This is a genomic window from Herbiconiux solani NBRC 106740 (assembly GCF_001571005.1).
Classification (GTDB): domain Bacteria; phylum Actinomycetota; class Actinomycetes; order Actinomycetales; family Microbacteriaceae; genus Herbiconiux; species Herbiconiux solani.
The window spans coordinates 113,194-170,864 of sequence record NZ_BCST01000006.1; the positions used below are offsets into that span (position 1 = coordinate 113,194).

At 71.1% G+C, this 57,671-nt stretch carries 44 protein-coding genes (2 of these 44 only partly in view); 29 read left to right on the plus strand and 15 right to left on the minus strand.

Translation table 11 applies throughout. From position 1 onward, the window contains the following. The 4 genes from HSO01S_RS12175 to HSO01S_RS12190 form a co-directional block, all read left to right on the plus strand. Window positions 1–1,253 carry the 3' portion of a sugar ABC transporter ATP-binding protein gene (locus HSO01S_RS12175; RefSeq protein ID WP_066041751.1) on the plus strand. 280 nt of this gene lie to the left of the window's left edge, so 1,253 of the gene's 1,533 nt are visible here — the last part of the coding sequence; its start codon lies beyond the left edge, outside the window; its stop codon occupies window positions 1,251–1,253. Between the two features lie 27 nt (window positions 1,254–1,280). Continuing rightward, window positions 1,281–2,288, plus strand: coding sequence for a Gfo/Idh/MocA family protein (locus HSO01S_RS12180; protein ID WP_084361667.1), 1,008 nt, complete (start codon window positions 1,281–1,283; stop codon window positions 2,286–2,288). A 73-nt stretch (window positions 2,289–2,361) separates the two neighbouring features. Then, the gene (locus HSO01S_RS12185) at window positions 2,362–3,156 is read left to right on the plus strand and encodes an SDR family NAD(P)-dependent oxidoreductase (RefSeq protein ID WP_066041755.1); all 795 of its coding nucleotides are present in this window, start codon (window positions 2,362–2,364) and stop codon (window positions 3,154–3,156) included. Further along, a complete protein-coding gene (locus HSO01S_RS12190) occupies window positions 3,153–3,908 on the plus strand; it encodes an SDR family NAD(P)-dependent oxidoreductase (RefSeq protein WP_066041756.1) in 756 nt (251 codons plus the stop codon). The genes HSO01S_RS12185 and HSO01S_RS12190 overlap by 4 nt, the downstream gene beginning before the upstream one ends. A 302-nt stretch (window positions 3,909–4,210) precedes the next feature. On the opposite strand, the gene HSO01S_RS12195 is transcribed toward HSO01S_RS12190, so the two are convergent. Both HSO01S_RS12195 and HSO01S_RS12200 read right to left on the minus strand, forming a co-directional pair. Continuing rightward, window positions 4,211–5,284, minus strand: a complete 1,074-nt coding sequence (locus HSO01S_RS12195; RefSeq protein ID WP_066041757.1) for a LacI family DNA-binding transcriptional regulator — start codon at window positions 5,282–5,284, stop codon at window positions 4,211–4,213. Then, window positions 5,284–6,552, minus strand: coding sequence for a M24 family metallopeptidase (locus tag HSO01S_RS12200; RefSeq protein ID WP_066041761.1), 1,269 nt, complete (start codon window positions 6,550–6,552; stop codon window positions 5,284–5,286). The genes HSO01S_RS12195 and HSO01S_RS12200 overlap by 1 nt, the downstream gene beginning before the upstream one ends. A 170-nt stretch (window positions 6,553–6,722) precedes the next feature. Between HSO01S_RS12200 and HSO01S_RS12205 the strand changes: the two genes are divergently transcribed. Further along, a complete protein-coding gene (locus tag HSO01S_RS12205; protein WP_084361621.1) occupies window positions 6,723–7,514 on the plus strand; it encodes an SDR family NAD(P)-dependent oxidoreductase in 792 nt (263 codons plus the stop codon). Window positions 7,515–7,566: 52 nt separating this feature from the next. Here HSO01S_RS12205 and HSO01S_RS12210 read toward each other — a convergent pair whose 3' ends face one another. Beyond that, window positions 7,567–9,279, minus strand: a complete 1,713-nt coding sequence (locus tag HSO01S_RS12210) for a RecQ family ATP-dependent DNA helicase (RefSeq protein ID WP_066041767.1) — start codon at window positions 9,277–9,279, stop codon at window positions 7,567–7,569. A 157-nt stretch (window positions 9,280–9,436) separates the two neighbouring features. On the opposite strand from HSO01S_RS12210, the gene HSO01S_RS12215 reads away from it, so the two are divergent. From HSO01S_RS12215 to HSO01S_RS12230, 4 genes are read left to right on the plus strand one after another with little or no spacing between them, the layout of a single operon-like run. Beyond that, complete coding sequence (locus HSO01S_RS12215; protein ID WP_066041770.1) at window positions 9,437–10,039, plus strand: winged helix-turn-helix domain-containing protein; 603 nt, start codon at window positions 9,437–9,439, stop codon at window positions 10,037–10,039. Continuing rightward, window positions 10,036–11,448 (plus strand): MFS transporter, encoded by a 1,413-nt coding sequence (locus HSO01S_RS12220; protein WP_066041772.1) that lies wholly within the window; start codon window positions 10,036–10,038, stop codon window positions 11,446–11,448. Before HSO01S_RS12215 ends, HSO01S_RS12220 begins: the two co-directional genes overlap by 4 nt. Window positions 11,449–11,499: 51 nt before the next feature. Further along, window positions 11,500–12,336 (plus strand): ABC transporter permease, encoded by an 837-nt coding sequence (locus HSO01S_RS12225; protein ID WP_066041773.1) that lies wholly within the window; start codon window positions 11,500–11,502, stop codon window positions 12,334–12,336. Next, window positions 12,333–13,112, plus strand: coding sequence for an ABC transporter ATP-binding protein (locus HSO01S_RS12230; protein WP_218003806.1), 780 nt, complete (start codon window positions 12,333–12,335; stop codon window positions 13,110–13,112). Before HSO01S_RS12225 ends, HSO01S_RS12230 begins: the two co-directional genes overlap by 4 nt. Window positions 13,113–13,127: 15 nt before the next feature. Here the strand turns inward: HSO01S_RS12230 and HSO01S_RS12235 are convergent, their stop codons facing one another. Next, on the minus strand, window positions 13,128–15,713 hold the full coding sequence (locus tag HSO01S_RS12235) for a glycosyltransferase (protein WP_066041775.1): 2,586 nt from the start codon (window positions 15,711–15,713) through the stop codon (window positions 13,128–13,130). Between the two features lie 76 nt (window positions 15,714–15,789). On the opposite strand from HSO01S_RS12235, the gene HSO01S_RS12240 reads away from it, so the two are divergent. Continuing rightward, the gene (locus HSO01S_RS12240) at window positions 15,790–16,875 is read left to right on the plus strand and encodes a glycosyltransferase family 2 protein (protein ID WP_169799982.1); all 1,086 of its coding nucleotides are present in this window, start codon (window positions 15,790–15,792) and stop codon (window positions 16,873–16,875) included. Window positions 16,876–16,922: 47 nt separating this feature from the next. Here HSO01S_RS12240 and HSO01S_RS19215 read toward each other — a convergent pair whose 3' ends face one another. Both HSO01S_RS19215 and HSO01S_RS12250 read right to left on the minus strand, forming a co-directional pair. Beyond that, on the minus strand, window positions 16,923–17,396 hold the full coding sequence (locus tag HSO01S_RS19215) for a hypothetical protein (protein WP_066041780.1): 474 nt from the start codon (window positions 17,394–17,396) through the stop codon (window positions 16,923–16,925). Between the two features lie 148 nt (window positions 17,397–17,544). Next, complete coding sequence (locus tag HSO01S_RS12250) at window positions 17,545–21,078, minus strand: glycosyltransferase (RefSeq protein WP_066041782.1); 3,534 nt, start codon at window positions 21,076–21,078, stop codon at window positions 17,545–17,547. A gap of 123 nt (window positions 21,079–21,201) precedes the next feature. On the opposite strand from HSO01S_RS12250, the gene HSO01S_RS12255 reads away from it, so the two are divergent. Together HSO01S_RS12255 and HSO01S_RS12260 are read left to right on the plus strand one after the other, a co-directional pair. Then, on the plus strand, window positions 21,202–23,553 hold the full coding sequence (locus HSO01S_RS12255; protein ID WP_066041784.1) for a hypothetical protein: 2,352 nt from the start codon (window positions 21,202–21,204) through the stop codon (window positions 23,551–23,553). Window positions 23,554–23,627: 74 nt separating this feature from the next. Next, on the plus strand, window positions 23,628–24,698 hold the full coding sequence (locus HSO01S_RS12260) for an NAD-dependent epimerase/dehydratase family protein (RefSeq protein ID WP_066041785.1): 1,071 nt from the start codon (window positions 23,628–23,630) through the stop codon (window positions 24,696–24,698). Window positions 24,699–24,794: 96 nt separating this feature from the next. On the opposite strand, the gene HSO01S_RS12265 is transcribed toward HSO01S_RS12260, so the two are convergent. From HSO01S_RS12265 to HSO01S_RS12280, 4 genes are read right to left on the minus strand one after another with little or no spacing between them, the layout of a single operon-like run. Further along, window positions 24,795–25,112: a hypothetical protein gene (locus HSO01S_RS12265; protein WP_245635995.1), complete on the minus strand. Its 318-nt coding sequence runs from the start codon at window positions 25,110–25,112 to the stop codon at window positions 24,795–24,797. Window positions 25,113–25,114: 2 nt separating this feature from the next. Continuing rightward, entirely contained in the window at window positions 25,115–26,710 is a 1,596-nt protein-coding gene (locus HSO01S_RS12270) for a DUF2142 domain-containing protein (RefSeq protein ID WP_066041789.1), read from the minus strand. Next, window positions 26,707–27,090 (minus strand): DUF2304 domain-containing protein, encoded by a 384-nt coding sequence (locus HSO01S_RS12275; RefSeq protein ID WP_066041791.1) that lies wholly within the window; start codon window positions 27,088–27,090, stop codon window positions 26,707–26,709. Before HSO01S_RS12275 ends, HSO01S_RS12270 begins: the two co-directional genes overlap by 4 nt. Next, window positions 27,087–27,824 (minus strand): glycosyltransferase family 2 protein, encoded by a 738-nt coding sequence (locus tag HSO01S_RS12280; protein WP_066041793.1) that lies wholly within the window; start codon window positions 27,822–27,824, stop codon window positions 27,087–27,089. Before HSO01S_RS12280 ends, HSO01S_RS12275 begins: the two co-directional genes overlap by 4 nt. A gap of 106 nt (window positions 27,825–27,930) precedes the next feature. Here HSO01S_RS12280 and HSO01S_RS12285 point away from each other — a divergent pair, with 106 nt between their 5' ends. Then, the gene (locus HSO01S_RS12285) at window positions 27,931–29,256 is read left to right on the plus strand and encodes a hypothetical protein (RefSeq protein ID WP_157079045.1); all 1,326 of its coding nucleotides are present in this window, start codon (window positions 27,931–27,933) and stop codon (window positions 29,254–29,256) included. Window positions 29,257–29,271: 15 nt separating this feature from the next. Here the strand turns inward: HSO01S_RS12285 and HSO01S_RS12290 are convergent, their stop codons facing one another. Further along, window positions 29,272–30,243 carry a glycosyltransferase gene (locus tag HSO01S_RS12290; RefSeq protein ID WP_066041796.1) on the minus strand — a complete coding sequence of 324 codons (972 nt, stop codon included), beginning with the start codon at window positions 30,241–30,243 and terminating at the stop codon, window positions 29,272–29,274. A 56-nt stretch (window positions 30,244–30,299) separates the two neighbouring features. On the opposite strand from HSO01S_RS12290, the gene HSO01S_RS12295 reads away from it, so the two are divergent. Together HSO01S_RS12295 and HSO01S_RS12300 are read left to right on the plus strand one after the other, a co-directional pair. Then, entirely contained in the window at window positions 30,300–31,589 is a 1,290-nt protein-coding gene (locus HSO01S_RS12295; RefSeq protein ID WP_066041798.1) for a polysaccharide biosynthesis protein, read from the plus strand. Next, window positions 31,586–32,353, plus strand: coding sequence for a glycosyltransferase (locus HSO01S_RS12300; protein WP_066041800.1), 768 nt, complete (start codon window positions 31,586–31,588; stop codon window positions 32,351–32,353). Before HSO01S_RS12295 ends, HSO01S_RS12300 begins: the two co-directional genes overlap by 4 nt. A gap of 43 nt (window positions 32,354–32,396) precedes the next feature. Here the strand turns inward: HSO01S_RS12300 and HSO01S_RS12305 are convergent, their stop codons facing one another. From HSO01S_RS12305 to HSO01S_RS12315, 3 genes are all read right to left on the minus strand, one after another. Next, window positions 32,397–33,278 carry a glycosyltransferase family 2 protein gene (locus HSO01S_RS12305; protein ID WP_066041803.1) on the minus strand — a complete coding sequence of 294 codons (882 nt, stop codon included), beginning with the start codon at window positions 33,276–33,278 and terminating at the stop codon, window positions 32,397–32,399. Next, window positions 33,275–34,411: a hypothetical protein gene (locus HSO01S_RS12310; RefSeq protein WP_066041805.1), complete on the minus strand. Its 1,137-nt coding sequence runs from the start codon at window positions 34,409–34,411 to the stop codon at window positions 33,275–33,277. The genes HSO01S_RS12305 and HSO01S_RS12310 overlap by 4 nt, the downstream gene beginning before the upstream one ends. A gap of 73 nt (window positions 34,412–34,484) precedes the next feature. After that, a complete protein-coding gene (locus HSO01S_RS12315; protein WP_066041807.1) occupies window positions 34,485–35,663 on the minus strand; it encodes an acyl-CoA dehydrogenase family protein in 1,179 nt (392 codons plus the stop codon). Between the two features lie 188 nt (window positions 35,664–35,851). On the opposite strand from HSO01S_RS12315, the gene manA reads away from it, so the two are divergent. Further along, on the plus strand, window positions 35,852–37,129 hold the full coding sequence (gene manA, locus HSO01S_RS12320; RefSeq protein ID WP_066041810.1) for a mannose-6-phosphate isomerase, class I: 1,278 nt from the start codon (window positions 35,852–35,854) through the stop codon (window positions 37,127–37,129). A gap of 73 nt (window positions 37,130–37,202) precedes the next feature. Here manA and HSO01S_RS12325 read toward each other — a convergent pair whose 3' ends face one another. Then, window positions 37,203–38,159: a helix-turn-helix domain-containing protein gene (locus HSO01S_RS12325; protein ID WP_066041813.1), complete on the minus strand. Its 957-nt coding sequence runs from the start codon at window positions 38,157–38,159 to the stop codon at window positions 37,203–37,205. 186 nt (window positions 38,160–38,345) lie between these two features. Between HSO01S_RS12325 and HSO01S_RS12330 the strand changes: the two genes are divergently transcribed. The 13 genes from HSO01S_RS12330 to HSO01S_RS12390 all read left to right on the plus strand — a co-directional run. Beyond that, window positions 38,346–38,663, plus strand: coding sequence for a WhiB family transcriptional regulator (locus HSO01S_RS12330; protein ID WP_084361625.1), 318 nt, complete (start codon window positions 38,346–38,348; stop codon window positions 38,661–38,663). Window positions 38,664–38,803: 140 nt separating this feature from the next. After that, window positions 38,804–42,439 (plus strand): glycosyltransferase family 2 protein, encoded by a 3,636-nt coding sequence (locus HSO01S_RS12335; RefSeq protein ID WP_066041814.1) that lies wholly within the window; start codon window positions 38,804–38,806, stop codon window positions 42,437–42,439. Beyond that, complete coding sequence (locus HSO01S_RS12340; protein WP_157079046.1) at window positions 42,429–44,201, plus strand: DUF5719 family protein; 1,773 nt, start codon at window positions 42,429–42,431, stop codon at window positions 44,199–44,201. The genes HSO01S_RS12335 and HSO01S_RS12340 overlap by 11 nt, the downstream gene beginning before the upstream one ends. A 323-nt stretch (window positions 44,202–44,524) precedes the next feature. After that, window positions 44,525–45,547 (plus strand): LacI family DNA-binding transcriptional regulator, encoded by a 1,023-nt coding sequence (locus HSO01S_RS12345; RefSeq protein WP_066041817.1) that lies wholly within the window; start codon window positions 44,525–44,527, stop codon window positions 45,545–45,547. A 3-nt stretch (window positions 45,548–45,550) separates the two neighbouring features. Beyond that, window positions 45,551–46,501, plus strand: a complete 951-nt coding sequence (locus HSO01S_RS12350; RefSeq protein ID WP_066041818.1) for a carbohydrate ABC transporter permease — start codon at window positions 45,551–45,553, stop codon at window positions 46,499–46,501. Then, window positions 46,498–47,415 (plus strand): carbohydrate ABC transporter permease, encoded by a 918-nt coding sequence (locus tag HSO01S_RS12355; protein ID WP_084361626.1) that lies wholly within the window; start codon window positions 46,498–46,500, stop codon window positions 47,413–47,415. The genes HSO01S_RS12350 and HSO01S_RS12355 overlap by 4 nt, the downstream gene beginning before the upstream one ends. Before the next feature lie 99 nt (window positions 47,416–47,514). Beyond that, window positions 47,515–48,810: an ABC transporter substrate-binding protein gene (locus HSO01S_RS12360; RefSeq protein ID WP_066041820.1), complete on the plus strand. Its 1,296-nt coding sequence runs from the start codon at window positions 47,515–47,517 to the stop codon at window positions 48,808–48,810. Further along, window positions 48,792–49,988, plus strand: a complete 1,197-nt coding sequence (locus HSO01S_RS12365) for an ADP-ribosylglycohydrolase family protein (protein WP_245635996.1) — start codon at window positions 48,792–48,794, stop codon at window positions 49,986–49,988. The genes HSO01S_RS12360 and HSO01S_RS12365 overlap by 19 nt, the downstream gene beginning before the upstream one ends. A 1-nt stretch (window position 49,989) precedes the next feature. Next, window positions 49,990–51,483: an ADP-ribosylglycohydrolase family protein gene (locus HSO01S_RS12370; protein WP_084361627.1), complete on the plus strand. Its 1,494-nt coding sequence runs from the start codon at window positions 49,990–49,992 to the stop codon at window positions 51,481–51,483. Continuing rightward, complete coding sequence (locus HSO01S_RS12375; RefSeq protein ID WP_245635997.1) at window positions 51,480–53,780, plus strand: SUMF1/EgtB/PvdO family nonheme iron enzyme; 2,301 nt, start codon at window positions 51,480–51,482, stop codon at window positions 53,778–53,780. Before HSO01S_RS12370 ends, HSO01S_RS12375 begins: the two co-directional genes overlap by 4 nt. Continuing rightward, entirely contained in the window at window positions 53,780–54,991 is a 1,212-nt protein-coding gene (locus HSO01S_RS12380) for a CaiB/BaiF CoA transferase family protein (RefSeq protein ID WP_066041822.1), read from the plus strand. The genes HSO01S_RS12375 and HSO01S_RS12380 overlap by 1 nt, the downstream gene beginning before the upstream one ends. Next, window positions 54,988–55,857 (plus strand): HpcH/HpaI aldolase/citrate lyase family protein, encoded by an 870-nt coding sequence (locus HSO01S_RS12385; protein ID WP_066041825.1) that lies wholly within the window; start codon window positions 54,988–54,990, stop codon window positions 55,855–55,857. Before HSO01S_RS12380 ends, HSO01S_RS12385 begins: the two co-directional genes overlap by 4 nt. A gap of 208 nt (window positions 55,858–56,065) precedes the next feature. Continuing rightward, window positions 56,066–57,671, plus strand: the 5' portion of a protein-coding gene (locus tag HSO01S_RS12390) for an alpha/beta hydrolase-fold protein (RefSeq protein WP_169799983.1). Its footprint extends 998 nt past the window's final position; the window shows 1,606 of its 2,604 coding nt (coding positions 1–1,606); its start codon is at window positions 56,066–56,068; its stop codon lies beyond the right edge, outside the window.

Consider the following 57,671-nt stretch of genomic DNA (forward strand, 5'->3'; position numbering starts at 1 on the left):
AGCACCAGGCGCTCGTGCCGAACCTCTCGGTCGCGGCCAACGTCTTCCTGGCCCAGGAGTCGAAGTTCACGCGCTTCGGCGTGCTCGACTCGAAGCGGATGCGCCGACTGACGCAGGACATCTTCGACGAGCTCGGGATCGAGCTCCGCACCGACACCGAGCTCAGCACGCTGAAGTTCGCCGAGCGCCAGGTGGTCGAGATCGTGCGGTCGCTCGCGCAGGCCCGGCTCCTCGGCATCGAGCACCCCGTCATCCTGTACGACGAGCCGACCAGCGCGCTCTCCCGCGAGCAGATCGAGTTCTTCTTCGGCTTCGTGCGGAAGATCCAGCCCAACGCGGCCCAGGTCTTCGTCTCGCACCGCCTCGAGGAGATCATCGAGCTCTGCGACCGCATGATCGTGCTGAAGGACGGCGAGGTCGTGAGCGTGCAGGACGACCCGCACGCCCTCTCCGAGACGCGCATCCACGAGCTGATGGTCGGCCGCAAGGCCGAGGCCTACAACCGCAGCCACCACGTCGACTACACCCAGACCCCGCGCCTCGAGGTCGAGGGACTGACCGGCGAGGGCTTCGCCGACGTGTCGCTCCGGGTGATGCCCGGAGAGGTGCTCGGCATCGCCGGGGTCGTCGGCTCGGGCAAGTCCGAGTTCGGTCGCGCCGTGTTCGAGCTGGGCAAGGGCGTCGAGGGCCGGATCGAGATCGACGGGAAGGCGCCGGAGCGCGACGGTTCGCGCGCCGGCATCCGCGCCCGTCTCGGCTACGTGCCGACCGAACGTCATAAAGACGGACTCGTGCTCGGCATGTCGGTCGCGCACAACCTCTCGCTGCCCGAGATCGGCGCGGCGATCGGCTCGCCGGTGATCAACAACCGCAAGGAGACCGCCAACACGAAGAAGGCGATCACCGAGCTCGGCATCCGGACCCCGGGGCCGGACACGCTGGTCAGCAGCCTGAGCGGCGGCAACCAGCAGAAGGTGCTGCTCGCCCGGTGGACCACGCTCGGCTCGCGGCTGCTCGTGCTCGACAACCCGACCAACGGGGTCGACGTCGGTGCGAAGGCCGAGATCTACCGGCTGATCGAGAGCCTGACCGAGACCGGGGTCTCGGTGGTGCTGATCAGCGACGACCTGCCCGAGATCCTGGCGTTGGCCGATCGGATCGTGGTCATGAAGGACGGCCAGGTCAGGACGACGACCGACATCGATCCGGCGAACCCGCCGTCCGAGGTCGAACTCGTCGCCGCGATGGTCTGAGTCACCAGAACCTCGAGGGAGTCGATGATGACGAAGGAACCCCTGCGGATCGGCGTGCTCGGCGCCGCCCGGATCAACGACATGACGCTGTTCCCGCCGGCGGAGGACATCGGTGCCCGGATCGTGGCGGTCGCCGCCCGCGACCGGGATCGCGCCGAGGCCTACGCCCGGGAGCACGGTATCGAGCGGGTGGCCGACGACTACGCGGCGCTGATCGCGGATCCGGAGGTCGAGGCGATCTACAACCCGCTGCCGAACAGCCTGCACACCGTCTGGAACCTGGCGGCGATCGAGGCCGGCAAGCACGTGCTGGGCGAGAAGCCGTTCGCGAGCAACGCCGAGGAGGGCGAGCGGATGCACGCGGCTGCCGAGGCGCATCCGGAACTCGTCGTCTTCGACGGGCTGCACTACCGCTACCACCCCGTCTTCAAGCGGCTCCAGGAGATCGTGCGCTCGGGCGAGATCGGCGAGGTGCAGCACGTGCGCGCGGTCATGACCGTGCCGGTACCGGACCTCTCGGACATCCGCTGGTCGTGGCCGCTGGCCGGCGGGGCGATGATGGATCTCGGGATCTACTGCATCGACGTCATCCACACCCTCGCGGCCGATCTCGGCGGTCTGCCGACGCTCACCTCGGCGACGATGGGGCATCTGGACGGCACGCACCCCGAGATCGACTCCTGGTCCGAGCTCACCTACGAGCTGCCGAACGGGGCGCCGGCGGTGGCCGAGATGAACCTGATCGGCCCGCAGCACTTCGTGATCACGGTCACCGGATCGCGCGGCACCGTGCACCAGGCGAACCTGAGCTACGTGCACACCGACGACCGCATCCTCGTCTTCACCGGCGGCGACAGCCGCGTCGAGGAGCTCGGCCGCACGAGCAGCTTCATCTACCAGATGCGGGCCTTCGAGGACGCGGTGCGGAACGGCACCCCGTACCCCACCAACACCGCTTCGGCGCTCGTCGACCTCCGGGCCGTCGACGCCGCCTACGCGATGGCCGGCCTCCCGCCGCGCCCATCGGGCACCTGACCGCGCGAGCGGATGCACCTGACCGCGTGAGCGGAGAAACCCTGACCGCGCGAGCGGAGAAAAGAGAGAGAACATGGCAGAGACCACGACCGGCCGCACCGTCTTCATCACGGGCGCCGCCGGAGGAATCGGCCGCGTGGCCGTCGAGCGCTTCGTGTCGGAGGGCGACGCCGTCGTGCTCGCCGACCTGAGTCTCGAGGCCGTGCAGAAGGTCGCCGACGAGATCGCCGAGCGCTACCCCGACGCGAAGATGCTTTCGCTCGCCGTCGACCAGTCGTCGGAGGAGTCGCTCCGAGAGGCGCGCAAGGCGATCGAGGACTGGTCGGGATCGCTCGACGTGATCGCCCTGGTCGGCGGCACGGTGCAGGCCGTCGGCGCCTCGGTGCTCGAGCTCACCACGGAGGAGTGGGACCGCGTGCACAACACCAACCTCCGCGGCGTCTTCCTCGCCAGCCGCGAGCTCGTCCCGCTGCTGCCGAAGGATTCGGGCGCCTCGGTGATCGCGGTCGCCTCCTACTGGGGCCGGAGCGGGCACGCCTTCTACTCCTCTTACTGCACCTCCAAGGCGGGGGTCATCAGCTTCGTGCAGTGCCTCGCGGGGGAGCTCGCCGAATCCGGCATCCGGGTCAACGCGGTCGCCCCCGGCAACATCAACACCGGGATGCACCAGGCGGCTCTCGCGAGCGAGGCCGTCGAGCGCGGCATCAGCTTCGAGGAGATGCGCGACATCGAGTGGGCGAAAATCCCGCTCAAGGTCGCCGGCCCGCCCAAGTCGATCGCCGACGCGATCTACTTCCTCTCCTCGGACAACGCCTCGTACATGACCGGCGCCACGGTCGACGTCAACGGCGGGGTCATCTTCGTATGAGGCTCGAAGGCAAGACCGCGATCGTCACCGGTGCCGGCAGCGGCATGGGCGAGGCCATCGCGAAGATGTTCGCCCGCGAGGGCGCCGCCGTGGCCCTGGTCGACATGACCGAGGGCGGGGCGCGAGTGGCGGGCGAGATCCGCGAGGCCGGCGGCACCGCCGAGTCGTGGGTGCTCGACGTGACCGACGAGGAGAGCGTCCGCGACGTGTTCGCGCAGGTGTTCGAACGCTTCGGCGCCCTGAACATCCTGATCAACAACGCCGGGATCGCGGGGCCGGTCGAGCCCACCGACCAGGTCGACTTCGCCGACTGGGAGAAGGTCTACCGGGTGAACGCCGGCGGGCCGTTCCTCTGCACCAAGCACGCCATCCCGTACCTGCGGCAGACGCCCGGGCAGAAGAGCATCGTCAACATGTCGTCGATGTACGCGCTGATCGGCAACGCCGACGTGCCGGTCTACCACGCGACCAAGGCGGCCGTGCGGACGATGACCAAGGTGGATGCGATCACCTACGCCTCCGAGGGCATCCGGGTGAACGCCATCCTGCCCGGCACCATCATGACGCCGATGAACTACGAGAAGGCGCGGCAGACGCCGGGCTACATCGAGCAGATGCAGGAGGTGCACCCGCTCGGGATCCTCGGGGAGCCGGACGACGTGGCGTACGCGATGCTGTTCCTGGCGTCGGACGAGTCGCGGTTCACGACGGGGAGTGAGCTCGTGATCGATGGGGGGTACACCGCGCAGTGATTGTGCCGGCAGGTGAAGGCGGCTTAGACGGTCTCTTGCGTGCCGGTAGGTGGAGGCGGCGTAGACGGTCTTCTTCGTGCCGGCAGGTGAAGGCGGCTTAGACGGTCTTTCGCGTGCCGGCAGGTGTGGGCGGCAAGACGTCCTGCTGTGCTAGTTGCCGGGATGCGCGTGCTTCGCGCGCGTATCCCGGGCTGCGCCGGTCCCTGCCCGGCGCAGCGCGACATGTTCGGCCTCGGTCGCTGGCGCGGCCAAGGCCTCACCTTGGGTTGTCGAGTACGGCCTGTTGGCCTGCACTCCCGTGCTCAGGTCCTCTGTAAGGGACGGCTGGTGGAGGCTCGGACTACTAGGTGGGGGGCCAGGACTGTGCGGGTGCGGGGCGGGGCCTCGCCGGCGAGGGCCTGGAAGGTGAGGCGGGCGCTTCGGCGGCCTACGTCTAGGCCGGGGAGGCGGATGGTGGTGAGGGGCGGGTCGAGGTGGTCGATCAGGGGGACGTCGTTGAAGCCGACGATCGAGACGTCCTCGGGGCAGCGGAGGCCGGCCTCGTGCACCGCATCCAGCGCGCCGACCGCCATCTGATCGTTGTGCGCGAGCAGGGCCGTGGGACGGCGGCCGGCGGGGGCCGCGAGCAACACGGCGGCGAGACGACGACCCTCGGCCACGGTGCTGAGCGCTGCGTGATCGGCCCGGGTGAGATCGGTGGTGCCCGGATGCGCCGCGAGGGCCGCCCGGAACCCCGCCGACCGCTCGGCGAACGACGAGATCTCCGGAGTACCGGGCAGCTCGGCGAGACGGCGGTGACCGAGCCCCAGCAGGTGCTCGGTCGCCATCCGTGCCCCTCGCACGTCGTCCGGCAGCACCTCACGGTGTCGTGCAACACCCGGAGCCGCGGAAGCCCCGGCGGGCGCGGCCGCGAGACCCCGCACCGCGAGCACGACCGGGAGCCGGCTCTCCAGCTCGAGGATGAACTCCTCGTCGGCCAGCCGGGCGGCGCTCATGATGATCGCGTCGACCCGGTTGAGCAGCAGCCGGCTCACCACCGAGCGCAGCCGCTGCGGGTCGTCGTGGGTCTCGGCGACGACCGGCATGCAGCCGAGCGGCCGGCACTCCTCCTCGATCCCGCGGAGCACCGCGACCACGAACGGGTTCTCCAGGTCGGCCACGACGAAGCCGATCGTGCCCGTCGCCCCCGTGCGGAGGCTCCGCGCGAGCGCGTTGCCGCGGTAATCGAGCGAGTCGGCGGCTTCCCGCACGCGCTGCCTGGTCGCGTCGCCGACGAGATGGGCGCGGTCGTCGCTAAGGGCACGCGAGGCCGTCGCGATGTGCACGCCGGCCAGTTCGGCGACGTGCTTCAGGGTGGGCGGGCCGGGCTGCGCCATCAGAACGGGTTGGCGACGACGAGGTCCTCGGCCGGGTACTTGGTCAGGATGACCGGGCCCTCGTCGGTGACCACGACCTCCTCCTCGATCCGGGCCGCGGAGTACCCGTCGGTCGCCGGGCAGTAGGTCTCGACCGCGAACACCATGCCCGCCTTCAGCTCCACCGGCTCCCGGTAGCTGTTCAGGCGCGAGATGATCGGCCGCTCGTGGAGCCCGAGACCCAGTCCGTGGCAGAACTGCAGCCCGAACGCCGAGAGCTCGTCGTCGAAGCCGAGCGACTCGGCCGTGGGGAACAGGCTCGCGATCTCGTCCGACCCGACACCGGGTTTCACGGCGGCGATCGCCGTGTCCATCCACTCGCGGGCCCGGCTGTAGGCCGCCTTCTGCGGCCCGGTCGCACGCCCGACGCTGAAGGTGCGGTAGTAGCAGGTGCGGTAGCCGTTGAACGAGTGGATGATGTCGAAGAACGCCTGGTCGCCGGGCCGGATGATGCGGTCGGTGAAGTTGTGCGGATGCGGGTTGCAGCGCTCGCCGGAGATCGCGTTGACCGCCTCGACCTGGTCGGAGCCGTACTCGTACAGCTTCTTCGCCGCCAGCGCGACGATCTCGTTCTCGCGGACGCCCGGTTTCAGCGCCTCGACGATGTCGGTGTACACGCCGTCGACCATCGCCGCGGCCTGGTTGAGCAGCATGATCTCGTCGACGCTCTTGATCTCGCGGGCGTCGAGCATGTGCTGCTGGGCGTCGACCACCCGCAGGCCCTGCCGTTCCATCTCGAACAGGAAGGGCGGTTCGACGATGTCGATGCCCACCGGCTGCTTCTCGAGCCCGAGGTCGGTGAGCAGCCCGCGGATCTCGGTGACCGCATCCACCATCAGCCCGGCCGTCGGGCTCACGGCGCCGCGGAAGCCGAGGAACCCGGCGTGGTTGTGGTCGGTCTTGAGCCAGGGCGAGTAGAGCTTGTGGTGACGGACGGCCGAACCGAAGTCCCAGAGGTGCGGCTCGGCGCCGCGGGTCAGCAGCGCGTACCGGATCATCTTGTCGCCGAGCGCTCCGCCCACCCAGGACTGGGTGCTGTAGCGGATGTTGTAGAAGTCGAACAGCAGGAACGCTCCGCACTCGCTCGCTTCGAGGGCCGCGGTGGCACGGGCGAGGCGGTACTGCCGCAGGCGGTCGAAGTCCACGCGCTGCTCGTAGTCGACGGCCATCTGGCCCGGGGTGAGGAGCGGGGGCGGGGCGGTGGGTCGGGTGGGGTCTTCAGCACTCATGTCGTCAGGTCTCCATCGATCTGCGTTGAATTCAGCTGGACACGGTGACCGTAACAGGCGGTGCAATCCTTTGCAAGAGGCCCAAATGGTTGTCTGGGCTGAACAATTCTGTAAAGCTGAGGTGAACGCAGGCTCAGCGGAGAGCCTCGAACGAGCAACGAGGAGTGTCGATGGAGACGTCCACAACCGGCCGGACCGTAGTGATCACGGGTGCGAGCGGAGGCATGGGCCGCGAGGCCGCCCATCGGTACGCCGGCCTCGGCGACCGGGTCGCGCTGCTCGACGTCGACGGCGGTGTGCTCGCGTCGGTGGCCGAGGCGCTGCATGCCGAGTTCCCGGATGCCGATCTGCTCGAGGTGGTCTGCGACGTCGCCTCTCCCGAGTCGGTCGACGCGGCGCGTGAGGCGGTGGACGCCTGGTCGGACCGGGTCGACGTGCTCGTGCTGATCGCCGGCGTCGTGCAGAAGGCGGGCCCGATCACCGAACTGCCGATCGAGGAGTGGGACCGCACGCAGAACATCAACCTGCGCGGCGTCTTCCTGATGGCCCGCGCGTTCATCCCGGCCATGCCGAGTCACGCGGGCGCCTCGATCGTGACGATCGGATCCTGGTACGGCCGCTCGGGTCACGCGCTCTTCTCGGCCTACTGCGCCTCGAAGGCGGGGGTCATCAACCTCACCCAGACGATCGCCGGCGAGCTCGCCGAGAAGGGCATCCGCGCCAACGTGGTCTGCCCGGGCAACATCGACACCCAGATGCACCGCAAGGCGCTGGAGGACGAGGCGGCCTCACGCGGGATCACCTTCGACGAGATGAAGGCGATCGAGTGGGCCAAGATCCCGCTCGGCATCGCCGGGCCCGCGAGCACGATCATCGACGCCGTCGAGTTCCTCTCGTCGGCGAAGGCCTCCTACGTGACGGGGGCGTCGATCGACGTCAACGGGGGAGTGCTCTTCCACTGAGTCGCCGCCCGGCTGCGCGTTGATGTGCGCGATGCGCGGTGCGCCGCCCGGCTCACTGTGCCGTGAGCAGGTGCTTCTCGGCGATCAGCTCCTTCGACAGCACGGTGTAGCCCTCCTTCTCGAAGAAGACCGTGATCCGGTCGTCCTCGACACTGACGACGGTGCCGGGGCCGAACTGTTCGTGCTCGACCTTCTCGTCGACCGCGAACTCCTCGGCCCCGGTGGCGCCGGTGCCCGCAGCATCCGCATCCGCATCCGCGTCTCCCTCGGACGCGCCCGAGGTCCCGCCGGCCAGCGCGGCAGAGTACTCATCCGCGGCCCCGGACTCGCAGGTGTCGCAGAGCCCGCAGTTGTGGTCGCTCTGCGCGCCGAAGTACCCCAGGATGAACCGGCGCCGGCACTCGTTCGTCTCGGCGAACAGCCTCATCATGTCGATCCGGCTGTGCTCGATCCTGTCGCGCTGCTCCTGTGCCTCCTGGGCGAGCGAGACGAGCTCGAAGACCCGGCGGTCGCGGCCCTCGGGTGTGAGTGCGAACGAACCGTCGACCTCCTTCACCGCTCCGGCCTCGATCAAGAGGTTCAGCTGCTGGGTGGCCGATCGGGCCGAGACCCCGGTGCCCTCGGCGAGCTCGGCGATCTCGAGCGGCGCCTCCGCCTTCTTCAGCTGCTCGCCGATCGCCGCGAGCTTGGCCGGATGCGGCGACGAGGTCGCGAAGAAGCTGCGGAGGCCCAGGTCTTCCTGCCGGTAGAACAGCACGGCGCGGGCCGGTTCGCCGTCGCGGCCGGCGCGGCCGATCTCCTGGTAGTACGCATCCACCGACTCGGGGATCGACTCGTGCACGACGAAACGGATGTCGGCCTTGTCGATGCCCATGCCGAAGGCCGAGGTCGCGACCACCACGTCGACCTCGCCGGCGTGGAACTCGTCGTAGACCGCCTTCTTCTGCTTCGCCGGCATCGTGCCGTGGAACGCCCTAACGCGGTGGGCACCCGCTTCGGAGAGCTCTTCGGCCAGCTCTTCGGCGTCGCGGCGGGTAGCCACGTAGACCAGCCCGGGGGCCTCGAGCCCGGCCACGCGGTCGAGCACCGCCTGCCGCTTCTCGGACTCGTGCTGGTGTCGCACGACCTCGAGGTGCAGGTTCGGGCGCTCGAAGCCGCTGACCTGGATCTCGGCGTCGCGGAGCCGGAGCTTGGCCACGATGTCCTCCCGCACCGGTGCCGAGCCGGTCGCGGTCATCGCGACGGTGACCGGATGACCCAGGTCGTCGATGATCTCGCCCAGGCGCAGGTAGTCAGGCCGGAAGTCGTGGCCCCAGGCCGAGACGCAGTGCGCCTCGTCGACCACGAACTGCGTGACGCCGCGGGCGGTCAGCCGCTCGCGCACCTCGGGCTTCACCAGCTGCTCGGGGGCGAGGAAGACGACCGCGGTCGCCGCCTTCGCGAGCGACTCCCAGGACGCGGCGTTCTCGTGCTCGGTGCGCGAGGAGTTGATCGCGACCGCGGTGAGGTCGGCGCCCGAGTCGACGAGGTGCTGCACCTGATCCCACTGCAGGGCGATCAGCGGTGTCACGACGACCGTGAGGCCACCGAGCGCGAGGGCGGCCATCTGGTAGATCGCGGACTTGCCGTGCCCGGTGGGCATCACCGCCAGCAGATCGTGGCCTGCCAGTACGGCGGTCACCGCCTCCTCCTGGCCCGGTCGCAGGGACTCGTAGCCGAGCGCTCGGGCGGCCTCCCGTACTGCAGTTCGATCGAGAGTCGCCATCGTGCACCTTCCGTCGCGGTCTCCGCCGACAACGGTACCCAGATCCTCCGACAGTGCGACCCGGTGCCGGGAACATCCTCTTCTGGTAGTGGGATGCACTGTGGGAGACGCGTGCAGAAGAGTTGTGCATAGAAAGCGTGCATGGCATTATCGGAGCATGGGCGACGAGACGTACACCGGGATCCGACTCGACGAGCGCGCCGTGCGGGTGCTCGCGCATCCGCTGCGCTCGCGCATCCTCGGGCGCCTTCGGGTCGACGGGCCTGCGACCGCGACCGAGCTCGCCGCTGCGCTCGACTCCAACACCGGGGCGACGAGCTACCACCTCCGGGCGCTCGAGGGGGTCGGGCTCGTCACCGACACGGGGGAGGGCCTCGGGAAGCGCCGGCTCTGGCGGGCGTCGAGCGACTTCCACACCTGGACCGACTCGGACTTCGCCGGCGACGAGGATGCGCAGACCGCGCTCGGCTGGCTGCAGCGCGACTACATCCGTCAGTTCGCCGCTCGGGCCGAGCGCTGGCAGGACGCCTTGGCGAATTGGCCGGCGGAGTGGGTCGACCGGCTCGGGCTGTCGGACACCTTCGTGACCGTGACCCCTGGGCAGCTGCAGGGCTTCCGGGACGAACTCGAGGAGCTGTTCGACCGGTACCGCACGATCGGGGCGGGGGACCCGGCGGCCCGGCGCATCCACGTCACCACCCACGCCGCCCCCATCGACCCCACCCCGCCCGCGCCCGAGCCGGAAGAGTCGGCACAGTGACGCACGCGCTGAGCGCCGGGCATGCCGAGCGGCGGTTCATACTGCTGACCGCCACACGGTGGCTGCCGGTGGGCGTGGTCTTCGGGCTGACCGTGCTGCTGCCCCTCGAGCGCGGCCTCTCGCTCGCCCAGGTCGGCGCCCTCCTCGCCGTGCAGGGCTTCGTCGTGCTCGGGCTCGAGCTGCCGACCGGCGGGCTCGCGGATGCACTGGGCCGGCGCCCCCCGCTGGTCGCCTCGGGCGTGCTGGCCGTCGCGTCGGCACTGCTGATGGTGGTGGCGACGGGCTTCTGGATGTTCGCGGCCGCGATGCTCCTGCAGGGCGTGTTCCGCGCGCTCGACTCAGGGCCGCTCGAAGCCTGGTACGTCGACAGCGCGCAGGCCGCCGACGCCGGCGCCCCGATCGAGCGGGGTCTGGGCCGGGCCTCCGGGATGCTCGGACTCGCGATCGCCGCGGGCGCGCTGGCCGGCGGAGGACTCGTGGCGTGGCATCCGATCGCCGGCTGGTCGGCGCTCGCCCTCCCGTTCGTGGTGGCGACCGTGCTCTACGCCCTGCACGCCACCCTCGTGGCCCTCCTCGTGCGCGAGCCGGGCCGCCGCCCGCGCACCCCCACCTCGCCCACCCCCGCCCCCACCTCGCCGAGAAGTCACTTTCACGTCCAAAATCCGCGTTTTGGACGTAAAAGTGACTTCTCGGCGGACGGGGTGGGGGTGGATGCGCCCACGAGCACCCGCGCCACGCGCCACGGGCCCCGGGCGTTCGCGCCCGTGGCCGAGGGGGTGCGGCTGCTCGGGCGGTCGCGGGTGCTGCGGTGCCTCGTGCTCGTCGAGGTGTTCTGGAGCCTCGCGATGATCGCTTTCGAGACCCTCACCCCGGTGGGCCTCGCGGGCTTCCTCGGCGGCGAGGATGCGGCTGCGGCCCTGTTCGGCCCGGCCTCCGCCGCGGCCTGGGGGCTGTTCGCCCTCGGCTCCCTGCTCGGCGCGACCCTGGGCCGCCGCATCGGAGTCGCCCGGGCAGCGATCGTCGCGCGCATCCTGAACGGCGGTTTCGTCGTGCTGATGGGGTTCGCGCTCGGCCCCGTCGGGCTGCTGGCGGGCTACGGCCTGGCGTACCTCAGCCATGGCGCGGCGGGGCCGCTGCACAGCACGCTGCTGCACCGCGAGGCCAGCGCCGCGAACCGCTCGGTCGTGCTCTCGATCAACTCGATGATCGCGGGCGGCAGCTACAGCCTCGGGCTCCTCATCCTCACCCCGCTCGCCCAGACCGCCGGCACCGGCGTCGCCTTCGTCGCCGCGGGGGCCTTCAGCGTGATCGGCGCGCTGCTCTACCTGCCGGCGGCCGCCCGGGAACGCGAGACCCGCGCCGACCGCGCCGACCGCGCCCTCAGGCTTCGTGCGGAGACTTTAGGCTAGATTGGTCTGCGGCCACGCGCCCGTGCGTGCACCGTAGGCGACTGAGGACGAATGGGATATCTGAAAGAAGTCTTCGCTTCGAGGGAACTCCTGGCGAACCTGACCCTTCGCGAAGTCCGCGGCCAGTACAAGCGCACCATCTTCGGTCAGCTCTGGTCGCTCGCGAACCCGCTCGCGGCGATGGTCGTCTACACCTTCGTGTTCTCGTTCATCTTCCGCATCCAGCCCGACGCCGGTGACCCCAGCGGCCTGAACGTCTTCGCCCTGTGGCTGCTCTGCGGCCTGCTGCCGTGGACCTTCTTCTCCAACGTGATCAACTCCGGCATGGGCTCGCTGCTCATCAACGCCGGTCTGGTGCAGAAGGTCTACTTCTCGCGGATCGTGCTGCCGCTGTCCTACGTCGGGTCGATCGGCTTCAACTGGCTGTTCGAGATGGCGGTGCTGGTCATCGCGCTGAGCATCGCCGGCGCGTTCGTGCTGCCGTGGATTCCGCTGATGCTCTTGACCATGGTCATCCTCGCGATCTTCGCGACGGGTGTGGCTCTCATGCTCTCGGTGGCCAACGTGCACTTCCGTGACACGCAGTACTTCGTGAGCATCCTGCTGCAGATCTGGATGTACCTCACCCCGATCGTCTACCCGATCAAGCTCGTCGCGACCCAGTCGGACGAGATCGGCGGGCTGTTCGGCAGCAACATCACCCTTCTGGACGTGTACCAGATCAACCCCATGGAGCGTTTCGTCTCCGTGTTCCGCCAGATGCTGTACGACAACCGCTGGCCCGACCCGAACGACTACCTCACCATCGTGATCTGGGCGCTCGTCTCGCTGGTCGTCGGCGTGCTGGTCTTCCGGCGCAGTGAGAAAGGACTGGCTGAACTCCTGTGACCGATCAGAAACTCGCGGTGCGTGTCGACGACATCAGCAAGCGCTTCCGCCTCTACAAAGAGCGTAATCAGACCCTGAAGGCCACCGTCATGCGCGGTCGCCGCTCGGTGCACGAGGACTTCTGGGCCCTTCGCGACGTCTCCTTCGACGTTCCCGAGGGCTCGACCTTCGGCCTGATCGGCAGCAACGGATCGGGCAAGTCGACCCTGCTGAAGTGCCTCGCCAAGATCTACTACCCCGAGAAGGGCAGCATCACGCCCTACGGCAAGGTCGCGGCGCTGCTCGAGGTCGGCTCGGGCTTCCACCCGGAGCTCTCCGGCCGGGAGAACATCTTCCTGAACGGCTCGATCCTCGGGATGTCGCGCAAGGAGATCCTCTCCAAGTACGACGAGATCGTCGAGTTCTCCGGCGTCAGCGAGTTCATCGACCAGCCGGTGAAGAACTACTCCTCGGGCATGTACGTGCGCCTGGGCTTCTCGATCGCGATCCACGTCGACCCGCAGATCCTCGTCGTCGACGAGGTGCTGGCGGTCGGTGACGCCGAGTTCCAGGACAAGTGCCGCCGCAAGTTCTCGGAGTTCCGGGACAAGGGCCGCACGGTCATCCTGGTCAGCCACTCCATGGAGATGGTGCGCGAGATGTGCGACCACGCGGCGTGGCTGAACAAGGGTCAGCTGGTCGCATCCGGCGAGGCCGACCCGACCATCCAGGCCTACCTCGACTCCCTCGGCGAGGCCGGGGAGCGCGAGGGCGGCCACGGCGGCCAGGCCGCCTGACCGCCCCGCCTGCCTCTACTTCGACGCGCGGGTGGAGGCCAGGCGCGAGGTGATCTTGTCGCGGAGCATCGGCACGCCCCCGTCGAAGACGTAGAACCGGGCGAGCGCCAGGTCGCGGCGGAAGCCGTGCCGGCGCGACGCGATGCGGTGGAACTTCTCTTCCTTCGTCATCGGCCCCGAGAACGTCGGGTGTTCCGCCACTCGGCCGAGGCGCCCGCGCGAGCGGCCCGTCGCCGAACCGGCCGCCGTACCGCCGCCGACGAGCTCGAGCGCGCGGTCCGGCGCCGGCTCGGGGTGGCGGCAGAACTCCAGCAGCGGCTCGAGCACGCGCTCCCACGTGAAGTCCTCGCGCACGCGGGAGACGTTGGCGCGCGCCTCGGCGGCCGCCTCGGGGTCGTAGAGCACCTTCTCGAGGGCATCGGCCAGCGCCTGCACATCGCGCTCGGGCACGGCGACGCCGAGGCCCTCCGCGGCCACCAGGTCGCCGAACGAGTCGCCGTCCGTCGTCACGATCGGCAGCTTCGCCCAGAGGTAGTCGAGGATGCGCGTGCGGAACGAGAAGGTCGTCTCGATGTGGTCGTAGTGCGTCGAGACACCGGCGTCGGCCTCGAGCAGGTAGTTCTGCCGGTCGTCGAGGTCGACCCAGGTCTGGTTGAAGAAGACGTTCTTGTCGGTGAGTCCGAGCTCGGCCGCGAGCTGCCGGGTCTGCTGCACGACCGCCATCTCGGGCACATCCGGATTCGGATGCGTGACGCCGAGGAAGAACAGGCGGATGTCGTCGTGCGTCTCGGCCACCTTGCCGACGGCGCGCACCAGGGTGAGCGTGTCGAACCAGTTGTAGATGCCGCCGCCCCAGATCACGATCTTGTCGTTCTCGCCGATGCCCGGCACGACGCCGCGGAGAGCCTTCCGCGTCTTCACCGGCGGCTGCGAGTCCATGCCGAAGGGCGCGAGCGTGATCAGGCCGTCGAGCTTGTCGTCGGCGGCGTAGTTGTCGGGGTTCACCCGGCCGAGCGCGGCGAGCTGGCCGAGCCAGAACAGCCGCTGGCGATCGGAGGCGCAGAGGAAGAAGTCGCCCCGCGCGAGCTGCTGGTTGAGCACCTCGGTGGCCGAGGCGACCTGGTGGTTCCAGCGCGCCGCCCCGTGCTCGCGGCCCTGCTCGAGCTGCTCGAGGTGCATCGGGTCGTAGATGTCGACGACCATGACCTTCTTCGAGGCCTGCAGGGTCGTGAAGTGGTAGAGCGCATAGCCCTGGAAGAAGATGACGTCGGCCCACTCCTCGTGCACCCGCATCTGCCGCTCGTTCTGCAGGTCGACGTGGTGCACCTCGAAGGCGTCGGACTCGCGGGCCGCGCGGTTCCAGGTGACCAGGCGCACCTCGTGCTCGGCCGAGAGGGCCTCGCTGATCTTCCACGCCCGAAGCCCCGGGCCCGCCATCTTCGCGCCCAGGGCGTCGCCGGTGATGACGAGGATGCGGGTGCGCTGGGTGGCCTGCTGGATGCCGAGACCGGCGACGACGGCCTCGTAGCCGTCGAGGAAGCCCTGGTCGAAGTTCAGCGGCGAGAAGAAGCCGTCGAACAGCCGGAACATCTCGGTGTCGGTGCGCGTGCGCGTGGACTGGATCTCGGCCCGCGCGGTCTGCAGCGCCGGCAGCTCGGCGACGAACTGGTCGACGCCGAAGACGCTGGAGAGCACGCCCTTCGGGGTCTTCGCCTCCTCGGCGAGCTCGTCCGGCCCGCCGGCGTTGCGGATGTCGAAGGCCTCCGAGTCGACCTTGCCGTTGGCGATCGCGCGCCGCGAGGAGAGCGCCAGGGCGCCGGCCAGGAAGCGGCCGAGGTTCTCTTCACCGATGTTCTTGTAGAGCACCATGAGCGAGTTGCGCTCGAGCAGATACTCCTCGCGGTAGTCGCCGAACGACTTCATCGAGCCGTGGTGCTTGTGCCGCACCACCGAGTCCGGCGCGAAGCGCACCCGGTAGCCGCGGAGGTTCAGCCGCCAGCCGAGGTCGACGTCGTCGTAGAACATGAACAGGCGCTCGTCGAAGCCACCGAGCTCGGCGAACACGGTGCGGCGCACGAAGAGGGCCGAGCCGGTGCCGAAGAGGATGTCGCGGGGCACGTCGAACTCGGGGCGGTCGGCGCGGCCGAGGTTCGGCTTGAACCCCATCCCGAACCAGGTGAGGCCCGGGCCGACGAAGTCGACGGCGATGCCGTCCCAGTCGAGCACCTTGCTGCCGACCGCGGCGACCGCGGGGGAGACATCGAACTGCGCGAGGGCGGCCGTGATCCAGCCCTTGTCCGGCTTCGCGTCGTTGTTGAGGAAGGCCAGGAACTCGCCCTTGGCCGACTTGGCGCCGAGGTTGCAGCCGCCGGTGAACCCGAGGTTCTCGGCGCTCGTGACGATGCGCACCTGCTTCTCGTCGCCGAAGGCGGCGGTGAGGCGGGCGAGGCTGTCGTCGCCGGAGCCGTTCTCGATCACGATGATCTCGAGCTTGTCGGCCGGGAAGTCGACGGCGAGGGTCTGCCGGACGCACTCGATGGTGTCGTCGGCACCGCGGAAGTTGATGATCACGACCGAGACGGAACCGGTGGAAGAGAACATGCGTGAGGCTCCGAACGTGTGACGGGTGGGGCGGCTCGTGGCCTTCCTCACTATAGCCAAGTAGCATCGAGGGATCGTGGCAGCCGCATCAGACCGTTCCCGAGCGAGCGTGATCATCGTCAACTGGCGGCAGCCGGAGCTGACCGCCCGTGCCGTGGAGTCCGTGCTCGCTCAGCGCACGACCTTCCCGGTCGAGACCGTCATCGTCGAGAACGAGGGCACGGCCGAGTCGGCCGAGGCTCTCCGCGCCCGCTTCCCCGAGGCGGTCGTCGTGCTCAACACCGCCAACGAGGGCTTCGCGGGCGGGGTCACGAGCGGCATCGCGGCGGCCTCGGGTGAGGTGCTCGTGCTGCTCAACAACGACGCCGTCGCGCTGCCCGGGTTTCTCGAGGCGGGTGTGACGCGGCTCGTCGACGGCCCGGCCCGGGTCGCCGCGGTCGCGGCGCGCGTCGTGCTCGAGGGGCGGTTCGCTCCCGATCCCGCGGGGCCCCTCCGCGGCGTCGACGGGGCCCGCTGGGCGCCGGCGGATGACGGCGAGGAGCTGCTGAACAGCACGGGCGTCGTGCTCACGCGCTCGGGCAACTGCTACGACCGCGACTGGCTGCGGCCGGTGGCGGCTGCGGAGCCGGATGCGGGGGCTCAGCCGGGGACGGACGCTCGGCCGCACGCCGGGGCAGACACCGCCGCGTCGCCGTTCGCCTTCACGGGCGGCGCGGTCTTCCTGCGCGCCTCGGCGGTCGCCGCGCTGGGCGGCTTCGACACCCGCTACTTCATGTACTACGAGGACGTCGACCTCTCCTGGCGGCTGCGCCTCGCCGGCCACGAGATCGTCTACGAACCCGGAGCATCGGTGCGGCACCGACACGCGGGGTCGAGCGATCACGACTCCCCGCTCATCCGCTCGTACAGCATGCGCAACCGCACCCTCACGATGCTGAAGAACGCACCGCTCGGGGCCGCGCTGGCCGTCGTGCTGCGCTCGGCGGCCCGTGCCGCGCTCGACCTCGGCCCGCGCCGCGGCGACCCGTACCTCGACCGCGCGGGGTGGCGCCTGTACGCGGGGTCGTTGCGGCGGTTCGGCCCGGCGATCCTCCGCGGCCGACGGGCGACGAGCGCGCGCGAGCGCCGCCGGGTGTTCGGGCTCTACGCCGAGGCCGGCTGACCCGGAAGACTCGGTAAGCCCGCTCAGCCGCTCAGCCGCTCAGCCGCTCAGAGCGAGGACGCGACCTGCACGTTCGGTGCCGCCGGGTCGCCGTCGATGAAGCAGACCTGCTGTCCGGCTCCGGATGCGCGGGTCACCGGGATCACGACGAGCCAGTACCCGGGCCCGGACTGGTCGACCCGGCTCTGATCGACCGGGGAGTAAGCCGAGATCGGGTTGGCGGGGTCGGCATCCGGGGCATCGACGCAGGTCTGGTAGACGTTCTCGGTCGTCCACTCGTCGGAGGGGGCGGGATCCTGTCCCTCGGCCGGAGGCAGCGGCACCGGGGTCGGCTCCGCGGTCGGGGTCGCGCTGGGCGTGGGGGTGGCCGACGGGGTCGGGGTCGCCGTGCGCGTCGCGCTCGCCGTGGGGGAGCCCACGGGCGTCACCACGGGGTCGGTGTCGGGGCCGACGCAGCCGCTGAGCAGGACGACGGCGGCCACCGAGGCGGCCGCACTGAGGGAGAGCCAGAACGTGCGCACGGAAGGATGCTAAGCGAGCAGCCCCCGCGCACGGGTCAGACTCTCCGAGCCGCGACCCGATCGTGACCGAGCGGCTCCGCGCGACGCGCGACGCGACGAACGGTCCGCCACGCGCACGGCCGGCCAGCGACCCGATCGTGACCCGGGCTCAGTCCCGGCCCGGCCGCAGCCGCCCCGGCAAGCCCTTCACGACTCCCACGGCCGCCCCGAGCGTGCCCCTCGCCGCCCGCACCCGCGCGGCGACGTTGTCGATCACGACGAGCGCCTTGCGCTTGCTGGTGCGGTCGATGTGGTGCGCGGCCTCGGCCAGGTACTCCTCGGTGCGTGCGCGGTAGACCGACACCGCACGGAAGTGCGCCATCCTCGCCCGCAACCGGTCGAGGTCGACCGAGCGCTCGAGCTCGGCCAGCACGACGTCGAGCAGGTCGGCGTTGTACGCGTCGAGCGTGCGCACCGTGCCGGGTACCGGCGCCTGACCGTCCGCCGCCTTCGAGGCGGCGCCCGCCACGATGGAGGCCAGCTCGTCGAAGTGCGAGAAGAAGTCGGCCGACTCCTCGAGCCCCAGCCCGGTGACGACCTCGTGGGCGACCTCGGTGTCGAAGAGCACGACGCGCTTGCCGTGCCGGGCCGCCTCGGCCACCGGCAGCCCGAATCCCTCGTAGCACGAGGGGAAGACCACGAGTCCGGCGCCCTCGTAGAGCTCCGCGACCTGACGGTCGGAGAGGCTGCCGCCCGGCACCGGCACGACGTCCCCGCCGTCGTCGAGGTCGTCGCTGCCGAAGACCACGACCGTGCGGCCCTGGCCCCGGAGCGCGGCTGTGGCCGCCGGGAGCTGCTTGTGGGCGAACACGTTGCCGACCACCAGAACGTACCCCGGGGTCGAGACGGCCCGGGCGTAGCGCTCGGAGACGGCCGAGACGCCCTGGCCGGCGCGCAGCACGGGTGCCGACGGCGCCCCCTGGTGCACGACCGTCATCCGGGCGCGCGCATCCGCCGGCAGGTCGGGGAAGAGTGCGATCGTGTCATGGATCGTCGCCTCGCTGATCACGACCGTGCGGTCGGCGAAGCGGAACGCGTCGCGGAGCACCTCGCGGCGGGCGATGTCGTTCTCGAGGATGGTGAGGATGCGCGCCCCGATGACGTCGAGGTGCGTGTTCACCCAGCGGGCGCAGAGCCGGTTGAGCTTGATGATCTGGTTCTCGTCGGTGATCGGCACGAGGGCGAGGCCGAGGTCGAACAGCTCCTCGACCGACTCGTTCCACAGGGTGCGGAAGCCGTACTGGCCGAGGTCGAAGAACGCGACCGCCTCCTTCGACGAGGAGAGCACGAACTCGACGTCGAGGTCGCCGCTCCGGTTGCGCTCGGCCAGCAGGGCGAGGAACGACAGGGCGTTCCGCGAGGTGCCGTCGTAGCGCAGCGTCAGCTGGTGCAGGTCGATCAGCACCCGCTTGTGCGGGTCGGCGCCGTCGAGGAAGTCGGCGAACCAGTCGATCGCATCCATCTCGTACTTCAGGTAGTCCGCGATCGCCTTCTCGAAGTACGGGTAGCGCTCGCGCACGATCGCGGCGTTGCGGTCGATCAGGCGCTGGGTGTCGATCGAGCTCTCCTCGAAGCTCTTCGACCCCTCGTGGATGACGTAGGCGTGGTTCGCGAAGACCGCGGAGTAGCCGAACCGGTTGATCCGGAGGCAGTAGTCGTTCTCTTCGCTGTAGCCGGGGTTGAAGACCTCGTCGAACAGGCCGTAGTCGTCGACGACCGAGCGCTTGACCAGGAAGCAGAAGCCGATCGCGACGGGGGAGACCGTGTAGCGGGGCAGCTCGTCGACGAGGGCCGCGTACTTGCGGAGCGAGTGCTCAATGTCCTCGGGCCCCCGGTGCGGGCGGGAGACGAACGGGAACGAGGCGGTGGTGCCGTTGTTCGTGCGGGGGCAGACCACGCCGTGCTTCTCGGCGAGGTTGAGCACGGCCTGCATCTCGCCGACCGCGCCCGCGGTGAGGCGCGCGTCGCTGTTGAGCAGCAGCACGTCCCGGCCGGAGTCGTCGAGCTCGAAGACCGCCCGGTTGCAGGTGGCGCCGAACCCGAGGTTTCTCGGGTTGCGCTCGTAGCGGGCATGCGGGTTGCCGGCGATCAGGGCGAGCACCCGCTCCTCGAGCAGGTCGGCCTCGGGCCCCAGGTCGTTGACGACGAGCAGGTGGTTGCGGTCGAGCTCACCGTGGTCGAGCACGCTCCGCAGGCAGTTCTCGAGCGAGTCGAGGTCGCCGTAGACGGGGACCACGATCGTGAGCGGCGGGACGACAGGGGCGGGTGCGGCAGCCGCATCGACAGCCCCCGGAGCGACCGCAGGCGCGGCCGGAGCCCGCCGGCTCGCCGCGAACTGGGCGAGCGTCGACTCCAGGCTGGGGTTGCGCTCGGCCGTCCACTCCCGGCGCCAGAGCTCGGCGTCCTCCGGCAGGGTCAGCCAGTACTCGGCGAGGTGGGGCAGCTTCGGGGTGCGCGGCGCAGTTCGGGCGACCTCGCCGATCGCCTCAATGACCGGGGCGAGCGGATGGCGCGACGCGATCGCGGCCGCGTCCCCGGGCGCAGCCGCGGCGTGCGCGGCGAGCAGGTCGCGGTCGGCGGCGTAGCGGGCGATGGCCTCGACCAGGTCGTCGACCCGGCCGTCGAACCCGTCGGCATCCGCCGGCTCGTCGACGACGAAGCCCGAGTGCCCGTCGGCGATCAGCTCACGGGTGCCGCCGACGCCGATGCCCACGACGGGGGTGCCCTGCGCCAGGTACTCCAGCGTGACCCGGCCGAAGGCCTCGCTGCGGGAGAGCATGAGGGCGACGTCGGCCGCGGCGACGAACGGCGCCGGATCCTCGTGGTAGCCCTCGAAGACGATCCGGTCGGCCACCCCGAGTGTGCGGGCGGACGTCTCGAGCTCGCGGAGGTACTCCGGATGGTCGTGCGGGCCGACCACGGTGAGCCGCGCGTCGACACCGCGGTCGCGGAGACCGGCCAGAGCCCGGATCGCGAGGTGCTGGCGCTTCGCGGGGCCGACGACGCCGACCATGACGAGGGAGAGGGGGGAGGAGGGGTCGCTCGTCGGCGCTCCCGGCGGCCCGAGCGCGTCGAGGGCGACCTCGGGGTAGGCCACGAGGATCTCGCGCCCCGGCAGGAACCGCGCGACGTGATCGCGCACGGCCTCGGAGTTCGCGACCACGAGGTCGGAGAAGAAGCCGGCGTCCTCGAAGCTCTGCTCGGCGCCGATGCTGAACGAGAGTCCGTGGTCGAGGTCGCCGAACTCGCGGGCGAACCAGACGTGCGGGGTGCCGGTGAGAGCGGCCGCGACCGCGCCCCACGGGTTCACGATCGAGTTCGTCACGACCACGTCGGGCCGGGTCTCGCGGATGCGCGCGGCGATCTCGAGGACCGCCCGGGAGTCGCGGGTGTCGTTCCGCACGCGGTTTTCGCCGGCACGGTAGAGCGAGGGCAGAGCCCACGGCCAGAAGTCCACGGCGAACACCGACCAGCCGCGCTCGCGGATGCTGTCGGCGAGGAGTCCGGTGCCGGATGCGGTCACCACCTCGATCTCGAGACCGGGTTCCGCCGTCACCCAGGCGTCGCCGAGCGTGAGGAGGGATCGTTCCGCGCCCCCCAGCACGGTTTCGGACTTGCTGTGGTTGACGAGCAGGGCGCGCATCCGTACAGGGTATCGAAAACGTCTCGACACCCGCCTGTCGACAGGGCAGCATGGCGTCTGAACCCTATATTGAAGGCGACCGATCGGATTTGGGGAACACGGAGCGACATGGCTGCACATCGGATGTTCAGGACCATCGCGCTCGCGATCGCCATGGTGATCGCGGCGAGCGGCCTGGTCTACAGCGTCAGCGCGGCTCCCGCCCCGCCGGCCGTCGCCGCTCCCGGGGGCACGTTCGACCCGTCGAACATCATCAGCGACACCCAGTTCTTCGACAGCGGGTCGATGAACGAGCAGGGCATCCAGAACTTCATCCAGGGCCAGAACTGCACGCCCCGCGACGGGGTGCCCTGCCTCAAGGACTACCGCGAGACCACGCCCACCAAGGGCGCCCAGGGCACCGGGCACTGCGCGCAGTACACCGGCGCCGCCTCCGAGAGCGCCGCCCGCATCATCGCCAAGGTGGCCGTCGCCTGCGGCATCAGCCCGAAGGTGCTGCTCGTGCTGATGCAGAAGGAGCAGTCGCTCCTGACGAACCCGAGCGCCTACGGCTACGAGCGCACGATGGGCTGGGGCTGCCCGGACACGGCGGCCTGCAACTCGCTCTACTTCGGCTTCTTCAACCAGGTCTACCGCTCTGCCTGGCAGTTCCGTGAGTACACCAAGAACCCCGGCGAGTGGCGCTACCGTGTGGGCAGCACCTACGTGCAGTACCACCCGAACGCCGACTGCGGCGGCACGACGCTCAACATCAAGAACCAGGCCACGGCCAACCTCTACAACTACACGCCGTACCAGCCGAACGCGGCCGCGCTCGCGAACCTCTACGGCACGGGCGACGGCTGCTCGGCCTACGGCAACCGCAACTTCTGGCGGATGTTCTGGGACTGGTTCGGCTCTCCCGTCGAGCAGTCCCCGGTCGGCAACGTCGACGTGCTGCAGGCGGTGCCGGGCGGCGTCGGCATCTGGGGCTGGGCGCTCGACTCCGACACCTCCAACCCGATCCAGGTGCAGGTCAACCTCAACGGCAACTACCTCACCACCGCCACGGCCGACGCCGTGCGCACCGACGTGGGCCAGCGCTACGGGCTCGGCGACAAGCACGGTTTCGCACTCAACGTCGCGGTCCCCGCCGGCGTCCAGCGGATCTGCGTCTGGGGCATCAACGTGGGCTCGGGCCGCAACATCGAGTTCGGCTGCTGGACCGTGACGGTCGGCGGCGACCCCACCGGCTCGATCGACACCATCGTTCAGCAGCCCGGCGGCTTCGCCGTCTTCGGCTGGGGACTCGACCCCGACACCGCGTCGCCCATCACCATGCAGGTGAACGTCGACGGCCGCTACGGCGGCCAGGTGCAGGCGAACGGTTCCCGCTCCGACATCGCAGCCCGCTACCCCGGCTTCGGCGACAAGCACGGCTTCAACCTGATCGTCAAGACCTCTCCCGGCCCGCACCGCATCTGCCTCTGGGGCATCAACACGGGCGGCGGCCAGAACAAAGAGCTGCAGTGCATCGACGTAACCCAGGGCGGCGCGCCGATGGGCCAGGTCGAGGTGCTGAACCAGGAAGCGCCCGGTTCGATCACGGCCTACGGTTACGCACTCGACCCGGACACCGTCGATCCGATCAACATCCAGTTCAACCTCGACGGCAACTACCTGACGACGGTCAAGGCCGACGGCAAGCGCACCGGCCTCGGCATCCTCGACGCCTACGGCTCGAACCACGGCTTCTCGACCAAGCTCACCGTGCCGGCCGGCAAGCACACGATCTGCCTCTGGGGCATCAACGTCGCCTCGGGCCAGAACCGCGAGCTCAGCTGCAACGTCGTCGAGATCGGCGGCTCGCCGACCGGTGCCATCGAGAACATGGTGCAGAGCTTCGGCCAGATCTCGGTCTACGGCTGGAGCTACGACAAGGACACGGCCGACCCGATCGGTGTGCAGATCAACGTCGACGGCCGGTACGGCGCGAGCGGCACCGCGAACGCGGGCCGCTCCGACCTCAAGGACAAGAGCATCCCGGCCGCCTGGGGCGTCAACCACGGCTTCGGCGTGACGACCCAGATCTTCCCGGGCACCCACACGATCTGCGCCTGGGGTCTGAACACCGGGTACGGCGCGAACAACGCCTTCGCCTGCATGGACACCACGGTCAGCGGGAACCCGCAGGGCAAGGTCGAGTACATCGGGCCGTTCGGCGGCAACCTCGGGGTCTACGGCTATGCGGCCGATCCGGACACCGGGGCGTCGATCGACGTGCACGTCTACCTCGACGGCACCTTCGCCGCGGCGACCACCGCCAACGGAGGCCGCACCGACCTGGGCGGCGTCTACCCGGCCGCGTGGGGCACCAACCACGGCTACGGCGTGCAGTTCCCGGCGTCGCCCGGAACCCACCAGGTCTGCGCCTACGCGATCAACCAGTACATCGGAGACAACACCCTGCTGGGCTGCTACACCGTCACGAAGTAGCCGGGACCCCTGTACTACAGTGGTGGCTTGGCCGCGATCCGGCCCCGATCACGAACACGAAAGAAGCGCATCACATGCCTGATCTCTCCTCGCACCGCGTCGTCGTCACCGGAGGGGCCGGCTTCATCGGATGCGCCCTCTCCCAGCGTCTGGCCGGCCAGGTCGCGAAGTGGGTCGTGATCGACTCGCTGCACCCGCAGGTGCACCCCGTGCAGGAGCGCCCCGCCGACCTGCACGAGGCCGCCGAGCTGGTCGTCGGCGACGTGACCGACCCCGCCGTCTGGGATGCGGTGCTCGCCGACATCCAGCCCACCATCGTCATCCACCTCGCCGCCGAGACCGGCACCGCCCAGTCTCTGGACGAGGCGACCCGGCACTCGCACGTCAACGTGGTCGGCACGACCCAGATGACGGATGCGCTCGGCCGGCACGGCATCGTGCCCGAGCGCTTCCTCCTCTCCTCCAGCCGCGCCGTCTACGGCGAGGGCGCCTGGCAGAAGAGCGACGGCGAGGTCTACTACCCCGGCCAGCGCTCGCACGCGCAGTTCGAGGCCGGCCAGTGGGACTTCCCGGACGCGACCCCGCTGCCCTCGATCGCCTCCCGCACCGTCCCGGCGCCGACGAGCGTCTACGGCGCCACGAAGCTCGCCCAGGAGCACGTGCTCGCCGCGTGGGTCAACGCCCGCGACACGTCGCTCACGGCCCTCCGCCTGCAGAACGTCTACGGCCCCGGCCAGTCGCTGTCGAACCCGTACACCGGCATCGTCTCACTCTTCTCGCAGCTCGCGATGAAGGGGCAGAGCATCCCGATCTACGAGGACGGCAAGATCACCCGCGACTTCGTCTACATCGATGACGTCGCCGACGCCTTCGTCGCGGCGCTCGGCAAGCCCGCCGAGCCGGGCGTGCTCGTCCGCGACGTGGGTTCAGGGGTCGGCACGACCATCCTGCAGCTCGCCGAGTCGATCGCCCGCTTCCACGGCGCTCCGGAGCCGCACATCACCGGCAAGTACCGCGACGGCGACGTGCGCCACGCCGAGTGCTCGATCGAGGACACCCTGGCCACCTTCGACTGGACCCCTGAGTGGGACGTCGACCGCGGCGTCGCGGGTCTCCAGGAGTGGATCGCGGCCCAGCAGGCCTAGCCCGCACGGCTCGAACAGCGAAGGCCCAGGACGGTGACGTCCTGGGCCTTCGTCGTCTGCTGCGGAGCGGCTATTAGGGCTGCGGTGCGGGACTAACTAGGACTGACCGCCAACGGCCGGCTCGCCCACGAACTCGTGCGCCTCACGGGCGAGCTCGGGCCAGAGCTCGAGGTCGCGGATGGTCACCCAGTCGCGGAGCTCGTGGCCGCCGCCGGTGAAGCCGAAGGCCTGGCCGCGCTCACGCAGGTCGGTGGCGCGGGCCTCGGGCAGCTCGACGACGAGGGCGTCGCCGTCGAGGAAGGCGAAGAGCTTGCCGTGCACGAGCAGGCCGTCGGGTGTGACGGCGACGCCGTCCTCGTCGCTCAGCTGGAGGACGAGGGCGTCGTACGCCTCGGTGGTCTGTGCGTCAACCATGGTCATGACCTTTCATCGGTGAGAGCCGGTGCGCGATCGCGCCCGGCGAGGACGACGGAGACCGCGAAGGCGGCCGCCGTGAGTGCGAAGAGGACGACGAGGGGCACGACGCCGACCGGCGGGGTCCAGGCCCCCGGCTCGACCATCTCGGCCCAGTCGACGCTGTAGCCGACCGAGAACCGGCGGAGCGTCGTGGCGAACGACCAGACGATCCCGATCGTCCAGAGCGCGCCGACGGCCCAGGGCAGGATGCGCAGCAGCCGGGCGAGTCCTCGGTGCGAGCCGGCGGCCTCCTCCCGGCGCCGGAACCGGTCCGACGCGGCGATGCACGCCGCCATCGACACGAGCAGCGCCATCAGCAGCACCAGCGTGTACCGGCCCTGCCAGATGTAGCCGCCGCGGGTGACGTAGGCGGCCTGGATGAGCGGGGGAAGGAAGAAGAACAGCAGCGCCATGATCACCACGAAGACCAGGGCGCGACCGCGCACCCAGAGCGCGGTGCCGACGACCAGGAGGGCGAACAGCAGGTACGAGATGTAGTAGACCGGCGGGCTCAGCGGGGTGTCGAGCCAGCCGAGGATGCCGACCATCTGGCGCAGCTGGGGGTAGAACATCCCGATCAGGCCGAAGAAGCCCTGCACCGGGGTGAGCCCGACGCCCGGGGCCGTGGGCGTGACCTCGGGCCCGGTGGTCGGCGCGGTGCCGAGGGTGTTGGTCGAGAGGGTCCACCAGGCGCTGAACAGGGCCGACGCGGCGATCAGCGCGATCGACACGATGACGGCCGGGCGGCGGAGGAGCGCCAGGAGCGCCCGGCCCTTCAGCAGCACGAGCGGCACCACGAGCAGCAGGGCGACCCAGAGCGGCGAGATGCCGCGCGTGTTCGCGACCAGGGCCGAGGCCACCACCACGAGGGCGAGCCGGGAGCGCAGCAGCCGTTCGTCCGGGTGCAGCACGATCCCGAGCATCCCGGTGATGATCGCCAGGCCGCCGGTGAACTCGAGGGCGTTCGGGTTGACGGTGCCGAGCAGGTACACCGCGATCGGGGTGAGGCCGATCAGCACGCCGAGGGCGGGCAGCCGGCGGCGGGGCCAGGATCCGATCATCCAGAAGCAGGCCGCGACGAAGAAGGAGCAGAGCAGCGCGCTCACGATGCGCATCCCGTAGATGCCCGCCTCGTCCGGCGAGAGGAGCGAGGGCCAGCCCACGAGCAGGTAGTAGACCGGGTCGTAGAGGCTCGCCGAGGAGTAGGTCTCGACGATCGCCCCGGGGTCGCCGGCGAACTCGGGGGCGCAGGTCGCGGCCGTGTCGCCCAGGAAGGCGAAGCAGCTCTGCTGGTACTCGAAGGCGAGGGCGGCGGGCACGTGCAGCACCCCGCCCTGCGCGATCATCGACGAGGGCACGAACTCGCCGCGCACCACGGATCCGGCCTTCACGACGTGCGCCGGCTCGTCGGGCGACCCGCCGATCGGCGTGGCCAGCGCCCAGAGCGCGCCGAGCAGCGACAGCAGCAGCCAGGGGAGGACGAACAGGATCAGCACCGACCTCGGGCGGGCGGGGGCCGCCGTGCGGGCCGGGGATCCGGGTGGTGCGAGGGTCATGGGTTCCTTTTGGGGCCGAGCGCCTCGGCGAGTGAGCGTTCGAGCTCCTTGATCCGGAGCTCCTGCAGTGCGACGGCCTCGGCCAGCGTGCGCGTCTCGCTCTCGAGCTCGGTGAGCTCGCCCGAGTGCTGGATGGAGACGAGGAAGAGCACCGCGATGCTGAGGAAGAAGACGAGGTTGATCGGGACGGTCACGCCCAGCCAGCCCGCGACGATCCCGAGCAGGTTCGGGAAGATGCCGATCACCAGCGCGACGAGGCCGGCCGCGAGCCACCAGATCGCGTGGCGCTCGCGCAGGTGCCGGCGGCGCAGCGACTCGATCACCACGCCGAGCGTGAAGAGGGCGGCGACGATGCCGAGGATGTAGACGGCGAGGCTCATCCCGCGGCGACCGGCTTCGGAACGAGGACGGGCGGGCGGATGAGGGCGACGAACAGGGCCATGCCGGCACGCCCCAGGTAGACGGCCGCCTTGTACGGGTTGTGCGAGGGCACCCCGCCGGCCCGCGGCCGCATCGCGACCGGCACCTGGGCGACGGTCAGCTTCGAGCGCGAGGCGATCACGAGCGACTCGACCGTGTCGCCGAGATACTCCGAGGGGTAGTGCTGGGCGAACAGCGCGACCGCCCGCGGGCCGCTCGCGCGGAACCCCGAGGTCGTGTCGGTCAGCTTCGTGCCGGTGAGCCGGCTCAGGATGCCCGAGAGGGTGCGCATCGCCCAGCGCCGGGGCCCGCGCACGGTGTACTCGCCGACGCCCGCGAAACGGGCTCCGAGCACGAGGTCGTGGTGCTCGAGGCCCGCGACGAGCTCGGTCACGCCGGCCGGGTCGTGCTGCCCGTCGGAATCGACCTGCACGACGTTGTCGAAGCCCTGGGCGAGGGCGTACTTGAAGCCGGCGCGCATGGCGCCGCCGACCCCGAGGTTGATGGGGAGACGGAGCACGGTGGCACCGGCGGCCTCGGCGCGGCGGGCCGTGTCGTCGTGCGAGCCGTCGTCGACGACCAGGCAGTGCACCCCGGGAAGGGTCGCGTAGACCTCGCGCACGACGGCGCCGACCGCCTCCTCCTCGTTGAACGCGGGCATCACGATGAGCGTGCGTTCGAGGGCGGCCGACATGCCCCCCATCATAGCCACGGGCCCTCCCGCGGCCCGGCTGCCGCTCCCGCCGGGGAAGGTGCTCTATCGTTTCTGCAGAGGGGGCCAGGTGACGCCGGATCGGACAGTGTCGAGCACGCAGGAGCGTGTGGGCGGGTTTCTCCGACGGCACGAGGGGCTCGTGGCGCTCGCCCTGGGTCTGGTCGCCGGGGTGCTGGGCTTCCTCCGCATCCCGTGGCGCGACGGCAACGTGATCTGGGCCGAGGACGGCGCGATCTTCCTGCAGGAGAGGCTGGCCGGCGCCCCCTTCGCGAACTGGTTCACCCCCTACGACGGGTACCTGCACCTCGTCCCCCGGATGCTCGCCGATCTCGCCGTGACCGTGCTGCCGATCGAGCGCTACGCGATCGGGATGACGGCGCTGACCTGCCTCGTCGCCGGCGGGGTCGGTGCTCTGGTCTACGTGTGCTCCCGCGACGTCATCGAGTGGCTGCCCGCGCGGATCGCCCTGGCCTTCGTGGCGGTGGGGCTGCCGACCGTGACCTTCGAGGTGCTCGGCAACGCGGCGAACGTGCACGCCATCCTGCTCTGGCTCGCGCCCTGGCTGATCCTGGTGCGGCCCCGGACCCGCGTCGGCGCCGTGCTCCTGGGCGTCGTCGGCCTCGTGGTCGGGCTCACCGAGATCCAGGCCGCCGCCGTGCTGCCTTTCGTGTTCTACCGCTGGCGTGACCGGTTCACCATCCCGGTGCGAGCGGGTCTCGCGCTCGGTATCGCCGCCCAGCTGCTCACGACCGTGCTCAGCCCGCGGACCGGGCGGGACGGTGCCTGGCCGGACGCCTGGTCGACCTTCCTAGGGTTCGTGGTCAACGCGCTCATGGCTCCGTGGGCGGGCCCGCGGCACACCGCCAGCGTGATCCTGCGCTTCGGCACCCTGGTCGCCGTGCCGATCGCCCTCGCGGCGCTCGTCGTGCTCGTCTCTGTGCTCTGGCGCGGAGAGCGCCGGCAGAAGATGACGGCTGCGATCCTGGCCTGGAGCGCCGTCGTCGTCTGGACGGCCGGTTTCACCCTGAACCCGAACCCGGAGTTCTTCTACGCGGACTTCGGCGAGCAGGAGTGGTCCACCTACGGGGTGCTCCGCTACGGCGTGGCTCCAGGCATGTTCGTCGCGGGCCTCGTGCTGGTCTTCCTGGCGGTCCTCCGGCAGCGCGCGCGGCGGCCTGCCGCCCGGATCTTGCCGGTCGTGCTGCTCGCGGCGGGCATCGCGCTCACCGCGTTCCAGGTGACGACCGTGACCACGACCCAGCGGGAGGGCGGCCCGAGCTGGCCCATCACGCTCGACGAGGTCGAGGGGCAGTGCGAGGTCGCCGATCCGCCCGAGCAGCTCGAGATCCCGATCCAGCCGCCGGGGTGGTTCGCCGACGTTCCCTGCGACGTGCTGGAGCCGGCCGGCTGAGCGGTGCGGGCCCGATCAGCCCAGGCGGCGCTCGAGGCGTTCCGGGATGCGGCCGCCGCGTCCGCGCCAGCCGTCCCGCACCCCGACCGCCATGGCGGTGAGGCGGGCGAGCCTGCGCGGCGCGAACGCGAGCACGATCACGCAGTGCCGGAGGTCGGCGAGCGTCGCCCGCAGCATCCAGCGGCGGTTGCGCGGGCCGTGCATCCGGTTCAGCAGGATGCGGTTGCGCAGGAGGTAGTAGTAGCGGAAGGGCGCGCCCACGACGAGCCGCAGCGGCTCGCCCGCGATCGAGACCGGACGTCCGGCGATCTTCGGGGTGAACGGGGTGCCGAGACGATGGCCGAGCGTGGCTTCGTTCGAGAGCACGGTCTGGCGGCCGGCGCGGGCGACCCGCAGGCCGTAGTCGGTGTCGACGCCGTCGATCACGAGCTCCTCGGTGAAGTCGCCGATGTCACGCACGGTCGCGACGGGGATCAGCAGGCCCGACTGGATCGGGGTGCGGGTCACCGGGAAGCCGCGGACGGAGCCGGTCGCGACCGAGGGCAGACCCTCCACGTGCGCCGGTGCGACCAGGCCGACGGGGATGCCGGCGGCGTCGGCGGCGATCGCCGTGCCGACCAAGGTCTCGATGAAGCGCTCGTCGATCGAGGAGTCCTGGTCGAAGGTCACGAAGAAGTCGGGGGCGTCGTCCGGTCCGACCCAGGCGACCGCGAGCCCGGTGTCGAGCGCAGCGGCGATGCCGCGGTTGCGTTCGTGCCGGATGATCTCGGCGCCGGCCTCGTGGGCGGCGTCGAGCACGGCATCCGCGCTCGGCCCGCTGCCGTCGTCGACCACGACGACGAAGCCGGCCTGCTCGACCAGGGAGCGCACGAGCGGGACGAGGGCCCTGCCGGGGTGGAAGGTGGTGACGATCGCGGCGACCCGCTCCGTGAGGGGTCGCTCGGGCAGCGCGCTGCGGTCGTCGTCGGGGTTCTCGTTCGGGTTCACGGGAGCCTTTCCTGCCCCCGGACCATCCACGGGGGCGCCTACTATGCTTGCACTTTATGACCGAAGCGGCTTCGCCCACCATCGGTCGGCGGTCCTTCGTGGGCGTCGGCGCGGCGTCCCTGGTCTCCGCTCTCGCGGGCTTCGCCGTCGTGATAATCGTGCCGAAGATGCTGGACATCCCGGACACGAGCACGTTCATGGCGTTCTGGTCGTTCCTCTTCGCGTGGTTCGGGATTCTCGGCGGACTCTCGGCGGAGAGCACCCGCTCGGTGCACGCGAGCGACCGTCTCCCCAGTCCCGCCGAGTCGCGCCGCGAGCCCCGGATGCTCGTGGTCGGTCTCGGTGTCGGGCTGGGCGTCGGGGTGCTGCTCTGGGCCTCGAGCCTGATCTGGGCGCCGATCCTGCTCGGCGACCGGTTCGCCTTCCTCGCCCTGCCGCTGAGCTGTTCGATCGCACTGTTCTCCGGGCACGCGACCATCGTCGGCATCCTCGGCGGCCGCCTGCAGTGGTCGACCTATGCCCGGCTCGTGATCGGCGACTCGCTGCTCCGGATCGGCCTGATCGTGGCCGCGGCCCTCGTCGCCGCCTCCGTCGCGGGCTTCGCGGTCGCCGCGAGCGTCGCCTCGGTGACCTGGCTGATCGGCCTCGCCTTCTCGCCGGTGCTGCGGCAGGCCGCCGGTGCCCGGGCCGACGTCGGCCTCACGGTCTTCCTGTCGCGAATCGGGCACGCCTGCCTCGCCTCGGGCGCGAGCGCGGTGCTGGTCGTCGGCTTCCCTGTCATCCTGAGCCTCACCTCGAGCACGGAGGCGTACGCGGCGGCCGCCCCGCTGCTGGTCGCCGTGACCTTCACGCGTGCGCCCCTGCTCATCCCGCTGAACGCCTACCAGGGCGTCGCGATCGCCCACTTCGTCGCCAACCGGCAGGCCGGCCTGCGCGCGCTCGTGCCGGTCGCCCGGCTGATCGTGTTGATCGCCGTCGTGGGCGCCGTGCTGGGTGCGCTGCTCGGCCCGTTCCTCCTCACCCTGGTCTACGGCCCGACATACGTGGTGGGGCCCTGGATCATCGCCGGCCTCGTGCTCGCCGCCGGGATGCTCGCGATCGTCACCCTGACCGGTGCGGTCTGTCTCGCGGTCGACCGGCACCGGGCCTACTCGGCCGGCTGGATCGCGTCGACCGTGCTCGCCGTCGTGATCCTGCTGCTGCCGATCGACCTCGACCTGCGCGCCGTGCTGGCCCTGCTGATCGGGCCCGTCGCCGGGCTCGCCATCCACCTCACCGCCCTCCGCCGTGACCGCGCCGTCAGCGATGCCGCCACGGGGAATGCGGATGCGGGCGGTGCGGCATGAGCGGCGAGATCCGGGCCAGCGTCTGCATGGCCACCTACCGCGGCTCGGCCTACGTGGCCGAGCAGATCGAGTCGATCGTGGCGCAGCTGGGGCCGGACGACGAACTGGTGATCGTCGACGACCGGTCGCCGGACGACACCGTCGCGACGATCATCGAGACGATCGCCCGCCTGGGCGAGTCGCGGGTGTTCCTCACCCGGACCGACCAGAACGTCGGGTACGTGCGGGCCTTCGAGGCCGCGATCCGGCGATCCCGCGGCCGCTACGTCTTCCTCTCGGATCAGGACGACGTCTGGGCGCCCGGCCGTCACGAGGCCATGATCGAGGGGCTCCGCTCGGCGCTCGTGGTCGCCGGCAACCACTCCATCCTCGGTCGGAACGGCGCCCGGCTCTGGTACCCGCCGCTCCGCGCGGCCGGATCCGGGCGACACCTCGCCAACCTCTTCGCCATCCTGATCGGCTACCGGCCGTACTTCGGCTGCGCGATGGGGTTCCGGCGCGAGGTGATCGACGGCGGGATCCTGCCCGTGCCCGGCTTCGTCGTGGAGTCGCACGACATCTGGATCGCGATCACCGGCAACGTGCGGCGCAGCATCCATCACCTCGACCGGGTCGTGGTGGAGCGCCGGCTGCACGACGCGAACCAGACACCCCTCGGCGTCCGAGGTCTCGGCACGATCCTCCGGGCCCGCGTGATGTTCGTGCGGATGATCGCCGAGGCGGTACGCCGGGCGCGGAAGGCTCGGCGGGCTCGGCAGGTCTAGCGCCCCGGCGGCCGCGCTGGCTCAGCGGAAAGCGTGCGCCGGCTCAGCGGAAGGCGTGCTCCAGCAGCGCGCGGCGCCCGGCCGGGTCGCCGGCCCGGAGCGCCGCCGGCAGCTCGGTGAGCGCGTTGAGCCGCGAGGTGAGGTGCCGGCGGGCCGCTCGGGATGCGCGGGGCCAGCCCCGGGCATCCGCCCGCAGAGCGACCTCGTCGAACAGCCTGCGCTCCTCGGCGAACTTCGCGCCGTCGGGGCCGGTCACGGCCGAGACGCTCGTGGCGTGCCGGCGGTAGGAGAAGACCACCTCGTCGTCGAGAAGCATCGAACCGCCGTCGAAGACGATGTCCATCATCAGGGCGAGGTCCTGCACGACCTCGAAGCCGGGCCGGAAGCCGAACCGCCGCAGATCCTCGGCCCGCCACAGCACCGAGGGGAAGTACGCCCAGTTGCCCCGCAGCAGGCTCGTCGCCAGGCGCTCGCCCGAGGCGGTGCGGATGCCGTGCCCGCCGAGACGGAGCAGCCCCTTCACGCGGTCGGCCAGCGGGTGGTGCACGGCCCCGTCGGCGTCGATCACCTCGACGCCCGGCTGCACGATCCGGGCGGTCGGCTCGGCGGCGACGAGGGCGCGCACGCGGGCGACGTAGCCCGGGTGCATCCGGTCGTCCGAGCCCATCAGCAGGGCGCGGTCGTTCTCGATCAGCCGCACGCACTCACGGAAGTTCCCGCCCACCCCGAGGTTCTCGGCGTTGCGGCGGTACTCGACCCGCGGGTCGTCGATCGCCGAGGCCCACTCGCCCGGAGCCGGATCGGGGTACCGGTCGTCGACGATCACCAGGCGCCAGTCGGGGTCGGTCTGGGCCAGCACGCTGGTCACGGCGTCGCGAAAATGGTCGAACCGGCCGTAGAACGGCATCAGGACGTCGATCGTCACGGCGCGACGGCGTGCTCGCGGGCGACCGGCGTGGTGAGCGGCAGGTCGACGTCAGTCAGCTCGAGCTTGGTCTTCACGCCGACGACGATGAGGAGCACCCAGCCGATCGGGCCGAGCAGCTGGTCGCCGACGGCGCTCTCGGCGACGAGGGCGCCGAGCAGGAGGGCCGGTGCAAGGGTCGTCGCGACCAGGGGGAGCCGGGCTCCCGTGCGGTCCAACGGCGGGTCGACGGCGAGCCACCAGGTGCGGTAGCCGGTGCCGACCAGAAACAGGACAAGGAGCACCACGGCGACCGGTCCGGACTCCGTGGCGAGTGCCGGCCAGAGCGAGCTGAGCGGCATGCTGCGGGTCGCCATGAGGGTGATGACCACGGCGAGGGTGAGGGCGGCGATGCCGGCCAGGACCCAGAGCCGGCGGCCGGTGCCCAGCCGGCGGCCGAGCAGGAGCGCGCCGGCCAGGAGCGCCGCGGCCGCGAGGGCGATCAGGGCCGGGAGCGAGCGGGTGAGGGCCAGCACCAGGGCGGCGACGATCAGCCAGGCGACGGCCGGCCGGGTGCGGGTGAGGCCTTGGGCGAGCTGCACGCCGACGACGATCGCCGTCAGCACCGCGAGGAACGCGAGGACGCCCGCGTCGCCCACGATGCCCTGGATCGGCCCACCCCGGAACAGAGCGGCCTCGTTCCACACGGCGCCGTAGGTGAAGATCGGCTGCCGCACGAAGACCGCCGCCACGAACTCCAGGATCAGCGAGAGGGCCAGGATGCGGGTGAGGGCGATCCCGAGCGCGGTCAGGATGCCGGGCCAGCTGAGCGCCGTGGTGAGATACAGCCCGAGCAGCGTGAGCACCGCGAGCAGCAGCAGCGAGAGAGCCGTGGACCCCGGCCAGGGCGACCAGCTGATCGACAGCACGAGGACGAGCGCGAGCAGCAGCAGGGTGCGCGGGAAGCGGCGGAGCGGCAGGCGCGCCCAGAGTCGGCGCCGGGTCATCACCACGGCGACGCCGGCCGTCAGGGCGGCCAGCAGCACCAGCGCGCCCCACCGCCCGAGGAGCGCGGGCCAGAACCCGCCCGAGAACAGGCAGAAGACCGTGAAGACGGACAGCCACCGGTTCGCGGCGTCGGTCGGGTATCGCATGGGGAGAAGCCTACTCACCCGTCCCGCGTCAGGACGCGGGACGGGACAGGAAGGTCGGGCGGGAGGACCCGGGTCAGACGAACGCGGCGAAGCCGGTGAGGGCGCGACCGACGATCAGGGTGTTCATCTCGCGGGTGCCCTCGTAGGAGTACAGCGCCTCGGCGTCGGCGAAGTGGCGGGCCACGTCGTAGTCGAGCACGATGCCGTTGCCGCCGAGCGCCTCGCGGCACCAGGCGACGGTCTCGCGCATCCGGGCCGTCGTGTAGGCCTTGGCGAGGGCGGAGTGCTCGTCGCGCTGCACGCCGTCGTCGAGCATCTGCGACACCCGCACCACCATGCCGAGGCTCGCGGTGATGTTGCCGATGCTCTTGACCAGCAGGTCCTGGATGAGCTGGTGGCTGGCGATCGGCTTTCCGAACTGCACGCGCTCCTTCGTGTAGCGGAGCGCGGCCTCGTAGGCGCCGACCGAGTTTCCGACCGCGGCCCAGGCCACCTCGGCGCGGGTGAGGCGCAGCACCTTCGCGGTGTCGCGGAAGGAGTTGGCGTTCTGCAGGCGCAGGCTGTCCGGGATGCGCACGTCCTCGAGCGTGATGTCGGCGTTCTGCACGATGCGGAGGCTCTGCTTGCCAAGGATCTTGGTGGCGGTGTAGCCGGGGGTGCTGGTCGGCACGATGAAGCCCTTGACCTGGCCGTCGGCCGCATCCTTCGCCCAGATGACGGTGATGTCGCTGAAGGTGGCGTTGCCGATCCAGCGCTTGGAGCCGTTCAGCACCCAGTCGTCGCCGTCGCGCGTCGCGATCGTGCGGAGGCCCTGGGCGGAGTCGGAACCGGACTGCGGCTCGGTGAGGCCGAAGGCGCCGATGACCTCGCCCGAGGCCATCTTCGGCAGCCACTCGGCGCGCTGCTCGGGGGAGCCGGTCACGCTGATCGACCCCATGGCCAGACCGTTCTGCACGCCGACGAGCGTCGCGACCGAGGCGTCGACGCGGGCGAGCTCGAGGGCGACGAAGCCGCGGAAGACGGCCGAGTTCTCGAACGGGCTCGTCTCCTCCCAGGCGAAGCGGAAGGCGTCTGTGCCGGCCAGGCCCTTCATGATGCCCTCGGGCAGGGTGGCGTTCTCCCAGTGCTCGTTGACGACCGGCTTCACTTCGGTCTCGAGGTAGCTGCGGAGGCGGGCGAGCGCCTCCTTCTCCTGGTCGGTCAGGAGGTTCTCGTAGCCGTAGAAGTCGCTGGCGAGGGGCTCGAAGGTCATGGCTGCTCCGTTGCGTGGGGGATTCGTGCCGATGGATCGGTGCTCGGCGCAGCGAGCTTAATGCGGCGTGCTCCGAGCCGGCCGGGCGCTTGGTAGTTTTGTCCAAACGGGCCGATCACGTCAGACCGGTGACTTGTAGGTCGCGGATAACCGAAGCCGCGATCGGCTGTGAGGATGAGACAGGAAACATGTTCGTTCAGATCACCAACACCCCCCGTGACTACGCCTGGGGCTCCGAGACCGCCATCCCCGACCTGCTGGGCACGCCCTCCACGGGAGCGCCGCAGGCCGAGCTCTGGCTGGGCGCCCACCCGGGCAGCCCCTCGCGCATCGTGCACCCCGACGAGACGGACGGCGCCCGCGACCTCGCCGAGTGGATCGCCACCGACCCGACCCGGATCGTCGGTCGCCGGGGCACCCTGCCCTACCTGCTGAAGATCCTCGCCGCGGCCGCCCCGCTGTCGCTGCAGGCGCATCCGACCCTCGAGCGCGCCCGCGAGGGCTTCGCCGAGGAGAACGCCGCGGGCGTCCCGCTCGACTCCCCGGTGCGCAATTACAAGGATCCCCTGCACAAGCCCGAGCTCGTCGTCGCCCTGAGCGAGCGCTACGAGGCGCTCTGCGGCTTCCGCCCGCTCGACGAGGTGCGCGAGATCGTCGACCTGCTCGTGTTGATCGACGGCGCGTCGACCGCCCCCCGGTGGGAGCTGTACGGGCCGATCGTGCACCTGCTGGAGGACTCGGAGACGCTGAACGAGAGCGACGCCGACATCCTGCGCTCGGTGGTCGCCTGGCTGCTCGAGGGCGGCGAGGAGGTCGACGCACTCGTCGGCCACCTGGTCCGCACCGCCGAGAAGGCGCTGCACCCGGCGCACGCGCACATGACCGACCCGTACACGCCCTCGCTCGAGACCGTGGTGCGGCTGAACGAGGAGTACCCGGGAGACCCGGGCATCGTGATCTCGCTGCTGCTGAACCGGGTGTCGCTCCGCCGCGGCGAGGCGCTCTACCTGCCGGCCGGCAACATCCACGCCTACCTCTCGGGCCTCGGCGTCGAGCTGATGTCGGCCTCGGACAACGTGCTACGCGGAGGACTCACGCCCAAGCACGTCGACGTGCCCGAGCTGCTCGCGGTGCTCGACTTCGACTCGTTGCCTGTGCCCTACCTCGTCCCGTCCGAGCCCGAGCCGGGCCTGTCGGTGTTCACCCCCTCGGTTCCGGACTTCGTGCTCGCCCGGGTCGAGCTCGGGCCGGAGACGTCGAACTCTGTGCGCTTCCGCCCGCAAGGTGCGGCGATCGCCATCTGCATCGCGGGGTCGGCCACGATCGCCGGCGACGACGGGTCGTTCACGCTGGTGCGCGGCGAGTCGGTGTTCATCACGCCGGACGAGGGCGAGCTGGTCATCGGGGGAGCGGGTACCGTGTTCATCGCGGCGCCCGGGGCCCCGGCCGACCAGCTGCCGAGCTAGGTGACTACTGGCGGGCCAGTGGACTGCTGACGGGCTAGCGGACTGCTGCTCGGCTTGGGTGGCTGCTGCCCGGCTAGGCCAGCGCCCGCACCGAGAAGGCGCGACGGTAGGCAGCCGGCGTCGTGTTGAGCGACTTGCCGAAGTGGTGGCGCATCACGGCCGCCGTGCCGAAGCCGCTCTCGGCGGCGACCGAGTCCAGGGACAGGCTGGTCTCCTCCAGCAGCCGCTGCGCGTGCAGCAGCCGCTGCCGGTTGAGCCAGGCGCCGGGGGTGGCCCCGAGGTCGGCCTTGAAGCGGCGGGCGAAGGTGCGCGGGCTCATCAGGGCGCGGCGCGCGAGCTCGTCGATCGTGAGTTCCTGGTCGAGGTTCCCGAGCATCCACTCGGTGACCTCGGCGAAGGAGTCGCTGCGCGACTCGGGGATGGGCGTGGCGATGAACTGCGCCTGGCCGCCGGCCCGCTGCGGCGGCACGACCATGCGCCTGGCCACGACGTTGGCGGCCGAGGCTCCGAGCTCGCTGCGGATCAGGTGTAGGCACGCGTCGATGCCGGCCGCCGTGCCGGCGCTGGAGATGATGCGGCCGTCCTCGACGAAGAGCACGTCGGGGTCGACCGTGATGTCGGGGAACTCGCGGGCGAGTCGATCGGCGTGCATCCAGTGCGTGGTGGCGCTCCGGCCCGAGAGGATGCCCGCGTTCGCGAGCGTGAACGCGCCGCTGCAGATGCTCATGACCCAGGCGCCCCGGTCGACCGCATCCCGCAGCACCTGGATGATGGCGGGATGCACCTCGTCGTCGATGCGGTGCGCCGGCACCGCGATCAGGTCGGCCTCGGCTGCGGCCTCGAGGCCGTTCGGGATGACCATGTCGTAGCCGAGGCTGGTCGGCACCACGCCGGGCTCGACCGCGGCGATCGTGAAGTCGAAGGCCGGGCCGCCGTGCTCGGTGCGGTCGATGCCGAACACCTCGCAGACCACACCGAACTCGAACGGGGCGACACCGGGGATGGCGAGGAGGACGACCTTCTTGAGCATGCTGGCAGGATATCGACGAACGGCCAGAAAAGTCCAGCCTGATGTGGGGCGACGCGCCGTGTCGCAACTCTCCACGCGCGCTTTAAGGTTTACGATCTGCGACTTGACGTGAGCGAACTACACGGGTGTAATTAGTCAACGGGGTTTTCGGCAGGTCGCAGACTGGTTCAGAGGGTGGAGCGTGATATGGCAATGTCAGAGTACCGCTCAGGCGTTCCGGACGATTGGTTCGTCGACCCGATCAACCTCGGTGTTCCCGGGGTCCGGCAGCCCACGGTCGACGACAATCCGCTCGCCTGGCAGGCCGATTCGCTCTGTGCGCAGACCGATCCCGAGGCCTTCTTCCCGGAGAAGGGCGGCTCGACCCGCGACGCCAAGCGCATCTGCACCTCGTGCGAGGTCAAGGCGCAGTGCCTCGAGTACGCGCTGCAGAACGACGAGCGCTTCGGCATCTGGGGCGGCCTCTCCGAGCGCGAGCGCCGCAAGCTGCGCAAACGCGCCTGACCCTTCGGTTCCACTCCTCTCTTCAGCAGTGCTCTTCGTGAGTGCCCGGCGGGGGCCGGCCTCCACACGTGATTCATAAGAACGCGGCACGCCGGGGATGACCGGGGGCTTCGACCGGGCTGCCGCTTAGAGTCGGTGCGATGCAAGCCCGAGTCACTGCCGTCCTCGTCTCCTCGAACGGAGCCGATTACCTTCCGCGAACCCTGGAAGCCATCGCGGCGCAGACCCGAGCGCCGGATGCCCTCGTCGTCGTCGACTGCGCCTCGACCGACGCGACCTCCGCCCTCCTCGCGGCCGCCCAGCCCACGCGCTTCATCTCGGCCTCGAGCCGCCTGAGCTTCGGCACCGCGATCCAGCACGCCCTCGGAGTCGCGCCCCCGCCGACCTCGGAGAACGAGTGGCTCTGGTTGCTCGCCCATGACACCGCTCCCGAGCCGGATGCGCTCGCCGCGCTGCTGGCCGCCGTCGAGGTGAACCCCTCGGTCGCCGCCGCCGGGCCGAAGCAGATGGAGTGGAACGACCCCGACTACATCAGCGAGTTCGGCGAGACCGTGACCTCGCTCGGCGCGAGCGTGCCGCTCGTGGAGACCGAGCTCGACCAGGCCCAGCACGACCGGATGAGCGACGTGCTCGCAATGGGCGCCGCCGGCCTGCTGGTGCGCCACACGGTGTGGAACCAGGTGGGCGGCTTCGACCCCGCCCTGCCGACGGCCGACAACGGACTCGACTTCGGCATCCGCGTGCGCCTCGCCGGCCACCGCGTGATGGCCGTCCCCTCGGCGCGGGTCGCGACCGACGGCGACGGCTTCTCCGGCCCCGGCCGCTCGATCAAGGGCTCGGCGCGCCGCAAGCGCCAGACCGCCCGCCGCGCTGCCCAGCTGCACCGCCGCCTGGTCTACGCGCCCCCGTTCGCCGTGCTCTTCCACTGGCTCTCGCTCGTGCCGCTGGCCGTCGCGCGCTCGCTGTTCCAGCTCATCCGCAAGCAGCCCGGCGCGATCGGCGGAGAGTTCGCCGCCGCCTTCAAGACCGCCTTCGGGTCGCGGATCACCGAGGCCCGGCGCCGCCTCAAGGCTTCGCGCCGCGTGGGCTGGCGCGCGATCTCACCGCTCAGGATGCCCGGGGACGAGATCCGCCGGCGTCGCTCGCTCCAGCGCGAGATCGCCCTGACCTATCTGCGGGGCGAGCGCGACCGCATCCAGTTCGTCGGCAGCGGCGGTCTCGCGACCGTGCTCGTCGTCGCCCTGATCGGCTTCGTCGTCTTCCTCCCCGTGTTCGGCGCGGCCGCCCTCACCGGTGGGGGAGCGCTGCCGCTGGACGGCACGCCCGGCTCGCTCTGGGCGCAGATCGGCACCGGGTTCCGCGACATCGGCCTCGGGTTCGTCGGGGCGGCCGACCCCTTCGCCGCGCTCATCGCGATCCTCGGCTCGATCACCTTCTGGTCGCCCTCGTTCGCGATCGTCTGCCTCTACCTGGTCTCGCTGCCGCTCGCGGCGCTGGCCGCCTGGTTCTGCGCCGCACGGATCACCGACCGGCCCGTGCTGCGGAGCGCCGCCGCGGTGCTCTGGGTGCTGGCGCCGCCGTTCCTCGGGGCCCTGGATGCGGGGATGATCGGCCCGCTGATCGCCCACCTCCTCCTTCCCTGGCTCGTGCTCGCGGGGCTCGCGGCGCCGAAGTCGTGGTCGGCCTCGGCGATGGCCTCCATCCTGTTCGCCGCGGTGCTGGCCGCCGCGCCCTCGCTCTGGCCCGCGCTGCTCGTGATCTGGCTGATCGCCACGGTCGCGAGCCGCCGCGACGTGATGCGACTGATCGGTGTGCCGATCCCCGCGCTCGCGTTGTTCGCGCCGCTCGTCTACGACCAGTTCCAGCGCGGCACGCCTCTGGCGCTGCTCGCCGACCCGGGCGTCCCGGTGTGGCGCGCGGACGTGCCGGTCATCGACCTGCTCATCGGCCTGCCGCAGACCGGCCTCGCCGGGTGGCAGTCGATCGCCGATCAGGCGCTCGGACTCGACGCGGGCCTCGTGCTGCTGATCGTCGGCATCCTGGCCCTTCCGCTCGGCGTGATCGCGCTGGCCGCACTCTTCCTGCCCGGGTCGTACCGGGCGGTGGTCGCCGTGGTGATCGGCATCCTCGGCTTCGCGACCGCGGTCGGCGCCACGCAGCTGGCGCTCGCCACCACCGGTTCGGAGTCGGTCTCGATCTGGCCCGGCTCGGGGCTCAGCCTGTACTGGCTGGGGCTGGTCGGAGCCGCCGTCATCGGACTCTCCTCGTTGCCCCGGCTCGCGGCGGTCCCCGCCGTGGTCGCCTCGGTGGCCGTCGGGATCATCGCGCTGCCGATGGGGCTCGGCGTGCTCTTCGGCACCGCCCAGATCGTCCCCGGCTCGGGCCGCCAGCTGCCCGCCTACGTCGCGGCCGAGGCCTCGAACACGCCGCGCGTCGGCACCCTGCTGCTCACCCCGCAGGCCGATGGCGGCCTGGGTGCGAGCATCGTGCACGGAGCGGGACCGACGCTCAGCCAGCAGTCGACGCTCGCCTCCACCGAGGCGACCACCGACGAGCGCCGCACCGAGCTCGCGGAGATCGTGGGCAACGCGGCCTCGGTGAGCGGGGACGACGTCGCGACGCGGCTGACCGCGCTCGGCGTGGAGTTCGTGCTGCTGCAGCCGGCTTCGGCGGCGCCGGGGGCTTCCTCGGGTGCTTCTGCCGGGGAAGGCTCGGCCGCCGAGACGACGATCGCGCGATCGTCGAATGCGCTGAGCAGCAACCCGCAGCTGACGTTCATCGGCAGCACCTCGGCGGGGGAGCTCTGGCAGGTCGTCGGCGACGGGACCCTCGCGACGCTTCCCGAGCCGGTACCGACGAACAACGGCACGCCGATCGGCGTGCTGGTGCTCGTGGTGCAGGGCTTCATCTTCGGGGTGGCGCTGCTGCTCGCGCTTCCGGCCGGGCGGTTGCAGGTGCAGGGCAACCGCGCCGTCAGCACCACGGCCCACGTCGGCGCGGCCGACTCGGTCGAGGAGGAGATCGCCGAAGAGAAGTCGACCTCCTACGACGACGACATCCCGGTCGGCGAGGAGCCCGAGGCCCTCGAGGTGCCGCCGGGTTCTGAGCCGGCGCCGGTACGTGCCGGTGCCGGTGCTGCGGCTGGCGTTGCGGCTGGCGTTGCCACCGCCGGGGCGGGCACCGTCGCCGCTGCGTCTGCTCCGGCGACCGGTGAGGTCGAGGCGCCCTTCGACCGTGCCGCCACGGGTGAGCTCGCGGCCGAGCCGGTCGCGACGTCCACCGGCGTCTATGCGGCCGAGTACCTCGACGACCGCTCCGAGGCTCCGGCCGACGGTGAGAACGGCTCCGATGGCGGGCTCGACGCCGCACCGTCGCGCGATCCCGAGCCGCAGATCCTGATCGACCCCGTCGAGCCTCCCGGAGTGGACCCGCTGGTCGAGACCTCGGGCACCCCGGCGCCGCCGGCCTGGCCGCTCATCCCGCCGGCTCAGCCTGAACTCCTCCGGCCCGAGTCGGAGCGCGAGCAGCCCCGCGGTGGCGACGTCGCACCCGCTCGAGAGGACTCGGGATCGGCGCCGGAGTTCGAAGGTGCGGAGCCCGCGCCGGAGTTCGAAGGTGCGCAGCCCTCGCCGGAGTTCGCGGGAGCAGAGCCCGCGCCGGAGATCGACGACTACGACCCCAACGACGAGACCGTGCTGAGCATCCGCGACGCCATCGAGCGCGACGAGCACACCCGCCGCCCCGCCGGAGAGGAGGGCCCCACCGATGGCCGCTGATCACGACCCCACCGAGCCCACCCGCCCCGCCGACGATCATGACGAGATCGTCCAGAGCGGGCCGGCCGCCGCGGATTCCGCTGCAGGCGCTTCCGACGGCGCTGACGCAGCCGACCCGGATTCCACCACCACGCCGGCCGGCGCATCCACGACCAATCAAGCCGACGCATCCACACACACCCCGGCCGGCGCCGTTGACGGTGCGGGCGCAACCGCCGCACCCATCGCAACTGCTGCCGCCACCCCGGCAGCCCCGGGACGGCGCGGAATGCGCCGGCCCCGATCGCGGTTGCAGGACACCTCGGCGAAGCGCACGCCCGAGCGGCGCTCGGGCCAGCGGCGCGCCGTCGCGACCGGAGCCCGCGTGGTCACCGGCCTCGTCGTGGCCGCGGGTGCGGCCGCGGTAGCGATCGGCGCCCTCGTGCTGCCGTTGCCGTCGGTGACGGCAACCCCCGCATCCTTCACCGTCGACCCGGCGCCCGCCGAGGAGGTGAGGGCCTGCCCCGGCCCGGTCGTTCGGCTGTCGGACGACACCGGGCAGTCGGCCACCGCGATCTCGACCGTCGGCACCGCCGACTACACCTCGGCCGCGGGCCTGCCGGACGCCGTGCTCGTGCAGGAGGCGCTCGAGTCACCGAACGCCACGAACTGGACGGCCCCGACCGCCCCGCAGCGCATCACGCTCCCGGCCGAGGCCGCGACGGCCGACGCGCTGTTCAGCGCCGCGCAGTCGCAGACCGTGGGGGAGGGCGACCTCGTCGGCTTCGCCTCGACCTCGTGCGGGGAGGCCACCGCCGACAGCTGGCTCGTCGCCGGAGCCACGACCGTGGGTCGCACCAGCTTCGTGCACCTGATCAACTCCGGAGACGTCTCGGCCGTCGTCGACCTCAGCGTCTTCGGCGAGCAGGGCGCCGTCGAGTCGCCCGGCGCGCGCAACATCGACGTGCCGGCGCGGTCCACGCGCATCCTGTCGCTGTCCGGGCTCGCTCCGGACCTGACGTCGCCCGTCATCCACGTCGTCGCCCGGGTCGGAGCCGTCACGGCCGCCGTGCAGCAGAGCGTCGTCCGCGGACTCGAGCCCGGGGGTGTCGAGCTCGCCGGCAGCACCACCGCGCCCGCCACCCGCCAGGAGATCTCGGGCGTGCAGGTCTCGGGCACCTCGTCGATCGCCGAGCGGCTCGGCAGCCCCGATGCCGCCGACCTGCAGAGCGTGCTGCGCCTGTTCACCCCCGGCTCCGAGCCGGCCTCGGTCACCGTGACGGTGTCGGAGGAGCGGAACGGCGGCGCCCAGACGCAGTACCAGCTCGGCCTGACCCCGCAGATCGTGACCGAGTTTCCGCTGCAGGACATCCCCGACGGCACCTACCTCGTCGACGTGCAGTCCGACCAGCCCGTCGTGGCCTCGGCCCGCACCTCGACGATCGCGAACGGCGTCACCGACTTCGCGTGGTTCCAGGCCTCCCAGCCGCTCGACACCACGTTCTTCGTCTCGGCAGCTCAAGGGCCCAACCCCCGTCTCCACCTGATCAACGACACCGGATCGGACGTGCAGGTCACGCTCACCGCGACCGACGGCACGCAGCTCCCGGTCACCTTCGTGCCGGGCGCCCGCTCGATCGGCCTGGAGGCCGGCAAGTCGTACACCGTCGTCACCTCGGCGCCGGTCTCGGGTGCCGTCTCGTACTTCGGCGACGGGCAGATCTCGTCCTACGCCGTCTCGCCGCCGAGCCCCGCCGCGGGCCCGGTGGTCGTCTACCCGTAGGGGTTCCGCCCCGGCAACTGCACGAACGGGCTGAAGATCGCACGCACACGTGCATAGAGACCTCCTGGGCGCGATCTTCAGCCCGTTCGTCCGCGCCCGGCGCCTGCCCGCCCCCGCGGCTGATGCACGAACGGGCTGCTGAGAGCGTCCATGCGTGCATATACGCGCCAACGGCGCTCACAGCAGCCCGTTCGTGCACGGCCCGCTAGCGCAGCACCGACCCGGGTGCCGACGGCACCGCTTGCACACCGCCGTAAACCGTCCTAGAGTGCCTGTAAACGTTTCCGTAAACGTTTACAAACCCGAACGCAAGGATGCAGCGGATGCCCCAGACGAAGAAGTCGACTCTCGTGCTCGTCGCCGAGCGCGCCGGCGTCTCCATCGCCTCCGTCTCCCGGGTCATGAACGGCCTCCCCGCCTCGGACCAGATCATCGAGCGTGTCCGCAAGGCCGCCGACGAGCTCGGCTACGTGCCGGACGCCACGGCCCGCTCCCTCAAGGCCGGCCGCACCGAGCAGATCGCCCTCGCCGTCGCCGACGTCGGAAACCCGGTCTACGTCGGCATGATGCACGAGATCTCCCGCGTCGTCACGAAGGCCGGCTACCGCCTCGTGCTCTCCTCGACCGGCTCCGACCCCCGCGACCAGATCGACCTGCTCACGAGCCTCAACCGCGGCTTCGCCGACGGCCTCATCCTCAGCCCCCTCCGCGTCCCCGAGGAACTCGGCGCCCAGCTCGAGGCCAGCCGCCTGCCGATCGTCATCATCGGATCCCTGCCGCCCGGCGTCGAGCTCGACAACGTCCGCGCCGACTCCGTCGCCGGAGTCGCCCTCGCCGTCGACCATCTGGTCGAGCAGGGCCGCAGCCGCATCGCCTTCGTGAACGGCCCCGTCGACACCGTCCCCGGCGCCGCCCGCCTCAACGGCTACGTCAGCGCCCTCACCGCCCGCGGCCTCCCCCTGAACCAGGACGCCCAGGTCAGCGCCAAGGACTTCACCTACAAGGCCGGCCTCAAGGCCGCCGCCCGCCTGCTCGACCAGTGCACACCGGATGCGGTGGTCTGCTCCAACGACCTGCTCGCGATCGCCTTGATGAAGGTCGCGACCGCCCGCGGTCTCCGCGTGCCCGACGACCTCGCGATCGTCGGCATGGACGACACCGACATCGCCGACCACGCGAACCCCGCGATCACGAGTGTCGACCTCGGTTCGGTCACGCGTGCGAAGACCGCGGCGAAGCTCCTGCTCCGCCGCCTCGAGGATCCGCAGGCCCCGGTCGAGCAGATCGTCATCGAACCGACCCTCACCGTGCGTGCCTCCTCGGTGACCCGAACGACGGAAGGCTAGACCATGACAGTGGCTGCAACGGCGACGAAGCCGGCGCCCACCCCGACCCCGAACCGCCCGCGGCGCACCCGCAACCGCGGCTTCGGCGGCGGCGGACGGGACGCCTGGCTGCTCGTGCTCCCCGCCCTCATCCCCGTGCTCCTGTTCAGCGTGTACCCGCTGGCCCAGGGCATCCTGCTCGGCTTCACGGATGCGAAGGCCGGCCTCAACCAGGTCGTCACCTTCAACGGGGTCGACAACTACTCCAAGCTCCTCACCAACGACCTGTTCTGGAACTCGTTCCGAATCGGCCTGATCTGGGCCTTCGGCGTCACGATCCTGCAGTTCTTCGCCGCCCTCGGCCTCGCCCTGCTGCTGAACCTCAACCTGAAGCTGCGCTGGCTCGCCCGCACGCTGGCCCTGGTGCCGTGGGCGATGCCCCCGGTGATCATCGCGATCATGTGGCGCCTCATGCTCAACCCCACCTACGGCCCGATCAACGGCACGCTCCGGGCGCTCGGCCTCCCGGGCGACACCAACTGGCTCGGCGACTTCTCGACCGCGCTGCCCGCGGTGATCGTCGTCGGCATCTGGGCGGGGATGCCGCAGACCACGATCACCCTGCTGGCCGGCCTCCAGAACGTGTCGGCCGACCTGCACGAGGCGGCCTCGATCGACGGCGCGAACGCCCTGCAGCGGTTCTGGCACATCACGCTCCCCGCCCTGCGCCCCGTGATCGTCGCGATCACGACCCTCGACCTGATCTGGAACTTCAATTCCTTCGCCCTGGTCTACGTGCTCACGGCCGGCGGGCCGGGAGGCCAGACCATGCTGCCGATGCTCTTCGCCTACAACGAGGCGTTCCGCTACGGCAACTTCGGCTACGCGGCCGCCATGGGCAACGTGATGGTCATCATCATCGCCGCCTTCCTCTTCTTCTATCTCCGCAGCCAGGCGAGGAGCCGACTCTCATGACCCAGGCCATCGCCCCCGCCCCCGAGACCCGGTTCCCCGAGCCCACCGACGGGCAGAAGCCCAAGGGCACCCCGTCGGCCAAGCGCACCCGCGCCGTGACGCGCCCGCTGCAGTACATCGCCCTGGCGCTGTACATCGTGTTCCTCGGCTTCCCGCTGCTGTTCCTCCTGATCACGGCGTTCAAGACGCCGCAGGAGCTGCAGTCGCCCGACCCCCAGTTCCTGCCCCAGCAGTTCAACTTCGACAACTTCGTCGCCGCGATCGACAAGGCGAACCTCATCCACGCGGCCGGCAACAGCCTGTTCGTGGCGGTGCTGACGACGGTGATCGTGACCGCGATCTCGCTGCCGGCGGCCTACGCCCTGGCCCGGTTCCGCACGAAGCTCCGCGGGGTCGCGACCGGCTGGATCCTGCTCAGCCAGGTCTTCCCGTTCATCCTGATCATCATCCCGCTCTTCCTCGTGCTGAAGCAGATCGGGCTGGTCAACAACCTGTTCGGGCTCGTGCTCGTCTACACGGTCTGGTCGCTGCCGTTCGCGCTGTGGATGCTGCAGGGCTACGTCGCCGGCGTCCCCGTCGAACTCGAGGAGGCCGGCTCCATGGACGGCGCCTCCCGCTTCCGGGTGCTGCGCTCGATCGTGCTGCCGCTGCTGGCCCCCGGCCTCGTGGCGACGAGCCTGTTCACCTTCATCTCGTCGTGGAACGAGTTCTTCTTCGCCCTGGTGCTCATCCAGGATCCGAACCTGCAGACCCTGCCTCTGACCCTCGCCCGCTTCGTCGGTGCGGAGGGCCAGGTGCAGCTCGGCCAGCTGGCGGCGGCCTCGCTGCTCGCGACCATCCCGAGCCTGGTGTTCTTCGCGCTGATCCAGCGCCGGCTGACCTCCGGGCTCATGAGCGGAGCGGTCAAGGGCTGACCCCCGCGGCCGCACCCCGCTCGACACCGGCGCGCACCACCCCACCCGAACACACCCACCCACACCCCACCCCCTCACCAGGAAACACAAGGAGACATCATGAAGAGAAAGGCATTGCTCGGCATCGGCGCCGTGGCCATCGCCGGACTGCTCGGCGGCTGCGCCTTCGGCGGCGGCGGCACCACGACCGGCGGCAGCACCCCCAGCGGCCCGGTCACCCTCACCTTCCAGAGCCTGGCGTACCAGGACTCCACGGTCGCGGCGACCAAGAGCATCGTCGACAGCTGGAACGCCGACCACCCCGACATCCAGATCAACCTGGTGCAGGGCAGCTGGGACAACGTGCACGACCAGCTCGTGACTCAGTTCCAGGGCGGCACCGCGCCCGACATCATCCACGACGAGTCCAGCGACATCATGGGCTTCGCGAACCAGGGCTACCTCGCCGACATCGGCCAGTACCTCACCGACGACGTGAAGAACGCCGTGAGCGACGACGTCTGGGACACCGTGACCACCTCCGACGGCAAGATCGTCGCCGCCCCCACGCTCCTGCAGACCTACGTGGTCTTCGCCAACACGGATGCGTTCTCCGCGGCCGGCGTGCCCGTTCCGAACGGCGACCAGCTCACCTGGGACGACCTGCAGGCCGACGCCAAGAAGCTCACCGCCAACGGCAACTTCGGTGTGGGCTGGGGCCTCAAGCAGCCCACCGCCGCGGTCATGAACACCGCCCTCGGCTTCGACGGCAGCTTCTTCGACGTCTCCGACGACGGTTCGGCCACGATCGACGTGGGTGACGGCGAGCTGGCCGTGCCCGAGAAGATCCACGCCATGGCCTACGACGACGCGTCGCTGGATCCGGTCACCCTGACCCAGTCGGGTTCGGATGTGCTCCCCGGCTTCCTCGGCGGCAAGTACGCCATGTACGTGGGCGGCAACTTCCTCGCCCAGCAGATCTCCGAGTCGGCCCCCGCGGGCTTCAACTGGACCGTGCTGCCCCCGCTCGCCGGATCGGCAGGGCCGGTGCAGGCCGCGAATCCGCAGACCATGTCGGTCTCGGCCCAGAGCCAGTACCCCGAGCAGGCCGCGCAGTTCATCGACTACTTCATGTCGCCCGAGAACCAGGCCGCGCTCGCGCAGGGCGACTGGCTGATCCCGACCTCGGCCCCCGCTCGCGACGTCGTCGCCCAGCAGACCAGCGACGTGCCCGTGTGGGCGCCGATCCTGAAGACGGGTGAAGACCTGTCGGGCGCGCCGTTCCAGAAGGCCACCAACTACCCGCAGTGGAAGGACCAGTACGCGACCCCTGGCCTCCAGCAGTACTTCTCGAACTCGATCGGCATCGACGAGCTCAAGAAGCAGCTGACCGACGGGTGGAACTCGATCTCGTGACGATCATGAAGGAGACGCAGATGGATCTGCTCGAGGACAAGGCGACCGGCGCCCTGGCCGGCGCCGCCGTGGGCGACGCGCTCGGAGGAGCCGCCGAGGGCAACACGCCCGAGGCCATCCAGCAGCGCTACGGCGGGTTCATCGAGGGGATCGTGCCGCCGTTCCTCGATGACTGGAAGAACGCCAGGCCGATCGCGCCGTACCACAAGGGCGACGGCCACATCACGGATGACACCCTGATGACGACGGCGCTGGTCTCGGTCTACGACACGGTGCGCGACCACCTCGACGCCTATGACATCGCGAACCACCTCGTGCCCCTGCTGATCGGGGAGCGGCGGTGGATCCCGGAGCTGGAGACCGAGACGATCCTCCTGCACCGCATCTTCCTGGCCGAGAAGTGGCTGGTCGCCCGGCTGCACTACGGTCACATCGACCCGCGCGAGGCGGGGGTCGGCAACATCGTGAACTGCGGCGCGACCATGTACATGGCGCCCGTGGGCATCGCGAACGCCGGCTCCCCGCAGACGGCGTACGACGAGGCCATCTCGGTGGCCGGAGCGCACCAGTCCAGCTACGGCCGTGAGGCCGCGGGCGTCTACGCGGCCTGCGTCGCCGAGGCCATGCGGCCGGGCGCCTCGGTCGACTCGGTCGTGGCGGTCGCCCTCGCGTTCGCCAAGGACGGGACGAAGGATGCGGTCGAGGCGGTCGTGCAGGCCGCCTCGGGCCTCGACGGCTGGCGCTCGTCGCTCGGCGTGCTGCGCCGCGCGGTCGAGCCGTTCGACACCGTGGGACCGGACTACCGGGCCCCGGCGCGGGACGCCCGCATCCCCTCGCGCACCAAGTCGATCGAGGAGCTGCCGATCGCCCTCGGGATGCTCGTCGCGACCGGCGGCGACTACTCCGAGACCGTGCTCGGCGCCGTGAACTACGGCCGTGACTCGGACTCGATCGCGGTCATGGGCGGCTCGATCGCCGGAGCCCTCGGCGGGAGCGCCGTGGTGCCCGGCGGCTGGGTCGACGAGATCAGCGAGGCGAGCCGCCTCGACATCACCGCCGCGGGCCCGGTCATGGCCGCGGTCTCGCGCGAAGTCTGGGCCAAGGACCGCGCCCGGTACGAGGAGCGGGCGACGCTGTTCGCGCCCGCCGGCCGGGACGTGGTGGAGGGAACCTTCTGACATGCTCCGCCTGAGCTGGACCCAGCCCGAAGACCTCGTGCCGCACGGCTTCCGCGCGGCGCGGCTGGACGGGATCGACGTCGACGACCTCGAGGGGGAGTGGACCGCCGCCGGCGGCTCGCTCGCCGCGCCGGTCAGCGGCGCGACCCCCGTCGCCGCACCCGAGGAGCTGCGCGCGCTCGGCCGCGCCCTGCTGCACCGGCTCGACGAGCGGGCGGTGCCGGATGCACTGCGGCTGGCCGAGCCGGACGGGTTCGAGGACATCCTCGCGGCGGCGCCCGGGGTGCCGGGCGGACCGGCTGACGGCGCCGGCGGTGCTCCGGGCGGGCGCGCGGCCGCGTCCGGCGCTGCCGGTGCGGAAGGCCTGCTGCTCGACCGCATCCATGGCGCCTGGCTCGGACGCGCGGCGGGCTGCCTCCTCGGCAAGCCGGTCGAGAAGATCCCCCGGGAGGGCATCCGGGCCATCGCCCAGGACACGGGCAACTGGCCGATCGCCGGCTACTTCACCGAGATCGGCCTCGACCCCGAGCTCGCGGCGCGTTACCCCTGGAACCGCCGGAGCCGCCCGACCAGCCTGGTCGAGAACATCGACGGGATGCCCGAGGACGACGACCTCAACTTCCCGCTGATCGCGCTCGAGCTGCTCGAGCGGGTCGGCCCCGGCTTCACGACCGACGACGTGGCGCAATCCTGGCTCGCCAACCTCCCGGGCGGCCGCGTCTTCACCGCCGAGCGGATCGCGTACCGCAACCTCCTCGACGGCTACGAACCCGAGATCGCCGGCGCGGTCGGCAACCCGTTCCGTGACTGGATCGGCGCGATGATCCGCACGGATGTCTACGGCTGGGCGAATCCGGGCGACCCGCTCGCCGCGGCCCGGCTCGCGCACGTCGACGGCCGGCTCACCCACGGCCGCAACGGCCTCTACGGCGCACTCTTCGCGGCGGCCGCGAGCTCGGCCGCCGTCACAGCCGCCGGCGTCGACGACGTGGTCGCCGCCGGTCTCTCCGTGGTGCCGACGGGATCGCGGTTCGCCGCCGCGGTCGCGTTGGGTGCCGACCTGGGTGCGGGCGCATTGTCGTCCGAGGACGCGCTCGACCGCATCCACGAGGAGTACGGGCGCCTGCACTGGGTGCACGTGCTGAACAACGCGGCCGTGCTGGCCTTCGCGCTCGTGCGGGGCGCGGGCGACTACCAGGAGACGATCACGACCGCGGTGTCGGGCGGCTGGGACACCGACTCGGTGGGCGCGACCGCGGGGTCGATCGCCGGAGGGCTCCTCGGGGCTGCTGGTCTGCCGGCCCGCTGGATCGAGCCCCTGCACAACCGCCTGGCCTCGAGTGTGCCCGGGTTCGACGGGATCGGGTTCGACGAGCTCGCCCGACGCACCGCGGCGGTGGCCCGGTCGGCTGCGGCTGGAGCTGGTGCTGGCGAGCCGGTGGCGGGTGGGGTTGCGGGTGCGGTTGCGGTTCGAGGAGAGGGGGCGCGCGCGTGAGTGGGGAGACGGACGCCCGCGCCACCGACGGGAGCGGCGTCATCGACAGCGTCATCGACACCGCGATCGGCATCGACAACGGCATCGACATCGACGAGGCCAACACCAACAACCTCAACCCCCTCGTCCCGCGCCCGATCGACCTGCCGACCGAGCTGCCGCTCGACGGCGCGCTCGACCCGGCCGTCGGCGACATCGCGAAGATCTTCGCGGCTCCCGCCGACCCCGCGGACTGGCCGGCCTGGCGCGCGGCGCTCGCCGACTGGCGCGAGGATGCGCGGGCGCGCCTCGGCTACCACGGCACGATCTACGACCGGCCCGAGACATCCTGGACCAGCTCCTGCTACAGCGTGGCCCTGGTCTGGCTCTGGGACGAACGGTTGTTCGACCGGGCGGCCGGACGATTCGACGTCGACGCGTTCCTCGCGCGCACCGCCGACCACGGCGGTTTCGACGGGGTCGTGCTCTGGCACGCCTACCCGGTGATCGGTATCGACGACCGCAACCAGTTCGACTTCTACCGGGACGTGCCCGGCATCGCCGAGGTGGTCGCCGACTTCCAGCGGCACGGCATCCGCGTGTTCGTCGACTACAACCCGTGGGACACCGGCACCCGGCGTGCCCCGAACGACGACGCCGACGAGCTTGCCCTGATCGTCTCCGAGCTCGGTGTCGACGGCGTCTTCCTCGACACGATGAAGGAGGGCGACTCCCGGCTCGTGCACGCGCTGCTCGACGCGGAGCCGCCCCAGGTGCTCGAGGGGGAGTCCCGGGTGCCGAACCAGCGCATCCAGGATCATCAGCTGAGCTGGGCCCAGTGGTTCGCCGATTCCGAGGCCCCCGGCGTGATGCGGGCGCACTGGTTCGAGCGACGGCACATGATGCACTCGACCCGGCGCTGGAACCGCGACCACAGCGACGAGCTGCAGTCGGCGTTCCTGAACGGCACCGGGATGCTCGTCTGGGACACGGTCTTCGGCGTCTGGGTGGGCTGGAACGAGCGCGACCGATCGACCCTGCGGCGGATGCTGCGGGTGCAGCGGGCCTTCACGCGCGTGTTCTCGCAGGGGGAGTGGACGCCGTTGGCGGATGCGACTCCGGATGCGGTGGGCGCCGGGGTGTACGCCTCGCGGTTCGAGGGGACGGGGGCGGACGAGGGGCTCGTGCTCTGGACGGTCGTGAACCGTGGCGAGACGGACTATCGGGGCGAGGTGCTCGTGCCGTTCCGGGACGCGGGTGGTGCGGGTGCTTCTGCTTCTGCTTCCGGGGAGTGGACGTACGTCGACCTCGGTACCGGGCGGGAGCTCGGCGCCGCGCCGGGCGCGATCGAGGTTCCGGCGAGGAGCGTCACGGCGGTTCTCGCGGTGGCGTCTTCTCGGGTCGGTGCAGCCGGTGCAGACGGTGCCGGTCTCGACTCCGCAGTGCCGGGTCTCGGAGAGTTGCTCGAGGCGGCGTCGCAGGACGGGATCACGGCGGATTCGACTTTCCCCGCGCGGGTCGCCGAGCGGGTGCCGTTCGTGCCGACGGACGGGGTCGGGAACCCCGCTCCTGGCAGCGACTCCGTCCCGCGCGCCACCCCGCGCATCCACGTCGAGGCCGGTGAGCGGACGATGCCGTTCCGCTACCGCCGACGGGAGACCGGGAGCTATCAGGGTGCCCCGTACGTCGAGGAGTGGAAGCCGCTCGCGCCGCGACTGCACGACCCGCGGGAGGAGACGATCCGGGTGACGCTCGGCGCCGTCGACGTCGCGGCGAGCGAGGTCACCACGGGCGAGTTCGTGGCATTCGTGGAGGCCACCGGGTACGAGCCGCGGTGCGGCAACCGCTTCCTGGTCGGCGGGGCCGACCCCGTGCATCCGGTCGGCGAGGCCGGCGTGCATTCGGACGGCGATGCCGACCAGCGTCCGGTCACCGGCGTGGATCTTGACGACGCCCGGGCCTACGCGCGCTGGGCGGGGGCGCGCCTGCCCACCGAGTTCGAGTGGCAGGCCGCGGCCGTGCTGCCGGGGTTCCGGCGCGCGCATCCGCTGGTCTGGAACTGGACCGAGAGCGAGCACACCGACGGCATCACGCGGTTCGTGATGCTGAAGGGCGGCAGCGACCACGAGTCGCGCGGCTCGGAGTGGTACACCGACGGCGGGCCGCGGGATCCGGAGTTCGCGCTCAAGTTCGTGCTGCCGGGTCTCGGGGTCGACCGGTCGCCGAGCATCGGGTTCCGGCTCGCGTGGGACAGTGCTCCCGACGCGCCTGCCGACCCGGACGACCGATCCGACCTTGACCTCGAGGAGAGGAACTGATGGACGAGGATCACGCCACCGCGGGCCGCGGGCCGCTCGACGGCATCCGGGTGCTCGACGTATCGACGCTGTTCGCGGGACCGCTCGCGGCGACCTTCCTCGGTGACTTCGGGGCCGACGTGATCAAGGTCGAGCACCCCCGCAAGCCGGATGCCGCCCGCGGTCACGGCCCGTCGAAGGACGGCGTGAACCTCTGGTGGAAGACGCTCGGCCGCAACAAGCGCACCGTCACGATCGACCTGGGCAGCCCCGAGGGTGCCGCTCTGCTGCTGCAGCTCGCGGCGACGGCCGACGTGCTGATCGAGAACTTCCGCCCCGGCACGCTCGAGCGCTGGGGGCTCGGGCCGGACGCGCTGCACGCCGCCAACCCCGCCCTGGTGATCGCGCGCGTCACGGCCTTCGGCCAGATCGGTCCGTACTCCCACCGCCCGGGCTTCGGCAGCCTGGCCGAGGCGATGAGCGGCTTCGCGGCGCTGACGGGGCAGCCCGACGGCCCGCCGACGCTGCCGCCGTTCGGGCTCGCCGACGGCATCGCGGCGCTCGCGACCGCCTACGCGGTGATGGTGGGGCTCCGGGCCGTGTCCGCAGGCGGGGAGGGCCAGGTGATCGACATGGCGATAATCGAGCCCATCCTGATGCTGCTAGGCGGTCAGATCACCGCCTACGACCAGCTCGGAGCGGTGCAGCCGCGCACCGGCAATCGCTCGGTCAACAACGCTCCGCGGAACGTCTACCGCACCGGCTCGGGCGACTGGGTCGCGGTCTCGACGAGCTCGCAGTCGATCGCCGAGCGGGTGATGCGCCTGGTCGGGCGGGAGGACGTGGTGACCGAGCCGTGGTTCGCCTCGGGCCACCTGCGCGCCCAGCACGCCGACCTGCTCGACGGCGCGGTCGCCGAGTGGATCGGGCAGCGGCCGACCGAGGAGGTCGTCGAAGCCTTCGAGACCGCGCAGGCGGCGATCTCGCCCGTGTACGACGTGCGGGGTGTCCTGGCCGACCCGCAGTACCAGGCGATCGGAACCGTGCAGACGGTGGACGACGACGAGCTGGGCCCGGTCAAGATGCAGAACGTGCTGTTCCGGCTCTCCGGCACGCCGGGGTCGATCCGCTGGGCCGGCCGCCGCCACGGCGCCGACAGCGCCGAGGTGCTCGAGTCGATCGGCGTCACCCCCGAGCAGCTGGCCGCCCTGCGTGAGAGCGGGATCGTGTGACCGGCCCGGCCGAGCGCCCTGTCGTCACGGCGCTGTACGTGCCCGGCGACCGACCCGACCGCTTCGCGAAGGCGGTCGCGACGGGTGCCGACCTGGTCATCCTCGACCTCGAGGATGCGGTGGCACCCAGGGCGAAGGCGGCTGCGCGGGATGCGGTGGTGGAGTGGTTGACGGCCGGTGCGGTGTCCGACGCGTCGTCGGGATCGGATGCGGATGCGGGTGCTCGCGCCGGTGCTCCCGTCTACCAGGTCCGCGTCAACGCCGGCGAGGAGGCCGACCTTCGAGCGCTCGAGGCCGTGCCGGCCGGGCGCTTCGAGCTCCGGCTGCCCAAGGTCGAGTCGGCCGCCGACGTCGACCGCGTGGTGCTCGCGCTGCCCGGGGTTCCGGTCACGGCGCTGATCGAGTCCGCCCTCGGCGTCGAGCGAGCCTTCGAGATCGCGAGCCACCCGGCCGTCACCAGGCTGGGGCTCGGCGAGTCCGACCTCGCCAGCGAACTCGGCACGCGGTCGGCGGAGGTCGTCGATCACGTGCGCATCCGTCTGCTGCTCGCCGCGAAGGCGGCCGGGCTGCCGGCGCCCCTGCTCTCGGCCTACCCCGGCATCGGGGATGACGAGGGGCTCCGCGCCGACACCGTGCGCGGCCGCGACCTCGGCTGGTTCGGGCGGGCCGCCATCCACCCCTCTCAGCTCGCCGTCATCGCCCGGGTCTTCGCGCCGCGCGAGGAGGAGGTCGAGTGGGCGCGGGCGGTGCTCACGGCTCTCGCCGACTCGTCGGGTGCGGCCACCCGCCTACCGGGCGGCGAGATGGTCGACGAGGCCATGCGCGGCCGCGCCGAGTCGATCCTCGGCCGCGCCTCGCCGGCCTGAGTCCGGCTGGGCGGCACCACCGCGCAATCCCGCCCCGCAGTCCCCCCCAACGCCCCACCCCGCAGTCCCACCGAAGCCCTCGCGAGCGGGCCGCGTTCGGAGCCGTCCCGCGCATCCCACCCGCCGGTCGCCTCTCGATCCACCGCACCACGATCCGCTCTGCATCCCGAACCACACCACCCAGAACCGCCCAATGAAGGAGACCACGATGACGTGGACGACCAAGTCCCTCCTGGCCACGCTCGGCGCCACGGCGCTCGCGGCGGCGGCCCTGCTGCCCGCGGGCGCCGCTTCGGCGGCCGGGCCCGGCGGGTCGGCACCCGCATCCGCCGCTCCGGCATCGGCATCTGCCACCGTCGGCATCGCCGCCGCCGCACCCGCTGGCACCGCATCCGCCCTCGCCGCCGCCGCCCCGGGCGCCGCGGCCCCCGCCGGCACCCTCGTCCCCGGCGAGGCGCCGAGCCCCGCGATCGGCGGCCCGATCGACTACACGGCCTACCTCCCCGCGGGCTACGACCCCGCGGGCGAGACCCGCTACCCGAGCGTCTACCTGCTGCACGGCCGAGGCGACTCCCAGTCGGCCTGGCAGCAGGTCGCGCCCGCCCTCGACGAGATGATCGCCGACGGCACCATCCCGCCGGTCGTCGTGATCATGCCCGACGCGCCCTGGAGCAACCGCGGCGGCTACTACGTCGACTCGCAGTACACCGGCGACGACCCCGGAACCACGCCCGGCGCCGCGGTCGAGACCGGCTTCACGACCGACCTCGTGCAGTACGTCGACCAGAACTACCGCACGGTCGACGACCGCTCGGCCCGCGTGGTCGGCGGCTACTCGATGGGCGGCGCCGGAGCTCTCCGCTTTGCGCTCGCCCACCAGGATCTCTTCTCCTCCGGACTCGTGCTGAGCCCCGCCGTCTACGTGCCGAGCACGCCGGTCGACTCCTCGACGCGGGAGTTCGGCGCGTACGGCGTCGGCGACTCGCTCTACGACGAGGCCCGATACCAGGCGCTCAACTACCCGGCGGCCCTCGCGGCCTTCGACCCGGCCCTGCCCGTGCACCTGTTCATCGCGGTCGGCGACGACGAGTACGTGAACCCGGATCCGGCCGACGCCATCCACGACCTCGACTACGAGGCGGCCACGCTCTACAACAAGGCCAAGCGCGTTCCCGGCATCACCGCCGAGTTCCGCACCTACGACGGCGGGCACGACTGGGGTGTGTGGGAGCGCGGCTTCCGCGAGGGCATGGCCGACATCGCCGGCTATCTCGCCACCGAGCCCCCGGCCCCCTTCGACGGGGTGCAGACCGGCTCGGCCGCCGACGACTTCGCCGGCGGCGTGCTGGGTCGGCCTGACGGCAGCGTCGTGCAGGCGATCGACGCCGGCGGAGACCTGCCCGGCCACGCCGGAGCCGGCGGCACCGACATCCTCGTGCAGAGCCGCGCGGCCGACGGATCCGTCTCCTGGACGACCCCCGTCGCGACCGCCCTGAACGAGCGGGCCTACGGGGTCGTCGACGGCGGCGACGGCGCGGTCATCACGGCCGGCTACCAGCGCCGCGACCACGCGGGTGCCCAGAACGACGACCTTCTCGCGGTCAAGCTCGACGCCTCGGGCTCCGTGCTCTGGACGGCGACCGCCGGCGATCCCGGCGCGGCCGACCGCGCCTACGGGGTGGCGTCCGACGGCGCAGGCGGAGCCTACCTCGCCGGCTACACCTCGGGCAGCGCCGCCGGCACTCCGTCGGCCGGCGACAAGGATGCACTGGTCACCCACGTGGGCGCCGACGGCGTTCTCGACTGGGCCACCC

What these genes read in the sequence shown, in the direction of transcription:
- HSO01S_RS12180 (WP_084361667.1), top strand. Translation starts at nt 1,281, where the DNA reads ATGACGAAGGAACCCCTGCGGATCGGCGTGCTCGGCGCCGCCCGGATC.
- HSO01S_RS12185 (WP_066041755.1), top strand. Translation starts at nt 2,362, where the DNA reads ATGGCAGAGACCACGACCGGCCGCACCGTCTTCATCACGGGCGCCGCC.
- HSO01S_RS12190 (WP_066041756.1), top strand. Translation starts at nt 3,153, where the DNA reads ATGAGGCTCGAAGGCAAGACCGCGATCGTCACCGGTGCCGGCAGCGGC.
- HSO01S_RS12195 (WP_066041757.1), bottom strand. Translation starts at nt 5,284, where the DNA reads ATGGCGCAGCCCGGCCCGCCCACCCTGAAGCACGTCGCCGAACTGGCC.
- HSO01S_RS12200 (WP_066041761.1), bottom strand. Translation starts at nt 6,552, where the DNA reads ATGAGTGCTGAAGACCCCACCCGACCCACCGCCCCGCCCCCGCTCCTC.
- HSO01S_RS12205 (WP_084361621.1), top strand. Translation starts at nt 6,723, where the DNA reads ATGGAGACGTCCACAACCGGCCGGACCGTAGTGATCACGGGTGCGAGC.
- HSO01S_RS12210 (WP_066041767.1), bottom strand. Translation starts at nt 9,279, where the DNA reads ATGGCGACTCTCGATCGAACTGCAGTACGGGAGGCCGCCCGAGCGCTC.
- HSO01S_RS12215 (WP_066041770.1), top strand. Translation starts at nt 9,437, where the DNA reads ATGGGCGACGAGACGTACACCGGGATCCGACTCGACGAGCGCGCCGTG.
- HSO01S_RS12225 (WP_066041773.1), top strand. Translation starts at nt 11,500, where the DNA reads ATGGGATATCTGAAAGAAGTCTTCGCTTCGAGGGAACTCCTGGCGAAC.
- HSO01S_RS12235 (WP_066041775.1), bottom strand. Translation starts at nt 15,713, where the DNA reads ATGTTCTCTTCCACCGGTTCCGTCTCGGTCGTGATCATCAACTTCCGC.
- HSO01S_RS12250 (WP_066041782.1), bottom strand. Translation starts at nt 21,078, where the DNA reads ATGCGCGCCCTGCTCGTCAACCACAGCAAGTCCGAAACCGTGCTGGGG.
- HSO01S_RS12255 (WP_066041784.1), top strand. Translation starts at nt 21,202, where the DNA reads ATGTTCAGGACCATCGCGCTCGCGATCGCCATGGTGATCGCGGCGAGC.
- HSO01S_RS12260 (WP_066041785.1), top strand. Translation starts at nt 23,628, where the DNA reads ATGCCTGATCTCTCCTCGCACCGCGTCGTCGTCACCGGAGGGGCCGGC.
- HSO01S_RS12265 (WP_245635995.1), bottom strand. Translation starts at nt 25,112, where the DNA reads ATGGTTGACGCACAGACCACCGAGGCGTACGACGCCCTCGTCCTCCAG.
- HSO01S_RS12270 (WP_066041789.1), bottom strand. Translation starts at nt 26,710, where the DNA reads ATGACCCTCGCACCACCCGGATCCCCGGCCCGCACGGCGGCCCCCGCC.
- HSO01S_RS12275 (WP_066041791.1), bottom strand. Translation starts at nt 27,090, where the DNA reads ATGAGCCTCGCCGTCTACATCCTCGGCATCGTCGCCGCCCTCTTCACG.
- HSO01S_RS12280 (WP_066041793.1), bottom strand. Translation starts at nt 27,824, where the DNA reads ATGTCGGCCGCCCTCGAACGCACGCTCATCGTGATGCCCGCGTTCAAC.
- HSO01S_RS12295 (WP_066041798.1), top strand. Translation starts at nt 30,300, where the DNA reads ATGACCGAAGCGGCTTCGCCCACCATCGGTCGGCGGTCCTTCGTGGGC.
- HSO01S_RS12300 (WP_066041800.1), top strand. Translation starts at nt 31,586, where the DNA reads ATGAGCGGCGAGATCCGGGCCAGCGTCTGCATGGCCACCTACCGCGGC.
- HSO01S_RS12310 (WP_066041805.1), bottom strand. Translation starts at nt 34,411, where the DNA reads ATGCGATACCCGACCGACGCCGCGAACCGGTGGCTGTCCGTCTTCACG.
- HSO01S_RS12315 (WP_066041807.1), bottom strand. Translation starts at nt 35,663, where the DNA reads ATGACCTTCGAGCCCCTCGCCAGCGACTTCTACGGCTACGAGAACCTC.
- manA (WP_066041810.1), top strand. Translation starts at nt 35,852, where the DNA reads ATGTTCGTTCAGATCACCAACACCCCCCGTGACTACGCCTGGGGCTCC.
- HSO01S_RS12325 (WP_066041813.1), bottom strand. Translation starts at nt 38,159, where the DNA reads ATGCTCAAGAAGGTCGTCCTCCTCGCCATCCCCGGTGTCGCCCCGTTC.
- HSO01S_RS12330 (WP_084361625.1), top strand. Translation starts at nt 38,346, where the DNA reads ATGGCAATGTCAGAGTACCGCTCAGGCGTTCCGGACGATTGGTTCGTC.
- HSO01S_RS12335 (WP_066041814.1), top strand. Translation starts at nt 38,804, where the DNA reads ATGCAAGCCCGAGTCACTGCCGTCCTCGTCTCCTCGAACGGAGCCGAT.
- HSO01S_RS12340 (WP_157079046.1), top strand. Translation starts at nt 42,429, where the DNA reads ATGGCCGCTGATCACGACCCCACCGAGCCCACCCGCCCCGCCGACGAT.
- HSO01S_RS12345 (WP_066041817.1), top strand. Translation starts at nt 44,525, where the DNA reads ATGCCCCAGACGAAGAAGTCGACTCTCGTGCTCGTCGCCGAGCGCGCC.
- HSO01S_RS12350 (WP_066041818.1), top strand. Translation starts at nt 45,551, where the DNA reads ATGACAGTGGCTGCAACGGCGACGAAGCCGGCGCCCACCCCGACCCCG.
- HSO01S_RS12355 (WP_084361626.1), top strand. Translation starts at nt 46,498, where the DNA reads ATGACCCAGGCCATCGCCCCCGCCCCCGAGACCCGGTTCCCCGAGCCC.
- HSO01S_RS12360 (WP_066041820.1), top strand. Translation starts at nt 47,515, where the DNA reads ATGAAGAGAAAGGCATTGCTCGGCATCGGCGCCGTGGCCATCGCCGGA.
- HSO01S_RS12370 (WP_084361627.1), top strand. Translation starts at nt 49,990, where the DNA reads ATGCTCCGCCTGAGCTGGACCCAGCCCGAAGACCTCGTGCCGCACGGC.
- HSO01S_RS12380 (WP_066041822.1), top strand. Translation starts at nt 53,780, where the DNA reads ATGGACGAGGATCACGCCACCGCGGGCCGCGGGCCGCTCGACGGCATC.